Genomic DNA, 50,707 nt, shown 5'->3' on the forward strand with positions numbered 1-50,707 from the left:
ATGCCGCGTCGCCCCCGCCGCGCGCACCGCGGCGATATCCGGATAGCCGTTGACCGCCATCAGCAGGTCCGCCTCCGCCAGGATACAGCGCAGGACGTGCGCCGCCCCCGCTGCGCCATCGAGCGCGAGGCCATAGGCATAGGGGCGGCCGATACCGACCGCGCGCGCGCCCAGTGCCAGCGCCTTCACCGCGTCGCTGCCAGACCGCACGCCCGAATCGAACAGCACCGGCGTCGTCCCCGCCGCGGCGACCACCCCGGGCAGCATGTCGATCGCGGCGATCCCCCCATTCGCCTGCCGCCCGCCATGGTTCGAGCAATAGATCGCGTCCGCCCCCGTATCGACCGCGCGCCGCGCGTCGTCGGGGTGGCAGATGCCCTTCAGGATCAGCGGCAGCCGCGTCAGCGAGCGCAGCCAGGGCATGTCGTCCCAGGTCAGCACCTTGCCGAACACCCCCATCCACTGGCGGATCGCGGCGGCGGGATCCGCCTCCGGCGGCTTGGCGAGCATCGCGCGGAAGACGGGATCGCTGAAATAGTTGGTGAGCACCGCGCCGCGCAGCTGCGGGAAGCTCGCGGTGTTGAGGTCGCGCGGCCGCCAGCCGGTGACCCAGGTGTCGAGGGTGACGACGATCCCCTTGTATCCCGCCGCCTCCGCGCGCGACACGAGGCTGGCGGCAAGGTCGCGGTCGCGCGGGGTGTAGAGCTGGAAGAAGCCGGGCGTGTCGCCCATCGCCGCGGCGACGGCTTCGAGCGGATCGTTGGCGAGCGTCGACGCCATGAACGGCACGCCGGTGTCGGCGGCGGCACGCGCGGCGGCGAGGTCGCCATGGCCATCCTGCGTGCAGATGCCGTTGACGCCGATCGGCGCCATGAACAGCGGATGCGGCAGCGTCAGGCCGAGCAGGTCGATCGACAGGTCGCGCGTCGTGCAATCGACCATCATCCGCGGCACCATGCCCCAATGACGGAACGCGGCGGCGTTGCGATCCTGCGTCGCCTCGTCGCCGCAACCGCCCTGCACATAGTCGAGCACCGCCTTCGGCATCGCCGCGGTCGCGCGTCGTTCCAGCGTGGCGAAGTCCACCGGCAGCTTCGGCAGCACGCCCGACAGGCCGGCGCCATAGATCGCATTCTGGTAATCGCCGTAATGGGGCATGGCTCGTCCGCCTTCAGTCGGTATGCCGCGCGCGGCGCAGGGAAGATGGTTCACGCGGAGGCGCGGAGATGTCGTTGGCGGTACGCGGGTTGCCTGCCATCACGCCCGGTGTCGGAAGGACGGGCTGCGCCGCTCTCTACACCTCCGCGCCTCCGCGTGACCCCCTTTTTCAGTTACCGATCAATCCCGGAAGCCGGGATCGATCCGGTCGAGCTTGCGCAACAGCGCGGGCCAGGCGAGCTGCTGCGCCAGCATTGCCATGCCGGCACCGGTCGACTGCTGCTCCACCTTCTCGGCGACGCCCTGGTTGGGATCGTTGAGGTTGGCGCGGCCTGCGCTCAGCATCAGGATCTGCGCCTCGCAGGCGCGTTCGAGGAAATACATGCGCAGGAACGCCTGCGCGACGCTGGCGCCGACCGCGAGCGTGCCGTGGTTGCGCAGGATCATCGAATGGCGCGTGCCGAGGTCGGCGACCAGCCGTTCGCGCTCGTCGAGCTCGGTCGCGATACCCTCGAAGTCGTGATAGGCGACGTCGTGGCCCGCGATCATCGCGGTCTGCGTGTGCGGCAGCAGCCCCTCGGCCATTGCCGAAACCGCCTGGCCGTGCGGCGTGTGGAGGTGGAGCACCGCCACCGCATCCTCGCGTGCGGCGTGGATCGCGGAATGGATGACAAAGCCGGCCCGGTTCACCGGGGCGGGATTGTCGCCGACCTTGTTGCCCTCGACGTCGATCTTGACCAGCGACGATGCGGTGATCTCCTCGAACATCATCGAATAGGGGTTGATGAGGAAATGGTGCTCCGGCCCCGGCACCCGCGCCGACAGATGCGTGAAGATCAGGTCGTCCCAGCCATAGAGCGCGACCAGTCGATAGGCGGCGGCGAGGTCGACGCGTAAGCCCCATTCCTCCGCCGACACGGTGTCGCGCATGCTCACGGGCTTCAGGGCGGTGGCCATCGGTCGTCCTCTCATCGTCTCGTCGTTGGCGCCAGGATGCCACGGTTCGCCGGTCCGGAATGTCGCGAAGTTGACAAAGTGGCCGCTGTGGCGCTGATTTCCGCGATGGATGCCGCCGATCGCCAGTTGCTCGACGCCGATGGCTGGTTCAGCAGCCTGCCGGTGCCGCGTCGCGACGCTTTGCTCGCCGAAGCGCGGGTGCGCAGCGTCCCCGCGGGCACGTCGCTGTACGCGATCGGTGATGCGCCCAACGGACTGTGGGCGGTGCTGGACGGCGAGGTGCGGCTGACCGGCCATCCGGTCGCGGGCCACGAGTTCCTCGTGCTGATCGTGCGGCCGGGAACGTGGTTCGGCGAGGTGTCGACGCTCGACGGCGGCCCGCGCCCGCACGACGCGGTCGCATTCGGGCCGACGCGGATGCTCCACCTGTCGATGCCCGCCTTCGCGCGGCTCGCCGGAACGATACCCGCGCTCTACCACGACCTCGGCCGGCTGGTGTGCCTGCACCAGCGCGCCGCGCTCGACTTCATCGCCCAGGCGATCGCGCTGCCGCTGCCGACGCGGCTCGCCAAGCTGCTCGCCGATCGCACCCGCACCGACGATGCCGTGCTGCGCATCCGGCAGGAGGATATCGCCGCCATGCTCGCGGTGTCGCGCCAGACGCTCAACCGCCATCTCGCGGCGCTGGCGCGCGCGGGCGTCGTCCGCCTCGCCTATGCGCGGATCGAGGTCATCGACCGGGCGCGGCTGTTCGCGCTCGCCAGCGCCTGAGCGCGCGTCACTCCATCTCCAGGATCACCTGATCGACCGCCAGGCTGTCGCCCGCGGCGGCGGACAGGCTCTTCACCCGCCCGGTCTTCTCGGCGCGCAGGATGTTCTCCATCTTCATCGCCTCGACCACCGCCAGCGGCTGGCCAGCCTCGACCGCGTCGCCCGCCGCGACGTCGAGCCGCACCAGCAGCCCCGGCATCGGCGCGATCAGGAAGCGCGACAGGTCGGGTGGCACCTTTTCGATCATATGCCGCGCGAGCGGGGCGACATGCGCGGGCAGCACGCGCGCGACATGGCTCGCGCCGCGCGTCGTCAGGCGGAAGCCGCTGCGCACCGGCGCGATACGGACCGACAGGTGCGCGTCCGCGCCGACCTCCGCCTCCACGATACGATCGCCCGGCGTATATTCGAGCGCGATGTCGAGCGCCTCGCCGTCGACCGCGATGCCGTCGGCGGACAATGCGACGGCATGGTCGCTGCCCCCGATCCGCACCGTCCAGCCGGCTGGCGGCTGCAACCGATGGCCGAGCTGTCCGTCGATCCGCCGGGCGCGGTCGGCGTGCGCCGTCGCGGCGAAGGCGGCGATGGCTGCAAGCGTGCGGAGCAGCGCCGCATCGGCAGGCGCGCCGTGGAAGCCGTCGGGATATTCCTCCGCGATGAAGCCCGTCGTGATCGTGCCCGCCCGGAAGCGGGGATGCTGCATCAGCGCCGACAGGAAATCGAGGTTGGTGCCCGGCCCCTCGATCTCGAACGCGTCGAGCGCCGCGATCTGCGCGTCGATCGCCGCCTCGCGCGTCGGCGCCCAGGTGACGAGCTTGGCGATCATCGGGTCGTAGAACATGCTCACCTCGCCGCCCTCGACGACGCCGTCGTCGACGCGGACGCGGGGAAATTCATCCTCCCCGGCACGGGGAGGGGGACCAGCCGCAGGCTGGTGGAGGGGGGCTTCCTCAGGCGATGCGCCGTGTGGCACGCCCCCTCCACCACGCCGCTGCGCGTCGCGGTCCCCCTCCCCATGCTGGGGAGGATTGTACCGTACCAGCCGGCCGATGCTGGGCAGGAAGCCGCGGTAGGGATCTTCCGCATAGACGCGGTTCTCGATCGACCAGCCGTTTATGCCGACGTCGTCCTGCGTGATCCCCAGCGGTTCGCCGGCGGCGACGCGGATCATCTGTTCGACGAGGTCGAGCCCGGTGATCTCCTCGGTCACCGGATGCTCGACCTGGAGCCGGGTGTTCATCTCGAGGAAATAGAAGCCCTGGCCGGTGGTGTCCGCGCCGGACACGATCAGCTCGACGGTACCGGCGCTGTAATAGCCGACCGCGCGGGCAAGCGCGACCGCCTGTTCGCCCATCGCTTTCCGCATCGCCGGCGTGACGAAGGGCGAGGGCGCTTCCTCGACCACCTTCTGGTGGCGACGCTGGATCGAGCATTCGCGCTCGTTGAGGTACAGGATGGTGCCGAGCTGGTCGCCGAGCACCTGGATCTCGATGTGGCGCGGACTCTCGATGAACTTCTCGATGAAGACGCGGTCGTCGCCGAAGCTGGCGAGGCCCTCGCGCTTGGTCGCCTCGAACCCCTCGCGTACGTCCTGTTCGCTGTACGCCAGCCGCATGCCCTTGCCGCCGCCGCCGGCGGACGCCTTCATCATGACGGGATAGCCGATGTCGGTCGCGATGCGGACGGCCTCGTCGGTATCGGCGATTTCGCCGAGGAATCCGGGGACGACGTTGACGCCCGCCGCCTTGGCGAGCTTCTTCGATTCGATCTTGTCGCCCATCGCCGCGATCGCGTTCGGCGGCGGCCCGACGAAGGCGATGCCCGCCTCGGCACAGGCGCGCGCGAAGCTTTCGCGTTCGGACAGGAAGCCATAGCCGGGATGGATACAGTCGGCGCCCGTCTCCTTCGCGGCGAGCAGGATCAGCTCGGCCTTGAGATAGCTCTCGGCGGCGGGTGCCGGCCCCAGCCGCACCGCCTCGTCGGCCATCAGCACATGCGGCGCACGCGCGTCGGCATCGGAATAGACCGCGACGGTCTTGATCCCCATCCGTTTCGCGGTGCGGAACACGCGGCAGGCGATCTCGCCGCGATTGGCGACCAGGATTTTCTTGAACATGTCCGTTCCTCGAATTGTCAGCGCTTGGCAGTGACGGCGGGCGCACCGCGCAACAGGCCTTCGGTGCTCAGGTCCTCGTCGATATCGGGCCAGTGGATGCCGTAACCGGCGCCCGCCTTTTCCCAATGGCCGCGCTGTTCGCGCGTGGCGTGCAGCAGTCGCGGATACCACGCGAGCGGCGCCGCGATGGTACGGCCATCCATCAGGTCGACGATAAGGCTCGCCGCGTCGAAGCGCACGTCGAGCACCCGCTCGTCGGTGATCCTAGCCGAAATAGTCATGCCACGCCTCCAGCAAGCCGGTCCGGTTTTCCTCGACCAGCGAAAGCAGGTCGTTGATCTCGTGCGCGCGAAAGCCGCGGCTCTTGGCCACTTCGACCACGGTCAGCCACACCTTGATGGTGGCGTCGCCGCGATCGATGTGGACGTGCGGCGGTTCGTTGGGCTCGTGGCTGTAGAAATAGAAACGGAACGCGCTGATCCGCAGCACCGTCGGCATGTCACTCCGCCGCCTCGGCCAACCGGCATTCCGCCGCCATCGGCGTCACGCCCAGCTTGGCGAACAGCGCCGCGTCCTTGTCGTCGCCGGCGTTGCCTGCGGTGAGCAGCTTGTCGCCGGTGAAGATCGAATTGGCGCCGGCCATGAAGCACAGGGCCTGCGTCGATTCGGACATGCTCTCGCGCCCCGCCGACAGGCGCACCATGCTTCCCGGCATCGTGATCCGCGCGACGGCGACGGTGCGGACGAATTCGATCTCGTCGATCCTGGCGAGCGGCGTGTCGGCGAGCATGTCGCCGAGCACGGTGCCCTTCACCGGCACCAGTGCGTTGACCGGCACGCTGCCGGGATGTTCGGGCAGGGTCGCGAGCGCATGGACGAAGCCGACGCGATCCTCGCGCGTCTCGCCCATGCCGACGATGCCGCCGCAGCAGACGTTGATCCCCGCGCCGCGCACCGCGTCGAGCGTGTCGAGCCGCTCCTGGAACGTCCGCGTCGTGATGACGTCGCCGTACCGCTCGGGCGAGGTGTCGATATTGTGGTTGTAATAATCGAGGCCGGCGTCAGCGAGCTGGCGCGCCTGATGCGGCTGGAGCATGCCGAGCGTCATGCACGTTTCCATGCCCATGCCGCGCACGCCCTCGACCATCGCCAGAATCGCGCCCATGTCGCGGTCCTTGGGGTTGCGCCACGCCGCGCCCATGCAGAAGCGCGTCGAGCCATTGTCCTTCGCCTGCGCCGCCGCCTGCAACACCGCGCGCACGTCCATCAGCTTGGTCGCCTTGACGCCGCTCTCCGCGCTGACCGATTGCGAGCAATAGCCGCAATCCTCGGGACAGCCGCCGGTCTTGATCGACAGCAGGGTGGACAGTTGGACCTGCGAGGGCGCGTGATGCGCGCGGTGGACGCCCTGCGCCTGCCACATCAGCTCGTCGAACGGCAGGTCGAACAGCGCCGCAATCTCCTCGCGCGTCCAGTCGTTGCGTGTCCCGCTCATCGTCCCCGCTGCCACATCATGTCCTTCAATTGGGTCGTCCGCCCGCGCGTCAGCCGCGCCAGGCATTGCCGCTGTACCATCGGCTGCATCGAGCCGCCCGCATATTCCCCGCCCTCGATGACGCATTGCGCGTCGCGGAAGGCGAGCCAGGCACGCTGGCTGGCGAGCGTCGCCGCGGCATAGCCGAATCCGCCGCCGCGGCTGGTGTCGGCGGCGTCGCGGCGCTTCATCGCGGCATAGGTGCGCTGCCACTGCACCGTCATCGTCGCGTCCGCCGCCTTCCATTCGGCCCCGGCCTGCTGGTTCAACGCGGTCTGCGTCTGCGCGGGCGCGGGACCGGCGAGCAGCAGCGCGGCGGCCGCCAGAAACACGAACGGCGTGTGGCGGATCATGCGGCATCCTCCTGCGGGGGCATGTTGTGGCCGAGCAGGCGGAGCACGTCCTCCGCCGCCTTGATGAGGTTGGTGCCGGGGCCGAAGATCGCCTGTACCCCGGCGTCGCGCAGGATCTGATAATCCTGCGCGGGGATGACGCCGCCGGCGATCACCTTGATGTCGGCACGGCCGGCATCGCGCAAATGGCCGATCAGTTCGGGGATCAGCGTCTTGTGCCCGGCGGCGAGGCTGGAGGCACCGACGACGTCGACGTCGCTTTCCAGCGCCAGGATCGCGGCCTCCCTCGGCGTCTGGAACAGCGGCCCCGGCACGACCTCGAACCCCAGGTCGCCGAACATCGAGCTGACGAGGTTGGCGCCGCGATCGTGACCGTCCTGCCCCATCTTGGCGACGAGCATCCGCGGCTTGCGGCCCAGCCGCCGCTCGGTCGCGGCGACGCCCTCGGCCAGCCGTTCCCAGCGGATGTCGTCGGCATAGGCGCCGCCATAGATGCCCTTCACCGGCGTCGGCTGCGTCCCGAACCGGCCGAACACGTCCTCCATCGCGGAGGATATCTCGCCGAGCGTCGCGCGATGCCGCGCGCATTCGACCGCGAGCGCCAGCAGGTTCGTCTCCACTCCTCCCCGGGACGGAGAGGTGGCAGCCGCAGGCTGACGGAGGGGGGCTTCCTCGGGCGGTGTCGCTTGTGGCGCCGCCCCTCCACCATGCTGCGCATGGCCCCCCTCCCCGTGCCGGGGAGGAGTATGCCGCGCCCCCTCGCGCAGCGCGTCGAGCGCCGCGCGACAGGCCGCCTCGTCGCGCGTCGCCTTCACCCGTTCGATCCGGCGGATCTGCGCCTCGCGCACCGCGACATTGTCGACGTCGAGGATGTCGATCGGGTCCTCGTCCGCCTTGCGGTATTTGTTCACCCCGACGATCACGTCCTCGCCCCGGTCGACGCGGGCGGCGCGGGCGGCCGATGCCTCCTCGATCATCGCCTTGGGCCAGCCCGCGGCGACCGCCTTGGCCATGCCGCCCTCGGCCTGCACCCGCTCGATGATCGCCCACGCGCCATCGACCAGGCTCTGCGTCAGGCTCTCGACGTAATAGCTGCCGCCGAGCGGATCGACGACCTTGGTCATCCCCGTCTCTTCCTGGATCACGATCTGCGTGTTGCGCGCGATCCGGGCGGAGAAGTCGGTGGGCAGCGCGATGGCTTCATCCAGCGCGTTGGTGTGCAGCGACTGGGTGCCGCCGAGCATCGCCGCCATCGCCTCGATCGTCGTGCGCATGACGTTGTTGTACGGGTCCTGCTCGGTCAGCGACACGCCGCTGGTCTGGCAGTGGGTGCGCAGCATCTTGCTGCGTTCGTCCTTCGCGCCGAGCTGCGTCATCGCGCGATGCCACAGCACGCGCGCGGCCCGCAGCTTGGCGATTTCCATGAAGAAGTTCATGCCGATCGCGAAGAAGAACGACAGGCGCCCGGCGAATTTGTCGATGTCGAGGCCGGAGGCGACGCCGTATTTCACATATTCCATCCCGTCGGCGATGGTGAAGGCGAGCTCGTGGAGCTGCGTCGCCCCCGCCTCCTGCATGTGATAGCCGCTGATCGAGATGCTGTTGAACTTCGGCATCTCGCGGCTGGTATAGCCGAAGATGTCCGAGATGATCCGCATGCTCGGTTCGGGCGGATAGATGTACGTGTTGCGGACCATGAACTCCTTGAGGATGTCGTTCTGGATGGTCCCGTCGAGCAACCGGCGGTCGACGCCCTGTTCCTCGCCCGCGACGATGAAGAAGGCGAGGATCGGGATCACCGCGCCGTTCATCGTCATGCTGACGCTCATCTGGTCGAGCGGGATGCCGTCGAACAGGATCTTCATGTCCTCGACGCTGTCGATCGCGACGCCCGCCTTGCCGACGTCGCCGGTGACGCGCGGATGGTCGCTGTCATAGCCGCGGTGGGTGGCGAGATCGAAGGCGACCGACAGCCCCTTCTGCCCCGCGGCGAGGTTGCGGCGGTAGAAGGCGTTCGATTCCTCCGCGGTGGAAAAGCCGGCGTACTGGCGGATCGTCCACGGGCGCCCGGCATACATCGATGCGCGCACGCCGCGCGTGAACGGCGCGAAACCGGGCAGGCCGGGATCCACCGGCGCGTCGTCCGCGGTGTACAGGGGCTTGACGTCGATTCCCTCGGGCGTGTGCCACGTCAGGTCCTTGCCCTTCACCTCCTTCGCGGCGGCGGCCTGCCAGTCGGCGAGACCCGGCTGCGGCGTCGGCTCCGGCGTCACGGGCAGGGCGGGGGCGACGCCGCTGTCCTCGCCGGTGTTGGTCTCAATGATCGCCATGCGGCGTCTCCATCAGTTCGACGAGCATGCCGCCCATGTCGCGGGGGTGCACGAACACGATCGGCGTGCCGTGCGCGCCGATGCGGGGTTCGCCGAGAACGGTCGCGCCCTTCGCCTTCAGGTCCGCGACGGCGGCGTGGATGTCGGGCACCTCGAAACAGACGTGATGTTGCCCGCCGGCAGGGTTCTTCTTCAGGAAGCCGGCGATGGGGGAGGCGTCGTCATACGGCTCGATCAGCTCGATCTGCGTGTTGGCCGTATCGATGAAGCACACCTTCACCCCCTGCGCGGGCAGATCGAACGGTTCGCCGATCGCGGTCGCGCCGAGCAGGGTGCGATAGGTTTCGATCGACCGTACGATCGACGGCGTCGCGACGCCGACATGGTTGAGCCGGCCCAAAGACGATTCCGTCACTCTTCCAGCCTCCGTTGCCGGCTCGCCATCGCGGCGCCCTCGATCACGCCTTCCAGACGGCTGACCCGATCCCGCAAGGCGCCATGGGCCTCGGCGAGGCGGGCCAGGCTCTCGCTCTGGCTCTTGGCGGCGTCCTTCAGCTGCTTGATGTCCTCCTGCATCAGCAGGACGGTTCGCAGCGCCTGCAACGCATCGCCGATGCCGCTCACCGCTGTGGGTCCTGGCCGGCCAGAACGGCGGCGACCCGGCGGTTCGATGCCTCGATCGCGTCGATGGCCTCGCGGATGTCGGCGCGCATCCTGGGGACCGCCAGTTCGACTTCACGGGCGAGCAGTCGCAACTGGTTCTGCTCGTCGCTTGCCGTCTCGGCAATGTAGCGGGCCGACGCCTCGCGAACGACATGCCCGACGGACTTGCCGTTGCTCGCCGCAAAGGCATCCAGCGCCGCCTTGTGGTCGGGGGTGGTCAGAAACGTGACGCGTTCGGTCTGCATGGCCGCACTCCTTCACATGACATTGTAATGGTCAGGATAGGCGATCACAACGGAATGTTGTCATGCTTCTTCCACGGGTTCTCGAGGCTCTTGCCCTTCAGCTTGCGCAACCCCAGCGCGATCCGCCGCCGTGTCGAATGCGGCTGGATCACCTCGTCGATGAAGCCCTTGCTCGCCGCGACGAACGGGTTGGCGAAGCGCGCCTCGTACTCCGCGGTGCGTTCCGCGATCTCCTCGGGCGTGCGCCCGCGGAAGATGATCTCCACCGCGCCCTTCGCGCCCATCACCGCGATCTCCGCGGTCGGCCAGGCGTAGTTGAGGTCGCCGCGCAGATGCTTGGACGCCATGACGTCATAGGCGCCGCCATAGGCCTTGCGCGTGATGACCGTGATCTTGGGCACCGTCGCCTCGCCATAGGCGAAGAGCAGCTTGGCGCCGTGCTTGATGATGCCGTTATGCTCCTGCGCGGTGCCCGGCAGGAAGCCCGGCACGTCGACGAAGGTGACGATCGGGATATCGAACGCGTCGCAGAAGCGCACGAAACGCGCCGCCTTCTTCGAACTGTTGATGTCGAGCACGCCCGCCAGCACCATCGGCTGGTTGGCGACGAAGCCGACGGTGCGGCCCTCGATCCGGCCGAAGCCGGTGATGACGTTGGCGGCATGGGCCGGCTGCGTTTCGAAGAAGTCTCCCTCGTCGACCACCTTCCGGATCAGCTCGTGCATGTCGTAGGGCTGGTTGGCCGACGCCGGCACCAGCGTGTCGAGGCTGGGCTCCAGCCGGTCCCACGCGTCCGCGGTCGGGCGCTCGGGCACGGGCTCGCGGTTCGAGGCGGGCAGGAAGTCGATGAAGTCGCGCGCCGCCAGCAGCGCCTCGATGTCGTTCTCGAACGCATTGTCCGCGACCGACGTCTTCGTGGTGTGCGTCACCGCGCCGCCCAGCGCCTCCTGCGTCACCACCTCGTTGGTCACCGTCCTGACCACGTCGGGGCCGGTGACGAACATGTAGCTCGAATCCTTCACCATGAAGATGAAGTCGGTCATCGCCGGGCTGTACACCGCACCGCCCGCGCACGGGCCCATGATGAGGCTCAATTGCGGCACGACCCCGCTCGCCAGCACGTTGCGCTGGAACACCTCGGCATAGCCGCCGAGGCTCGCGACGCCTTCCTGGATGCGCGCGCCGCCCGAATCGTTCAGGCCGATGACCGGCGCACCGACCTTCAGCGCGGTGTCCATCACCTTGCAGATCTTCTGCGCGTGGCGTTCGGACAGCGACCCGCCGAAGACGGTGAAGTCCTGGCTGAAGACATAGACCAGGCGGCCGTTGATCGTCCCCGATCCGGTGACGACGCCGTCGCCGGGGATCACCTGGTCCGCCATGCCGAAATCGACGCAATTATGCTCGACGTACATGTCGATCTCTTCGAACGACCCTTCGTCCAGAAGCACGTCGAGCCGTTCGCGCGCGGTCAGCTTGCCCTTGGCATGCTGCGCGGCGACGCGCTTTTCGCCGCCTCCCGCCCTGGCGGCGACACGGCGGCGTTCGAGTTCGTTCAGCGTCGATGACATAAAGGCTCCTGCCTGTTCTTCACCGTCTCTAGCCTGCGCCCGCAACTGTGGTTTTGCAAAATTGCAACGGGCATGTTTGCAAACTATCGTCGGGCGCGATGACACCCCCGGCCCCCCGACCCCGCCTGTTCGCCGGCGATCGCCTGCGCGCGCTCAGGGCGCGATTGTCGCTCAGCCAGACCGCGCTCAGCCGTCGGCTGGGCATCTCGACCAGCTATCTGTCGCAGATCGAAAGCGGCGACCGGCCGATCACCGGTGGCGTGCTGGCGGCGCTGGCCCGCAATTTTCCGCTCGACTGGGTCGACGTCGCGCCCGCGGACGACAGTGCCGCGACGGTCGGCGCGATCGCGGCGGGCACCGATCCGTCGGTCCCCGCGGCGCTGCTCGACGAGGATGCGGTGCTGCGCGGCCTGCGCCAGCAGCCGCTGGTGACGCGCCGGATGACCGCGCTGCATGCCGCGCTGCGCCGCTCGCAGGAGCAGCTGCGCGTGCTCGACGACCGCATCGACGCGAGCCAGCCGACGCTGCTGCCGTGGGAGGAGGTGCGCGACTGGTTCCAGGGCAGCGGCAATTACATCGACCCGCTCGACCGTTTCGCCGAGGCGCTCGCCGATACGCTGACCGGTTCGCTGGCCGAGCGGCTGCGTGCGGTCCACGGGGTCGGCGTGATCGACGACGGCATCTCCGCGCCGCTGCGCGCCTTCGACGCCGCCCGCGCGACGCTGACGATCGACGGCGCGCAACCGGTCGAGACGCGCCGCTTCCAGCTCGCGCACCAGCTGATCCGGCTGGAGGCGGACGTGCTGATCGAGGGGATCGTCGCCGATGCGCCGCTGCGGTCGGATGCGGCGCGCGAGCTGCTGCGCGTCGGCCTCGCCAATTACGGCGCGGGGGCGCTGCTGCTCCCCTATGGACGGTTCCGCAGCGCGGCGCGCGCCTGCCGCCATGACGTCGATGCGCTGCGCCAGCGGTTCGGCGTCAGCTTCGAACAGGTCTGCCACCGGTTGTCGACCTTGCAGCGGCCCGGCCTTCCCGGCGTGCCGTTCTTCTTCTGCCGGATCGACATGGCGGGCAACATCACCAAACGCCATTCCGCGACGCGGCTGCAATTCGCGCAATATGGTGGCGCCTGTCCGCTGTGGGTGGCGCACGAGGCGGTCGCGATCTCCGACCGGATCCTGGTGCAGGTCGCCGAGATGCCCGACGGCGTCCGCTATGTGTCGATGGCCAAGGGGCTGGTCAAGGCGACGTCGAGTTATCGCCGTGCGCCGCGCCGCTATGCGGTCGTGCTGGGGTGCGAGGTCGGGCATGCCGGCGACTTCGTCTATGGCGACGGCCTCGACGTCGGCGGCGTCGACAGCGCGACGCCGATCGGCCCGTCGTGCCGTATCTGCCCGCGTCGCGACTGCGACCAGCGCGCCTTTCCCCCGGCGGGGCGGGAATTGCGCATCGATCCCGATCGGCGCACGATCGTGCCCTATGCCTTCGAATAGGCGGCCCGCCGCCCGCGGACTTGTTCCCGCCGGTCGCGCACGGCAAGGGAGGGGCGGCGTGACAGGAAAGCTAGCCCGATGACCTACGACGTCCTCATCGTCGGTGCCGGCCATGGCGGCGCGCAGGCGGCCATCGCACTGCGCGCGGCCAAGTTCGCCGGCAGTATCGCGCTGCTCGGCGACGAACCCGAACTGCCCTACGAACGCCCGCCGCTGTCGAAGGACTATCTGGCCGGCGACAGGCCGTTCGAGCGCATCCTGATCCGCCCGCCCGGCTTCTGGGACGAGCGGCAGGTGGCGATGCTGGCCGGGCGCCGCGTCGTCTCGGTCGATCCGGTCGCGCATGCGGTGATGACCGATGACGGTACGATGATCGGCTACGGCCGGCTCGTCTGGGCGACCGGCGGCGCGCCGCGGCGGCTGCGCTGCGCCGGGGGCGACCTCGCCGGCGTCCATGCGGTACGCACCCGCGCCGACGTCGACCGGATGATCGCCGAACTGCCCGCGGTCGAGCGGGTCGTCGTGATCGGCGGCGGCTATATCGGGCTGGAGGCCGCGGCGGTGCTCGCCAAGTTCGGCAAGCACGTCACCGTGCTGGAGGCGCTGCCCCGCGTCCTCGCCCGCGTCGCCGGCGAACCGCTGTCGCGCTTCTACGAAGCCGAGCATCGCGCGCACGGTGTCGATGTCCGGCTGGAGGTCGCGGTCGCGTCGATCGCGGGGACGGACGGGCGGGCGAGCGGCGTCGTGCTGGCCGACGGCACGACGATCTCCGCCGACATGGTCGTCGTCGGCATCGGCATCGTCCCCGCGGTGCAGCCGCTGCTCGACGCGGGCGCGGCGGGGGGCGACGGCGTCGACGTCGATGCGCAATGCCGCACGAGCCTCCCCGACGTCCTTGCGATCGGCGATTGCGCGCGCCACGCCAATGCCTTCGCCGACGGCGCCCGGATCCGCCTCGAATCGGTGCAGAACGCCAACGACCAGGCAACCGTCGCGGCGAAGACGATCGCGGGGATGCCGGCCGATTATCATGCGGTGCCGTGGTTCTGGTCGAACCAGTACGACCTGCGCCTCCAGACCGTCGGCCTGTCGATCGGGTACGATGCGCTGGTGGTGCGCGGCCAGCCCGACACGCGCAGCTTTTCGGTCGTATATCTGCGCGCGGGGCGGGTGATCGCGCTCGACTGCGTCAACGCGACGAAGGATTACGTGCAGGGCCGCGCGCTGGTCGTCGCGGGCGCGATGCCCGACGTCGCGCGGCTCGGCGATGCGGCGATCCCGCTCAAGGAGGTGATGGCATGACGATTCGGATCGGCATCGGCGGCTGGACCTACGAGCCGTGGCGCGGCACCTTCTATCCGGAAAAATGGCCGCAGAAGCGCGAGCTGGACTATGCCGCGTCGCAGCTGTCGGCGATCGAGATCAACGGCACCTATTATTCCGGCTTCAAGCCCGCGAGTTTCGCCAACTGGGCGGCGGCGGTGCCGGACGGCTTCGTCTTCACCGTCAAGGCGTCGCGCTATTGCACCAACCGCAAGGTGCTGGCCGAAGCGGGCGAATCGATCGCGCGCTTCGTCGGGCAGGGGATCGTCGAACTGGGGCCGAAGCTCGGCCCGATCCTGTGGCAGTTCATGGCGACCAAGCGGTTCGAGCCCGACGATATGGCCGCCTTCCTGAAACTGCTGCCCTCGGCGCATGCCGGTGTGCCGCTGCGCCACGCGATCCAGGTCCGGCACGACAGCTTCGCCGATCCCGCCTTCGTCGCGATGGCGCGCGCGGCGAACGTCGCGATCGTCTACGCCGATTCGACGGACTATCCCGCGATCGCCGACGTCACCGCGGATTTCGTCTATGCGCGGCTGGAAGCGGCGGAGGAGGCGAACCCCGCGGGCTACACCGATGCCGCGCTCGACCGCTGGGCGACCGCGGCGCGGACGTGGCAGGCGGGCGGGCGGCCCGACGGCCTGCCCCATGTCACCGCCGACGCACCCGCGAAGGCGCAGCGGGATACGTTCGTCTTCTTCATCAACGGCGCCAAGGTCCGCGCGCCGCAGGGCGCGATGGCGCTGATCGAGCGGGTGAGGGGGTAGGGACGCGTGATCGTGCCGGTCCGCAGGTGCGTCCGGGAGCGCAGCCGGGGATGACGTTCGGATTTTCCACCCTGACCGATCTGTTGAGCTGGGTGGCCGCGGTCGCACTGGGCATCAAGGTGGTGGCCACGGCCATCCTGCTGATCGCCCCCGCCGATCGTCGCGACCAGCACGGCTGGGGTGCGATACTCTGGTGGTCGACCAAGATCACGCCGATCCTCGCGGTGCCGTGCGTCATCTGGGTCGCCTGGCACCGGGGGATGCGGGACGCGCTGTGGATATTCGTGGCGGTCATGCTGTTCGTCGTCGTCGCGGTTCCGCTGAAAGTCCGGCAGCGCTGACGGCGTATCACCGCATGGGGGACGACGGGCCGGCGGCTGCCGTAGGCGGCGGTCGCGCGCGGCCAGCCTTTACATGCCGACCGACGTCGTCCCGTTGCCGTCGGCCGTCGCGTCCGGCATCGCGGGCAATTGCGCGGTGGCGGCGGGGGCGACGCCCGCAACCATGGGCTTGGTCGCCTGGCCCATCACCGCGGCAGTCTCGATCACGTCGAGCGCGCGGCGCGACAGGACGTAGCGGCGCGCGGCGTCCATCCAGTTGCCCGCGTCGCCGGCGCCGGGCAGCCGCGCGACCTCCGCCCGCGCGGCCTCGACCTGCCCGCTGTCGAGCAGGCGCCGCACGCGGGCGAGCCGGTCGGTCGGCCGCGGCGACGGCGTGCCCGCCTTGCGCAGCACGACCAGCCCGGCGACCTCGCGGCGCAGGCTGGTGACCCAGTCGTCGCTGCTCACCACCGACAGGTCGGGCGCGATCGCATCGAGCCCCTGGCGCAGGTCCTCGAGCGTCACCGGCTGGTGCGACGCCTCGATCACCGCGGCGACCGCGCGCGGTTGCGCCGGGCCGAAGCGGTTGCGCAGCTGCTCCTCGAGATAGCCGAGCCCCGCGCCGCGATCGAGCTGGCGCCGGGCCGCGAACGCCACCAGCAACCCCTCGGCGCGGCCGGCCTGCGCCGCGGCGGCGGCGGCGTCGCTGGTCACCGCCGCGGTCCGCGCCTCCAGCGCGGTCAGCTGGCCGGCCAGCGTCGCCTCGCGCGAGGCGAGCGCGGCCGGATCGAGCGCCGCATTGGTCGCCTCGCCATTGGCATTGAGCGGCTGGGCGGGGTTGAACGCGCTCGCCTCGCCCTGCGTCGGCTTCGTCGTCGCGGTCGACTGGCCGGCCGCGCTGCCGCCCAGCCAGGGCAGGTGTTTCATCAGATAGCCGGTGAGCACCGCGCCCGCGACGAAGGCGAGGGCGATGATCGCCAGGAACACGCCGGTGCGGGGCCCGCGCGCGCGCGTCGCATCGATCGGCGTATAGTCGGTCATACGCTCTTATCCCCGCCCCCCGGCGCACGGTCAATCGCCCGTTCGAGCGCGCAGGCGCACAGCATCGCGTCGGTCGGCGTTCCCGCCACCGCGACCTCGGCCCAGCCGGTCCCCGCGGCGGCGGCGACCGCGGGGCTCAGCGCGGCGAGCGCGGTCGCCGCCCGGTGGTCCGGGATCAGCGTCGCGACCCGCCGCGCCGCGCGCACCGAATGCAGCAGCACGACATGTCCCGCCGCGGCGGCGGCGAAGGCGGCGGGATCGGTGGCGACATCCGCGCTGGCGTAGACGACGAGCGTCGGCTGGCCGCTGTCGACATGCTCGCGCCCCGCCAGGTGGAGCGGGCGCGCCAGTCCCGCCGCGCGGCCTGCCGCCAGCGCCGCCGCGACGCCGGCGTCGCCGACCGCGGCGACGCGCAGGCCCGCCGCCCGCGCCACCGCCGCCGTCTCGCCCCCGACCGCGATCACCGGCAGCATCGCCAGCGTCGCGAGGCCGGCCCCCGCCAGCCGGATCGCGTTCGCGCTCGTCACCAGCAGCGCATCGTGCGCGTCCGGATCGGGCGCCACCCAGTCGACCGGCGCGGCGACGAACAGCGGCCAACCGACGACGGTGCCACCGCCCGCGCGCAGCCGCGCGACGGTCCGCGCCTGTCCCGGCTCGGGGCGCACGACCAGCAGCGGCCGCATCACGGCTGGAACAGGCGCCGCACCGATTCGGGCGCGCGGGCGAGCAGGTCCGCGGCCAGGTCCGCGGCGACGATGCCGCCGTCGGTGCCCTCGCCGCTGCCCTCGACGAAGGCGCTGCCGTCCTCCGCGATCAGCTCGGCGCGCAGGCTGAGCATTTCGCCCGACAGGCCGGCGAGCGCCGCGACCGGCGAATGGCAATCGGCGCCGAGCGCGGCGAGCAGCGCGCGTTCGGCGAGCACGCAGGCGCTGGTCGCGGGATCGTCGATCGCGGCGACGACCATCGCCGCGCCCTCGTCCGCGCTGCGCACCTCGATCCCCACCGCGCCCTGTGCCGGGGCGGGCAGCATGACGTCGGTCGCGATCGCGCGGCCGATGCCGGTGCGTGCCAGCCGGTCGAGCCCCGCCGCGGCGAGCAGCGTCGCGTCCGCCTCGCCCGCCGCCAGCTTCGCCAGCCGGGTGTCGACGTTGCCGCGGAACATCACGACGCGCAGGTCGGGGCGCAGCCGCAGCAATTGCGCGCGCCGCCGCGGCGAGCTGGTGCCGACCACCGCGCCGGGCGCGAGATCGGCGACGCTGTCCGCGCCGATCAGCCGGTCGCGCACGTCGGCGCGCGGCAGCATCGCGGCGATGCGGATCGCGGCGGGGCGGATCGTCTCGACGTCCTTCATCGAATGCACCGCGGCATCGATCTCACGGTCGAGCAGCGCGCGGTCCAGCTCCTTCGTCCACAGCGCCTTGCCGCCGATCTCGGCCAGCGGCCGGTCCTGCACCCGGTCGCCGGTGGTGCGGATCACCACCAGCGCGACCGCGTCCGCGGTCCATCCGTGCGCCGCGCACAGCGCGTCTCGCACCATCCCCGCCTGCGTCAGCGCGAGCGGCGATCCCCGCGTGCCGAGCCTGAACCTGATCGCCACCTGATGCTCCCGTAAGCGGTCGCCACCCGGCGCCGGCCGGCGCCGACCCCGCCGGCACGGGAGGGTCGAGGGATGGAAACCATCGTCGTCGCGGACCGCCATGCCGGAAACCACCGCCCTTCGACAACCTCCCTGCGACGCGATAGGGAGGCGGGCATGGCTCCCCGGATCATCCTCGGCCTCGAATCCTCCTGTGACGAGACCGCCGCGGCCCTCGTCACCAGCGACCGGCGCGTGCTCAGCCACCGCCTCGCCGGGCAGGAGGCCGCCCACGCCCCGTTCGGCGGAGTCGTGCCCGAAATCGCCGCGCGCGCGCATGTCGAGGCGCTCGATCCGCTGATCCGTGCGGCGCTCGACGATGCCGGACTGCGCCTCGACCAGGTCGACGCCATCGCCGCGACCGCTGGGCCCGGCCTCATCGGCGGCGTGATGGTCGGGCTGGTCACCGGCAAGGCGCTGGCGCATGCGGCGGGCAAGCCGCTGATCGCGGTCAACCATCTCGAAGGCCATGCGCTCAGCCCGCGGCTCGCAGATCCCGACCTCGCCTTTCCCTACCTGCTGCTGCTGGTGTCGGGCGGCCATTGCCAGCTGCTGCTGGTCGAGGGGGTGGCGCGCTATCGCCGGATCGCCACCACGATCGACGATGCCGCGGGGGAGGCGTTCGACAAGACCGCCAAGCTGCTCGGCCTCGGCTTTCCCGGCGGCCCCGCGGTCGAGCGCGCGGCGGCGCTGGGCCGCGCGATCGTGCCGCTGCCGCGCCCGCTGAAGGGCTCGGCCGAACCGCATTTCTCGTTCGCCGGCCTCAAGAGCGCGGTGGCGCGTGCCGCGGGCCATCACCCGCCCGAGGATATCGCCGCATCCTTCCAGGCCGCGGTCGTCGACTGTCTGGTCGACCGCACCGTCCGCGGCATCGCCGGGATCGCCGCGACCGCGCTGGTGGTGGCGGGCGGGGTCGCCGCCAACACCGCGGTGCGCGCGGCGTTGCAGGAGGTGGCGACGGCGCACGGCCTGCGCTTCGTCGCGCCGCCGCTGTGGCTGTGCACCGACAATGCGGCGATGATCGCCTGGGCGGGCGCCGAACGGCTTGCCGCCGGCCTCACCGACGCGCTCGACGTGGCCGCGCGCGCGCGCTGGCCGCTCGATCCGGAGGCGCAGGCGGTGCGCGGCGCCGGGGTGAAGGCATGAACGGGAGGATCGGGGCATGAGGATCGGCGTCATCGGCGGCGGTGCCTGGGGCACCGCGCTCGCGCAGGTCGCGGCGCATCGCGGCGAGCCGGTCGTGCTGTGGGCGCGCGAGCCGGAGGTGGTGGCGGGGATCAACGCCGCGCATGAAAACGCCCTGTTCCTCGCCGGGGTGCCGCTGTCGCCGTCGATCCGCGCCACCGCCGATCTCGCCGACCTGTCCGCGGCGGAGGCGTTGCTGGTCGTCGCGCCGGCGCAGCACGTCGGCGCGGTGCTCGCGCAGGTCGATGTCGGCACCCGCCCGCTGGTGCTGTGCGCCAAGGGGATCGAGGCGGGCAGCCGCCGCCTGGTCGGCGAGGTCGCGCGCGCGGTGCATCCGCAGGCGCCGGTCGCGGTCCTGTCCGGCCCGACCTTCGCGCACGAAGTCGCCGCCGGCCTGCCGACCGCGGTGACGCTGGCGGCGGCGGATGCGGCGCTGGGGGCGGCGCTCTCCGAACGCCTCGCGGCGCCGCATTTCCGCCCCTACGCCAGCCGCGACGTCGTCGGTGCGGAGATCGGGGGGGCGGTCAAGAACGTGCTCGCCATCGCCTGTGGCGTGGTCGACGGCGCGGGGCTCGGCCAGAACGCGCGCGCCGCGCTGATCGCGCGCGGCTTTGCCGAGATGACGCGGTTCGGCCTCGCCCGCGGCGCGCGGGCGGAAACGCTCGCCGGCCTGTCGGGGCTGGGCGACCTGGTGCTGACGTGCAGCTCGACCAGCAGCCGCAACTTCTCGCTCGGGCTGGGGCTGGGGCGGGGCGCCGCCGCCGCCGACCTGCTCGCCGACCGCCGCACCGTGGCGGAGGGGGCCTTTACCGCGCCCGTCCTCGCCGAAGCGGCCGCGGAGGCGGGCGTCGACATGCCGGTCACCGCCGCCGTCTGCCGGTTGCTCGAGGGCGCGCCGGTCGGCGCCATCATCGGCGCGCTGCTTGCGCGACCGCTGCGCGACGAGGTCGTGTAGGACCGGTCCGCAGTCACCGGCCGACGCCCGGATCATCCGGCGTCCTTCGATCCGGCGCCACCGCTGGCCTCCGGCATCGCCGGTCGCCCGTGGCGGACGCGCGCCCAGACACAAACTGATGCAAACCTGTCACATTCGCACGCAATGTCATAGATAGGTTTTGTTTCGGTATTGACTGCTTGTCTGACATAGGAAAGCTTTAGTTCCCTAAAGGCCAGCGGAAGGTCGCGGCCGGCTACAGGGACAAGCCCATGATCTTGAACTCCAACGTGTCGCTGCTCGCCCTCGCCGGCAGTCTCATGCTCGCGGCGTCGCCGGCAGCGGCCCAGACGCAAGCGACAGCGGACGATACCAATGCCGCACCGCAATCGGACAGCCGCGCGGCGAGCACGCAGGACAAGGCCGCCGCGATCAGCGGCCAGGCCACCGACGGCGGCGATGGCGAGATCGTCGTCACCGGCACGCGCATCGTCCGCCCGAACATCGCCGCCGCCGCGCCGATCACCTCGGTCACCTCGGCCGACATCCGCGCGCAGGCGCCGCTCAATGTCGAGGAAGTGCTCAACCGCCTGCCGCAGGTCGCGCCGGACAGCCAGCAGAACTACCAGGATTCGGACGGTCGCCAGCGCATCAAGCTGCGCAGCCTCGGCTTCGAACGCACGCTCGTGCTGATCGACGGCAAGCGCCTCGGCACGCAGAACGGGCAGGACACGAACATCATCCCGGTGGCGCTGATCGAGCGCGTCGACGTGCTCACCGGCGGCGCCTCGTCGGTCTACGGATCGGACGCGGTCGCCGGCGTCGTCAATTTCGTGATGAAGCAGAATTTCACCGGCGTCCGGATCGACGCGAACTACAATTTCTACAATCACGTCAACCGCAGCAACATCGTCACCTCTACCGCGCAGGCATCGGGCTTCAGCCCGCGGCTGGGGCTGGTCAACGACGGCGGTCGCGCCGACCTGGCGCTGACGGCGGGCACGTCGCTGTTCGGCGGGGCCGTGAACGTCGAGGGCTTCGTCAACTACAAGCACGCCGACCTCGTCCCCTACGATGCCCGTTCGACGTCGGCATGCCAGCTGGTCCAGTCGGCGAAGGACGGCCCGCTGTCGTGTTCGCTGTCGACCTATTCGACCAGCGGCTTCGTCTCGCCGGGTGCGGGGGCGAATGCGGGCCGACAGTTCGTCAACGACCCCGCCGGCACGCGCACCTTCGTGCCCTATGGCACCGGCGCGGGCAACGCGGCCAATCCGTACGACGGCTATTCCTACCAGCGTAAGGACGACCGGGTGAACGCCGGCGGCTTCGTCACGATCCGGCTCGCCGACGAAGCGGAGATCTACGGTTCGGCGCTGTGGTTCCGCGACAAGTCGATCAACCGCTATCCGACCCGCGTCTTCGCGGCGGCGAACTATGGCTCCGATCCGTTCCTGGTGAACTGCAACAACCCGTTCCTGTCGACCAGCCAGGCCGGCATCCTGTGCGGCGCCGCGGCGGGTACCGCGACGCGCGTGCCGGTCGACATCCGCTATCGCTTCAACGCGCCGTTCATGACGGACACCTATACCAACACCGGCATCCGCGCGACCGGCGGCGTCCGCGGCAAGGTGGGCGATGCCTGGACCTACGACATCGGCGGCGTGTTCGCGCGCAATCAGCAGATCTGGGATTCGTCCCGCCTGCCGAGCTTCGACCGCGTCAACAATTCGCTCAACGTCGTCAGTGTCAGCGGCACGCCGACCTGCGTATCGGGGGGCGCCTGCGTGCCCTTCGACGCGTTCAGCGCGGGCAACGCCAATCTGGCGCTGGTCGACTATCTGTATGGCGGGCTCGATCCGGCGCGGCAGAAGACGGTCGGCCTGCTGTACAACGTCCAGGCCAACATGACCGGCGACCTCGGCAAGTACGGCATCACCTCGCCGCTGGCGACGGACGGGCTCGCCTTCGCGCTCGGCACGGAATTCCGCAAGGACCGCCAGTTTTCCGAACTGACGCCGGGCTTCATCGAGGATTACGGCGGTTCGCCGTCCGATCTCAGCCAGCACGTCTGGGAATCGAACATCGAGGTGCAGGCGCCGCTGATCCAGGATCGGCCGTTCGCGCACCTGCTGCAGGTGAACGGCGGCTATCGCCTGTCCAAGTACAGCAGCAATCCCAACAAGTTCACGACGTGGAAGATCGAGGGCCTGTACGCGCCGGTCGCCGACCTGACCTTGCGCGCCTCGTTCAACAAGGCGCAGCGCGCGCCGACGGTGGTCGAGGCGTATCAGGCGTCGAACATCGGCTTCTCGCGCCAGGGCGGATCGCAGAACGACTTCTGCGCGCCGACCGCCATCACCAACCCCCAGACGGGTGCGGTGACCTATGGCGCGCCGATCGCCTCGCGCGAGGTGTGCCGCGCGACCGGCCTGTCCGACGCGCTGTACGGCAGCACCACGCTGCTGTGCCCGAACAACCAGTGCACGGTGCGCTCGGGCGGGTTCACCGCCGATCCGGAAACCGCCTACACGCAGACCTATGGGTTGGTCGTGAAGCCGCGCTTCATCAAGGGGCTGGTCTTCTCGGTCGATCGCTACCGGATCAAGATCGACGACTCGCTCGGCTATAACGACGACAGCTATTACACCGATGGCTGCCTGCGTTCGAACGGCGATCCGTTCTTCTGTTCGGGGATCGTCCGCGCCGCCAACGGTACGCTCTATGCCGCGGCGTCGGGCAATCCGACCAGCGGCTTCATCCGCGCCGGCACGACCAACTATTACCTGTCGATCGCGCGCGGCTGGGATTTCCAGAGCAGCTATGCACTGGCGCTGGGCGGGGCCGGCCGGATCGATTTCGACTTCAACGGGTCGCTGACCACCTTCGCCGGCGGGCAGGATTCGCCGGTGCAGCCCAAGCGCAACTGCACGGGCTATTTCGGCAACGGCTGCGGCCAGCTGCTGCCGAAATGGTCGCACGGTCTGCGCGCGACCTATGCGACCAGCGACAACGTATTCAACGCGTCGTTCAACTGGCGCTACGTCGGCTCGCTGACCAGCGCGAACAATTCGGGCGATCCGGCGATCGGCGGCACCCCTGACCGCGCGCAGACGACCTTCTACCGCATCGCGCCGGCGAGCTATTTCGACCTTGCGCTGACGTTCAACATCGCGCGCCAGTTCGCCTTCCGCGTGATCGCGAACAACCTGCTCGACAAGGCGGCGCCGATCCTGCCGAATTCGTACAATATCAGCCTGGCGCGCAGCAACACGATCCCGGCGCGCTACGATTCGCTCGGCCGCCAGATCGCGATCGGTACGACGATCAGCTTCTGACGCGTCCGCAGCGTCGTCGGAAAGGGCCCGCCGGAGCGATCCGGCGGGCCTTTTCGCGTATCAGCGGGCGAGTTCGCGCCAGCCGATGTCGCGCCGGCAGAAGCCGTCGGCGAAGTCGATCCGGTCGACCGCGCGATAGGCGCCCTCGCGCGCGACGCGGATGTCGGGGCCGGTGGCGGTCGCCGCCAGCACGCGCCCGCCCGCGGCGACCAGCCGGTCGCCATCGCGCCGCGTCCCCGCCTGGAACACGACCGCGCCGTCCGCCGCCGCCGCCTCCAGCCCGCGGATCGCACCGCCCGCGCGCGGCGTGCCGGGATAGCCCGCCGCCGCCAGCACGACCGTCATCGCGACCGCATCCGCGAAGGGCGCGGGCGGCAGGTCGGCGAGCCGCCCCTCGGCGACCGCGAGCAGCGTCTCGACCAGGTCGCCCGCGAACCGCATCATCAGCACCTGGCATTCGGGATCGCCGAAGCGCGCGTTATATTCGATCAGCTTCGGCCCCGTCGCGGTCAGCATCAGCCCGGCGTACAGAACCCCGCTGAACGGCGTGCCCGCCGCCGCCATCGCGCGCACGGTCGGCGCGACGATCTCGTCGATCGCGCGCGCCTCCAGCGCCGCGGTCAGCACCGGCGCGGGGCTGTAGGCGCCCATGCCGCCGGTGTTGGGCCCGGTATCGCCCTCGCCGACGCGCTTGTGATCCTGCGCGCTGCCGAACGGCATCAGCGCGGTGCCGTCGGTGAGCACGAACAGGCTCGCTTCCTCGCCGTCCAGGAATTCCTCCAGCACCACCGCTGCATCGCCGCCGTCGAACATCGCGTCGAACGCCGCCATCGCCTCGGCCTCGCTGGTCGCGATCACCACGCCCTTGCCCGCGGCGAGGCCGTCCGCCTTGATGACCACCGGATAGCCGAACGTGCCCGCCAGCGCCGCCTCCGCCTCCGCGCGGCTGCCCACGCGGACGTAGCCGGCGGTGGGGATGTCGGCACGGCGGCACAGGTCCTTGGTGAACCCCTTCGACCCCTCGAGCTGCGCGGCCGCCTTGTCCGGCCCGAACACCGGCACGCCGGCGGCGCGCAGGCTGTCGGCCAGCCCGTCGACCAGCGGCGCCTCCGGCCCGATCACCACCAGCCCGACGCCATGGTCTGCGACGAAGCGGACGACCGCGGCGTGATCCGTCGCATCCAGTGCGACACAGGTCGCAAGCGCGGCGATGCCGGGGTTGCCAGGCGCGGCATAGAGCGTATCGAGACGCGAGGATTGCGCGAGTTTCCACGCCAGTGCGTGTTCGCGACCGCCTGAGCCCAGCAGCAGGACGTTCATGCCCGATTCCCTCTCCGATACCGAAGCGCGGCTGCTAGCCGAGGAGCGTCCCGGCGACAACGCGCTCGCGCTGTCGGTCGGCGAGCTGAGCTTCCGGCTGAAGCGGATGGTCGAGGGCGAATTCGGCCACGTCCGCCTGCGCGGCGAGATATCGGGCTACAAGCGCGCGACCTCGGGCCATGTCTATCTCGCGCTGAAGGACGACAGCGCGGTGATCGACGGGGTGATGTGGAAGGGCCAGGCAAACGCCTTGCCCTTCGCCGCGCAGGACGGGATCGAGGTGATCGCGACCGGCAAGCTCACCACCTATCCCGGCCGATCCAAATACCAGATCGTGATCGAACGCATGGAGCTCGCCGGCGCCGGCGCGCTGATGGCGTTGTTCGAGAAGCTGAAGGCGAAGCTGGCGGGCGAGGGGCTGTTCGACGGCACGCGCAAGCGGCGGCTGCCGTATCTGCCGCGCACGATCGGCGTCGTCACCTCGCCCACCGGGGCGGTGATCCGCGACATCCTCCACCGGCTCGGCGATCGCTGCCCGACGCATGTCGTCGTCTGGCCGGTGAAGGTGCAGGGGCAGGGCGCCGCGGCCGAGATCGCCGCCGCGGTGCGCGGGTTCGACGCGATCGGCCCCGACGGCCCGGTGCCGCGCCCCGACCTCGTCATCGTCGCGCGGGGCGGCGGCTCGATCGAGGATCTGTGGGCGTTCAACGAAGAGGCGGTCGTCCGCGCCGTCGCCGAATGCCGCATCCCCGTCATATCCGCGGTCGGGCACGAGACGGACACGACCCTGTGCGATTTCGCCGCGGACCTGCGCGCCCCGACACCGACCGCGGCGGCGGAACTGGCGGTGCCGGTGCTCGCCGACCTGCGCCTGACGATCGAGAGCCATGCGCTGCGCACCCGGCGCTGCGCGCATCGCTACGTCGAGCGTGGCCGCGAGCAGCTGACCGCGCTCGCCCGCCTGCTGCCGAAGCGCGACGCGCTGCTCGGCCCGCAGCGCCAGCGCGCCGACGATGCCGGCCAGCGGCTCGACCGCGGGCTGGAACGGCGCGTCACGCTCGCGCGCGGCCAGCTCGACCGGTCGAGCGGCGCGCTGCGCCCCGCCATCCTCCAGGCGCAGGTCGATCGCCAGCGCGAGCGGCTGGCGGCGACGTGGCGGCTGGTGCGCTCGCTCAATCCCGATGCCGTGCTCGATCGCGGCTACGCGCGCGTCACCGACGGCGCGGGGACGACGCTGTCGTCCGCCGATGCCGTCCGCGCCGCCCGCGCGGTCACGCTGCGCTTCCGCGACGGCAGCGTCGATGCCGTGGTCGCGGACGAGGGCGCGGCGTTGCCGGCCGCACCCGCCCGCCCGGCCAAGGTTGAGCGCAAGGCCACGAAAACCTATGTCGCCGGCCAACCCGACCAGCCGACGCTGCTCTGACCCGGACCGCATCCATGCTCGTATCCAATTCCGCCCGCCCCGCCCGGCTCCACTATATGGCCAACGGCTTTCGCGTCCTGAGCCCCGGCGATCATGTCGTCTGCGGCAGCACGGGTGCCCGCATCCCGCTGGAATTGCTGCGCTACTGGAGTGTCGCCCGGCAAGAGGCGTTCGCGAGCGCCGAGCTCGCCAGCGAGGCGCTCGCGCCGCGATGAGGCTGGTCGCGGCGCTGGCGGCGCTGACGCTCGCCGCGCCGGGCGCCGCGCTGCAGGTCGATGCCGGCGCGCGATCGCCCGCTCCGGTGGCGGCCGGCGCCGGGTTCCGCTGGACCGGAACCGCGGTGCAGGGCGGCCTGATCCAGGTCGTGGCGCCGGCGGGCAGCGTCGCGGTGACGCTCGACGGCGTCGCCCTGTCGCCGGCGCCCGACGGCCGCTTTCCCATCGGCTTCGATCGCGACGCCGGACCGCTGGCGCTGCTCGCCGCGACGGCCGCGGATGGCCGCCGCATCGTCCAGCCGATTGCGGTGGCGCCGCGCGCGTGGCGGATCGAACGGCTCGCGACGCTGCCGCGGTTTCCCGCCCCCGACCCCGTGATGGCCCAGCTGCGCCCCGCCGAGCTTGCCCGGATCGCCGCCGCCCGCGCGCTCGTCACCGACGCCGACGGCTGGCGACAGCCGTTCCGCTGGCCCGCGACCGGCCGCATCTCCGGCCTGTTCGGTGCGCAGCGCATTTATCGCGGCGAACCCGGTGCCTATCATTCGGGCACCGACATCGCCCGTCCGACCGGCACCCCGGTCGCCGCCCCCGCCGACGGCGTCGTCATCCTCGCCGCGGACCGCCCCTTCACGCTGGAGGGGACCCTGTTGATGATCGACCACGGCCAGGGATTGAACAGCGCATTCCTACACCTCTCACGGATCGACGTGCGCGTCGGCGACCACGTCCGCCAGGGCCAGATCGTGGGCGCGGTGGGCATGACCGGCCGCGCGACCGGGCCGCACCTCCACTGGAGCCTGCGCTGGCGCGACGCGCGACTGGATCCGATGCTGGCTGCGGGGGCGATGTAGGCACCAAGCTGTCACAACTGCCGCCAATCTCTATCCGAAGGCACTTTTGCTCTCTTGCATCTCAATTACATGTCGATATTGGACATAATATGTGACCTTTCTGCGACACCCGTGGCCAAACTCCATTCAGGTGATGTCCAGGCGCTTTACAGCAGCATGACTGACCATCATTCCCGCTCAATGTCTCTTCGGGGCCGCGCCGCGGCTTAGGGGGCTTGGCAACACCCCGAGCCGGCACCGTCACAGCGGGGCGCCGCTGCGGGGTAAGCGAGGGATGACTTACCGTGACTTTCGACAAGACCTTGACGCTTAAGGCCGCGCTGCTCGCAGCCGCCACGCCTTTCGTATTCGCCATCGCGACGCCGGCGAGCGCGCAGCAGGCGACCCCGCCGGAAGCGCCCGCCCAGGCACAGACGCCCGCGCCCGAGCAGGACGATGCCGCCGGCAACGACATCGTCGTCACCGGCTCGATCATCCGCGGTGCGGACACCGGCCCGTCGCCGGTCAGCACGATCACGACCGAGAACCTCGACGCGCGCGGCATCAACACGGTGCAGGCAGGCATTCAGGCGCTGTCGTCGAACAACGGCCCTGCGCTCACCAACTCATTCACCGCCAACGGCGCCTTCGCCTCGGGCGCCTCGTCGGTCTCGCTGCGTGGTCTCTCGACCAACTCGACGCTCGTCCTGTTCGACGGCCTGCGCGCCGCGTACTATCCGCTGTCGGATGACGGTTCGCGCAACTTCGTCGATTTGAACACGATCCCCGACGACATCGTCGAGCGGGTCGACGTCCTGCGCGACGGTGCATCGTCGAGCTACGGTGCCGACGCCATCGCGGGCGTCGTCAACATCATCACCAAGCGTTCGTTCCAGGGCGTCAGCGGCCGCGCGGAAGCCGGCATCGCAGAACGCGGCTACAACGCCAACCAGCGTCTGTCGTTGACTGCCGGCACCGGCGATCTCGATGAAAAGGGCTACAACGCCTATATCAGCGGTTTCTATTATCGCAGCGAAGGCGTGCAGGCATCGCAGCTGCCGGCGCCGTTCAACACCAGCGACGAGCGCGGCCTTTGCGGTGATCGCACCGGCTCGCGTGTCTGCGGTCCGAACAACATCGCCAACGGCCTTGACGCGAACAACGCGTTCACCAACGGCTTCGCGATCGGCACCGGCACCTTCTACGTCCGCCCCGCCAATGCGACCAACACCACCGCGCTCGGCCGCTACCAGCTGCTGAATCCGGCGGCGGGATGCCGCGTCGGCAACCCGTACAACCCGACCGCCACCGAGCTGGCGCTGCCGATCAACGCCACCGCGCCGTCGACCGTCTGCCAGGTCGATACGCAGAAGCTGTACGGCAACGTGACCCCGGACCAGGAGCGGTTCGGCGGTTCGGCCCGCTTCACCGCCAAGCTCGGCGATTCGTCGGAAGCGTATCTGCAGGTCAACTTCCAGCAGTCGACGTCCAGCTACACGGGCGTTCCTGCGACCATCCGCGCCAATGCTCCTGCGGGCATCCTGTTCCCGCAATATTCGACGTCGCAGAACGCGACGCCGGCGATCGATCCGCGGTCGGCCATCCTCGCGCTGCCGGTCTACATCTGCCCGCGCAACACGACCGCCGCATGCACCGCGGCGAACGGCACGCTCAACCCGAACAACCCGTTCGCGGCCCAGGGCCAGGTTGCGCGTCTGGTCGGCACGCTCGCCAACGAGCGTGAATTCAACGAAACCCGCAGCCGCGTGTATCGCGCCGCCATCGGCGTCAACGGCACCGTCTTCGGCGATGTCGACTACCGCGTCGACGGCACCGCGATGCACACCGACCTGCGTCGTCGCACCGATGGCTACGTCTACATCCAGCACCTGCTCGACGTCATCGCGGACGGCAGCTACAACTTCATCAATCCCGACCAGAACAGCCAGGCGGTGCGCGACTACCTGACGCCGCAGAACATCACCAACAGCACCTCGGATCTGTATCAGGCGCAGTTTACGCTCGGCAAGGCGCTGTTCGCCCTTCCCGGTGGTGACCTGCGCGTCGCGGTCGGCGGATCGGTGTTCTACGAAGCGGTCGATGCGCCCAGCGGCAACCCGGACACCAACGGCCCGACGCAGCGCTATTTCCGCCAGAACGCGTTCGGTACCAGCGGCAACCGTACGGTGACCTCGGCATTCGGCGAAATCAACGCGCCGATCCTCGACCAGCTGACGGTCAACGCATCGGGACGGTACGATCACTATTCGAGCGGGCAGAGCGCCTTCTCGCCGAAGGTGGGCGCGATCTTCAACCCGATCCGTCAGATCACGGTCCGTGGCACCTATTCGCGCGGCTTCCGTATCCCTTCGTTCGGCGAGGCGAACGCCCTGCCGACGACGGGTTACGTGACGCAGCAGCTGACCAGCATTCCTGCCGCATTCCTGCGCCAGTACAGCACGAACCCCGGTGCCGGTCAGATCTGTACGGCGAACACGCCCGCCAACTGCTCGGCCTACATCACCGGCTATTCGATCGGTCAGACGACGCTTGCCTCGCCGAACCTGAAGCCCGAGAAGTCGCGCAGCTTCACGGCCGGCATCAAGTTCGACCCGATCCGCAGCCTGTCGCTGACCGTCGATTACTACAACATCCGCAAGACGGGCGCGATCACGACGCCCGATCTCTCGCCGGCCATCGCGGCCTATTATGCGGGATCGGCCATTCCGACGGGGTTCGAGGTCATCCCGGACGCCGTCGACGTCAACAACCCGACCGCGACGCCGAAGATCGCCTTCGTCCGCTCGCAGCTGATCAATGCCCAGACGATCAAGTCGGAGGGCATCGACTTCGGGGCGAACGGTTTCGTCGACTTCGGTGGCGTCAAGTGGACCACGAACCTCAACGCCAGCCTTATCCTGGAGCTGAGCACGACCGTGGACGGCGTTCGTCAGACCTACGTGGACACGCTTGGTAACTTCAATCTGACTGCCGGTTCGGGCACGTTCGAGTGGAAGGGCAACTGGGCCAACACGTTCGACTTCGGCGACTTTGCGGTTACCGGTACCGTCAACTATACGTCGGGTTACGACCTGTCGGCGATGGACCAGGGCGATGCGTACAAGGATTGCGGTCAGGCGCCGGCCTATTCGGGCTGCCGTGTGAAGAGCTATATCACGGCCGACGCCAACGCTACGTTCAAGGTCAACGACAAGTTCTCGTTCTACGTGAACGCGTTGAACATCTTCAACCGCCTCCCCCCGATCGATCCGGTCACCTACGGCGCGTATCTGTACAACGCGGTGCAGGGCGGCGACGGCATCTTCGGTCGCCAGTATCGCGCAGGCGCGAAGTTCAACTTCTAACGCTCGTTCGTCACATGAACGAAAAGGGCGGGTCCTGCGACCCGCCCTTTTTTTTGCGCTTTCGCCGGACCGCCTTTTTCATCTGCAAGGCGAGCGTCGCGTCTCGGCCCTCAGCGACGCAAAAATCAATCGGCCAATCAATCGCCGCGTATGCCGCGCAATTCCTGTCGGTCGGCATGACGCATGCCGCCAACCTTCCCCCGACCCCGATATTCCACCAGGCTTCGCGACCTGCCTGGCCCAAGTCTGCCGACGATCCGTTGCTTTCGATGCGGCAGCGCGCGTCGGTCGCGATTCCTAGCCGACCGATGGTGGAGCCAACGGCGTCGAGGGAGCCGCCTTTGTGCTGCTGCGTACGATGTTGAGCCACACGCTAAGTATCACAGAACAATGCAATAAATTCCGTGAATCAGCGGCTTAGATGTCAGAGCTAAAGGCGGATTACCGCGCAGCATCAGCGGGCCGAACATTTGACCGACACAAAACGCTTTGTGCCGGGGTTCTCATAACCCACTTAAATACGCCCGGGGATACTGTGTCGTTTGTGTGACAGGTCGAAGTCAATTCCATACCGCAAGCGATGGAGGGTTTGCGCCCATATCGGACATGATGCATTCCGTCGCGACGCTTCGCGCTCCAACGCGAGCGCCGGGTTTGTCGGGGGTGCCCGGAACCGGGTCGTGAAAACGTATCGACCCGTTCGGGACAAGCGAGGGAAACGCATGCACAAGGTATTTGAATTTACGCGCACATCGCTGCGCGCCGGCACTGCGCTACAGGCGTTGGCGCTGATCGGGGCTGGGATTGCCGGTTGTGCTGCCGTCACGCCCGCCTCGGCACAGGACTATACGTCTGGCGCCATTCAGGGGACCGTAACGGACGACAGCGGAAATGGTGTTGCGGGCGCCACCATCCGGGTCACGTCGGTATCACAAGGGACCACTCGGACCGCGACCAGCAGTTCGACCGGCGCGTTCCAGATCAATGGCCTTCCGGGCGGCAGCTATGACGTAGTCGTCGAGTCGCCGAATACCTCTGGCTGGCGGGCTGATGGCATTCCCATTCGCGCGTCGCAGGCGGCCCAGATCAATCCTCGACTGGGCGCTGCCGGTGGTGGAGAGATCGTCGTCGTCGGCTCGCGAGCCGTTTCGGCGTTCACCGGATCCACCACCGGACTCAACGTCGATGTTGCCGACTTTATTCAGACCAAACCCCTGGGCCGCGACCTGACTTCGGTCGTCCTCCTCGCTCCGAACACGACGATCGGCGATGGCGGCTTTGGAAACCTGGCCGCCATCGGTGGTTCGTCGCCCGCGGAAAACGCCTACTATCTCAACGGCTTGAATCTTACTAATTTCGACAACTATCTCGGCGGGGCGGCTGTGCCCTTCTATTTCTATCAGTCCGTAGAAACGAAGGTGGGGGGGTATCCCGCAGAATTCGGGCGTGCAACCGGCGGCATCGTCAATGCGGTCAGCAAGGCTGGCACAAACGAATTCAAGGCAGAAGCCCATATCGACTGGGCGCCTCAGTTCCTACGGTCTCGGTCCAAGGATACGCTGGCCTATAACGGTTCGGCATACGTGCGGAATTCCAATGTCGCTGCCGACACATCGGACAGCCTGTTGGTGACGCTCGGGGCCGGTGGGCCGCTGATCCCCGACCACCTTTTCGTATACGGGATGACACAGTTCCAACGGACCAAGAGCCTGCAGAATTTGCCGCTCGCCGGTACTGCCTACAGTCGGCGCAATGACGATCCCTTCTGGGGCGTAAAGGTCGACGCTTTCCCCATCGACAGCCAGCATTTCGAGGCGACGGTTTTCGATACGCGTAATACGACGGTCCGATCGGACCTGCCATATTCGATCGTCAACGGCGTCAACACCTATGGCACGGCCACGGCAGGGACTGCGTTCAATGGCGGTGGGTTGAACTACGTTGGAAAATATACCGGCCGCATGACCGATTGGTTCACGGTATCGGCGGCGTACGGGCGCGTTCGGGACCGTTTCGACAACGTCAGCGTGGCCGGTGCGGGCAATCTTCCTTCTTTTTCGAATGCTTCCGGCGCCGCTGTGTATGGCGTTCCAAACGGCGGCTTCTATAACGGGCAACGCGTTAATGGCACTTCGGATCCTTATAATACCGAGCGGAGGTTCTTCCGCGCCGATGCGGATCTGCTGTTCTCCGTTTTGGGGGATCATCACGTTCGGTTCGGTTACGACCAGGAAATCAATACGCTCAATCGGGTGACGGTACGCAATGGGGGCGCATACGAACTTGCCAATGGTGCGATCTCGCCAGCGGCGTACGGCGCCATACTGGGTAACGGTGGCATCCAATATATCGTACGTGCGTCAAACGTCGGCGGTCCCGTTGTCGAGCTAAACTATTTCAACACCGGAGGCACGTTCAAAGCGAAGAACAAGGCGTATTATATTCAGGACGAATGGAAGCTGTTCGACCGGCTGACGCTTAACCTCGGAGCTCGTCGCGATGATTTTCGTGTCAACAAACCGAGTGGTAATCCTATTGCCAATCTGACAAAAAATTATGCCCCTCGTGTCGGTGCGACTTACCAGTTGCTCGGAGACAAGTCGGGTAAGCTTTATGGTTCCTATGGTTGGACCTACCTCCCGATTGCGAGCAACACCGCGTTCCGTCAGGGTGCGCCGTCATTCTACTTTCGTCAGCGGTACAATTTCAGCGGTCTGAACGCGGCGGGGTTGCCGAACCTCACCCAATTGGTCACCAATCAGGGGACTTATCAGACGGCATGTCCGTTTGCTCTTATCCCGAATGGCGCAACCACGAACTGCCTCGTCACAGGTGATGGCGCAGATATCGACACGACGCAGGCTCTTGCGAGCAACCTGAAGGCGACCCGCCAGACCGAGATCAACGTTGGATATGAGCAGAAGGTCGGACTGTGGACGCTGGGGCTTTCGTATACGCACCGTAATCTCGACCGCACGGCCGAGGATTCGGCCATCGATGCTGCGGTCAACGCCTATTGTGCGGCCAATAATGTCCGGGCAACGCCGACCGGCGGCGGAGCTTCCGTACCGTGCTCAAGCATCTTTACCGGCTTCCACCAGTACGTCATCAACAATCCGGGGAGCGACATTACGGTTAATTTGCTTGCGAATGGCTACAATATCAACAACCGTACTGTAACTCTTACGGCGGATCAGCTGGGATACGGTAAGGCGAAGCGCACATATGACGCTGTCGTGTTTACCTTTGATCGCCGGTTCGATGGTTTGTTCGCAGTAGGCGGCAGCTACACCTGGTCGAAGAGCAAGGGTAATTCAGAAGGCTATGTGCAATCCGACTTCGTCCAGGCCGATTCTGGTATTACGCAGGATTTCGATCAGCCCGGGTTCGTCGATTATTCCTACGGATATCTGCCAAACGATCGGCGCCATCAGTTAAAATTGTACGGCAACATCAAGGTTGATGCATTTAATATCGGTCTGAATACCTTGGTCTACTCACCGCGTCCACAGAGCTGTTTTGGTTGGCATCCGACCGACGTATTTGCTGATGGCTATGGGGCGGCTTCCCATTACTGCGGAGGACAGCCCAGTGCCCGCGGTACCGCTCAAAAAACGGATTGGTACTCGTCGTTCAACTTACAGCTGAGCTTCAGCCCGACAATCGCGGATCGTACGGTGACCCTACGCGCCGACGTCTTTAACCTGCTGAATTCGCGCGCCGTTACGAAGCGTTACGAATTGGGCGATCTTGACGTGGTTACGGGCGCGAATGGTTTGCCGACGAGCTATATTCCCGATCCGAATTACGGTCAGCCGACCGCATATCAGGCGCCCCGCTATGTCCGGTTGGGAGTCGATATCAACTTCTGATCCAAAACGAGGAAAACAAAGAAGGGCGGGTCCGGCGACCCGCCCTTCGTTACCCGTTGTCCGAATCGCAGCCGCGGGGCGTCACTCCACCCGCAATACCAGCTTCCCATCGCCTTCGTCGGCATAGACCACCGCGCCGTCCTTCACCTCGCCGCGCAGGATCAGGTCGGCGAGCGGATCCTGCAGATAGCGTTGCACGGCGCGTTTCAGCGGGCGGGCGCCGTAGACCGGGTCGTAGCCGACCCGTCCCAGCCACGCGCGCGCCGCATCGGTCAGGTCCAGCGTCACCTTGCGGTCGGCGAGCAGGCGGTCGACGCGCGCGACCTGGATGTCGACGATCGGCGCCATATGATCCTGGCCCAGGCGGTGGAACAGGATCACCTCGTCCAGCCGGTTGAGGAATTCGGGGCGGAAATGGCCGCGCACGATCTCCATCACCTGCGGCTCGACGGTTTCGACGTCCTGCCCGTCCTCGAGGTTCGCCAGGTATTGCGAGCCGAGGTTCGACGTCAGAATGATGAGCGTGTTGCTGAAATCGACCGTGCGGCCCTGGCCGTCGGTCAGCCGCCCGTCGTCGAGCACCTGGAGCAGCACGTTGAAGACGTCGCCATGCGCCTTCTCCACCTCGTCGAACAGCACGACCTGATACGGCCGGCGCCGCACCGCCTCGGTCAGCACGCCGCCTTCCTCATAGCCGACATAGCCGGGAGGCGCGCCGATCAGCCGCGCGACCGCATGCTTCTCCATGAATTCGCTCATGTCGATGCGCACCATCGCGTTGGGATCGTCGAACAGGAATTCGGCGAGCGCCTTGGTCAGCTCGGTTTTGCCGACGCCGGTCGGCCCCAGGAACAGGAAGCTGCCGAGCGGCCGGTTGGGATCCTGCAACCCCGCCCGCGCGCGCCGGACCGCGGTGGACACGGCGCGCACCGCGTCCGCCTGGCCGATGACGCGCTTGCCGATCACCTCTTCCATCCGCAGCAACTTGTCGCGTTCGCCCTGGAGCATCCGCTCGACCGGGATTCCCGTCCAGCGGCTGACCACCCCGGCGATGTCGTCCGCAGTCACCTCCTCGCGCAGCATCGCGCCCTTGGTCGCGCCGGCCGCCTCGGCGACCTGCTTTTCCAGCGCGGGGATGCGGCCGTAGGAGAGCTCGCCCGCCTTGGCGAGGTCGCCGGCACGCTGCGCCTGCTCCAGCTCGAGCCGCGCGGCGTCGAGCTGCTCCTTCAACCTCGCTTCGCCCGCGATCTTGTCCTTTTCGGCCTGCCAGCGTTGCGTCAGTCCGGCGGACTGCTGCTCGAGATTGGCGAGTTCCTCCTCCAGCCCCGCGAAACGGTCGCGCGACGCGTCGTCGGTTTCGCGGCGCAATCCCTCCCGCTCGATCTTGAGGCGCAGGATGCGCCGGTCGAGCGTCTCGATCTCCTCGGGCTTGCTCTCCACTTCCATGCGGATGCGCGACGCCGCCTCGTCCATCAGGTCGATCGCCTTGTCGGGCAGGAAGCGATCGGTGATGTAGCGGTTCGACAGCGTCGCCGCGGACACCAGTGCGCCGTCGGTGATCCGCACGCCATGGTGCAGCTCGTATTTCTCCTTCAGCCCGCGCAGGATGCTGATCGTGTCCTCGACGGTCGGTTCGCCGACGAACACGGGCTGGAATCGCCGCTGGAGCGCGGGGTCCTTCTCGACGTATTTGCGATATTCGTCGAGCGTGGTCGCGCCGACGCAATGCAGCTCGCCGCGCGCCAGGGCCGGCTTCAGCAGGTTGCCCGCATCCATCGCGCCTTCGGATTTGCCCGCGCCGATCAGCTGGTGCATCTCGTCGATGAACAGCACGATCTGGCCGTCGGCGCCCTTCACCTCGTCGATGACGCCCTTCAGCCGCTCCTCGAACTCGCCGCGATATTTCGCGCCGGCGATCAATGCGCCCATGTCGAGCGCCATCAGCGTCTTGTCCTTCAGGCCGTCGGGGACGTCGCCATTGGCGATACGCAGCGCCAGCCCCTCGACGATCGCGGTCTTGCCGACGCCGGGTTCGCCGATGAGGACGGGGTTGTTCTTGGTGCGGCGGGCGAGCACCTGGATCGTGCGGCGGATTTCCTCGTCGCGGCCGATGACGGGGTCGAGCTTGCCGTCGCGCGCCGCCTGCGTCAGGTCGCGCGCGAACTTCCTGAGCGCGTCGTAGCGGTCCTCCGCCGAGGCGGTGTCGGCGGTCCGGCCGCCGCGCAGGTCGTTGATCGCGGCGTTCAGGCCCTCGGCCGTGACGCCCGCCGCCTTCAGTGCCTTGCCCGCCGCGGTCGTCGGCGACAGCGCGAGCGCGAGGAGCAGCCGTTCGACGGTGACGAAGCTGTCGCCCGCCTTTTGCGCGACCTGTTCGGCCTGGTCGAGGACGCGGACGGTGTCGTTGTCGAGCCCCGGCGTCTGCTGCGCGCCCGACCCGGATACCGCCGGGATGCGGGCGAGCGCGGCGTCGGTGTCGGCGACCGCGCGGCGCGCGTCGCCGCCGGCCGCGGCGATCAGCCCGGCGGCCATGCCCTGCTCGTCCTCCAGCAGCGCCTTCAGCAGGTGTTCGGGGGCGATCCGCTGATGGTTCATGCGGATCGCGACGGTCTGCGCCGACTGGAGGAAGCCCTTGGCGCGATCGGTGAATTTCTCGAGGTTCATGTCAGCCCCTGTTGCGATGCGTCCGGATGTAGTGTTGCCATTGTGCAACACAAGCCCCGGGCTCCGTTACGGTTGGTTCCGGGAGGTCGCCGGACCGAGAAAAACACACGCGGTCCGCTTGCCAGTATTGGCGCCGGTGTTATGCTCGGCCAGCACAGTCGTTCAAGACCATTCGGGGACCACGGCCATCATGACGAAGTTTCTTGCGCTCGCCGGCGTAGCATCGCTGGCGTTCGTCGCACCGCTGCACGCGCAGACGACGCCGCCCGCGCCCGTGAAAGCGGCGCCGGTATCGGCCCTCGTCAAGGCGATCGACATTCCCTTTCAGCAGTTTACGCTGAAGAACGGGTTGCGCGTCGTCGTCCATACCGATCGCAAGGCGCCCGTCGTGGCGGTCAGCGTGTGGTACGACGTCGGCTCGAAGCACGAACCCAAGGGCTCGACCGGTTTCGCGCACCTGTTCGAACACCTGATGTTCAACGGGTCGGAAAATGCGCCGGGCGATTTCTTCGCGCCCTTGAAGCAGGTCGGCGCGACCGACTTCAACGGCACGACCTATTACGATCGCACCAATTATTTCGAGACGGTGCCGACCGCGGCGCTGCCGCGCGCGCTGTTCCTCGAATCGGATCGCATGGGCTATCTGCTCGGCGCGATCACGCAAGGGGTGCTCGACGAGCAGCGCGGCGTCGTCCAGAACGAGAAGCGACAGGGCGACAACCAGCCCTATGGCCTGCTCGACTATGCGGTGACCGAGGGGCTGTACCCGACGACGCATCCGTACGGGCACGACACGATCGGTTCGATGGCCGACCTCGATGCGGCCAGCCTCGACACCGTCAAGACGTGGTTCCGCAGCCATTACGGCCCGAACAACGCGGTGCTGGTGCTCGCCGGCGACATCGACGTCGCCACCGCCCGGCCGCTGGTGGAAAAGTATTTCGGCGGCATCGCGGCAGGGCCCAAGAGCGTGCTCCCCGCCGCGCCGGTGGTGACGCTGCCGGCGGCGAAGGCGGTGACGCTGAAGGATCGCGTCGCCGCGACGATGGTCACGCGCAACTGGTCGGTGCCCGGCCTCAACGACAAGGATGCCGCCCCGCTCGAGGTCGCGGCCGGCGTGCTCGGCGGCATGGCGTCGTCGCGCTTCGCCAACGAGCTCGTCCGCAAGGAAAAGCTGTTCACGCAATTGTCCGCCGACAACAGCGCCTTCGCGCAGGTCGGCACCTTCACCATCCAGGGGCTGGTGCGTCAGGGCGTCGATCCGGCGCTGGCGGCGAAGCGGCTGGACGAGGTGACGGCGGACTTCCTGCGCACCGGCCCGACCGCGGACGAGGTGTCGCGCTTCGTGACCAGCCGCGTCGCGGGGCGTGTGCGCGGGCTGGAGGCGGTCGGCGGCTTCGGCGGCAAGGCCGTCGCGCTGGCGGAGGGCGCGCTCTATTCGAACGACCCGGGCTTCTACAAGAAACAGCTTGCCGCGCTCGCGGCGCAGACGCCGGCGAGCGTCAAGGCCGCGGCGGACCGCTGGCTGGCGCGCCCGGTGCTGGCGATCACCGTCGTTCCCGGCGCCCGCGATGCCTATGCCGAGGCGCAGGTGCCGCCGAAGAAGGACGTCGTCGCCGCCCCCGAACAGGCCGTGAAGGGCACCCGCGGCACGATTCCCGCGGTCGGCCCCGTCACCGCGCTGACCTTCCCCAAGGTCGAGCGCGCACGGCTGTCGAACGGGATCGAGCTGGTCTATGCGCAGCGGGCCGCGGTGCCGGTGACGCAGGCGGTGCTGAGCTTCGATGCCGGCTATGCCGCCGACGTGCCGGGCAAGCTCGGCACGCAGCAGGTCGCGCTGATGATGCTCGACGAGGGCACCGAACATTACGACGTCAATGCGCTCGCCGAGGCGCGCGAGCGGTTGGGGATGCAGCTGGGCGCGGGCAATGGCAACGACCGCAGCACGCTGTCGATGGGCGTGCCGAGCGCCAATCTGGGCCCCGCGCTCGACCTGTTCGCCGAGGTCGCGCGCCGTCCCGCCTATGCCGATGCCGAGGTCGCCCGCTTCAAGGCGCAGCAGGTCGCGCAGATCCAGCAGGAGCTGACCAATCCGGGTGCGCTCGCGCAGCGGATGACGACGCGCGTGCTCGCCGCCGGCTCGCCCTATGAAAAGGCGCAGGGCAGCGGCGATCCCGTGGCGGTTGCGGCGTTGACCCCCGCCGATCTGCGCAGCTTCCAGCAGACGTGGTTGCGGCCCGAGAAGGCCAAGCTGTTCGTCGTGTCCGACCGTCCGCTGGCCGAGGTGCAGGCCGCGCTCGAATCGCGCTTTGGCGACTGGAAGGGAACCGGCGCGGCCGGCACCAAGGCGTTCGGTGCGGCGCAGGCGCCGATCCGGCCCGGCATCGTGCTGATCGACCGGCCCGACAGCCCGCAGTCGATGATCGTCGGCGGCCAGCGCACCGGGCTGAAGGGCACCGACGACCTGCTCGTGCTCAACACCGTCAACGATGCGCTGGGCGGCAGCTTCCTCAGCCGCATCAACATGGACCTGCGCGAGGAAAAGCACTGGTCCTATGGCGCGGGCGGCGGGTTCCAGACGTCGGAATATGCCGCGCCCTATGTGATGCGGGCGGGCGTGCAGGCGGACAAGACCGGGCCGTCGCTCGCCTCCGCCCGCGACGACATCGCGCAGTTCGTCACCACCAAGCCGATGACCGAGGCGGAATTCGGGCTCGCGATCAACGGCGCGATGCTCCAGCTGCCCGGCCAGTTCGAAACGTCGCAGGCGGTGCTCGGCGCGATGCAGCAGAACGACCTGCTGAAGCGACCCGACGATTATTATGCATCGATCACCACGCGATACCGTGCGATGACGCTGCCCGAGCTGCGCGCCGCAGCGGCGCGGACGATCGATCCCGCCAAGATGACCTGGGTCGTCGTCGGCGATGCCGCCAAGGTGAAGCCGCAGCTTGACAGCCTGGGCCTGCCGGTCGAGGTCGTGCCGGCAAGCGCGGTCGCCGGTGGCGCCGCGACCACAGCCAAGTAAGGAGAGACACGATGGCAGACGTCGACGGCAGCTGGGACTGCACCGTGAAATCGCCGCTGGGCGACCAGAACCTGACGCTGACCGTGAACAGCGACGGATCGACCTTCACCGGCACCGCCTCGGGCGCGATGGGGTCGAGCGACGTGAGCGGCGAGGTGTCGGGCAACACGATCACGTGGAAGCAGCAGATGACCGTGCCGATGCCGATGACGCTCGATTGCGAGGCGACCGCGGACGGCGACACGCTGACCGGCACGGTCGGCGCGGGCGCGTTCGGCAGCTTCCCGCTGTCCGGCAAGCGCGGCTGATCCGCGCACGTCCTTGATCCCGGCGCGATAATCGCGTCACATGGCGGCCCGCCTTCCCCGTGGGGGAGGGCGGGCCGTTTTGCATTCCGGGGGTCTGCCGCCATGAACCGTTTCCTGTCCGACGCCGATCCGCGCGCCTCCGGCGTGCCGCGCCGCGCGGTCCTTGCCGGCGGTGCCGCGGTTGCCGGCGTCGCGGCGCTGCCCGCGGCGGCTGCGGCTACCGGGGCGGAAGCCGCCCTCGACGCCGCGTTCGACGATTTCGTCCAGGCGCAATTGCGGCGCAGCCCCGAATTCGCGACCAACCTGGGGCTCGATACCGGCGCGAATGCCGATCTGCGCGCGCGACTGTCGGACCAGTCGCTCGCCGGGGTGGCGGCGGCGAAGGCGGCGACGCGCGACGAACTGGCGCGGCTGAAGGCGATCGACCGCGCCGCGCTGAGCCCCGAACGTCGCATCGACCTGGACTGCGCCCTCTACACCCGCGAAAGCGCGGCGCGGACGCAGGCGTTCGATTTCGGCGGCTCCGCCTATGGCCCCAGCCCCTATGTCGTGTCCCAGCAATCGGGCGCCTATCAGTCGGTCCCCGACTTCCTCGACACCAAGCACCGGATCGAGACGGCGGGCGATGCCGACGCCTATGTCCGCCGCGTCGCGGCCTTCGCCGAGCAGATCGATGCGCAGACCGGGCGGATGCGGCGCGACGCCGGCGCGGGCGTGGTGCCGCCCGACTATATCCTCGACCTGGCGCTGGCGCAGATGGCGAAGCTGCGCGTGCCCGCCGGCGACGCGCTGGTCGTGCAGTCGCTGCGCCGCCGTGCCGCCGCGAAGGGGCTGGGCGATACCGCCGCGGCGCAGGCCGCAAAGCTGTGGGAGGGGCAGGTGCTGCCCGCGCTCGACCGCCAGATCGCGGCGGCGCGTGCGATGCGCGCGGTGGCGACGCACGATGCCGGCGTCTGGAAGCTGCCGCAGGGTGCTGCCTTCTACCCCGCCGCGTTGCAGGCCAACACCACGACCGCGCTGTCACCCGAAGAGGTCCACCGCTTCGGCCTCGATCAGGCGCGCGCGCTCGATGCGCGGCTCGACGCCGAATTGCGCAAGCTCGGCTACAGCAAGGGGCCGGTCGGCGCACGCATGGCGGCACTGGGGCGCGACCCGCGCTACCTCTATCCCAACACCGACGCGGGCAAGGTGCAGGCGATCGCCTATTGCAACGACCGGCTCGCCGCGATCCGCACCCGCCTTCCCGCGGTGTTCGAACGCATGCCGACCTATGCGTTCGAGGTGCGCCGCGTGCCGCCGCAGACCGAGGCGGGCGCGGCGGGCGCCTTCGCGCAGGCGCCCTCGCTCGACGGATCGCGCCCCGGCCTCGTCTATTTCAACCTGCGCGACAGCGCGGATTGGCCGAAGTTCGCGCTGGCGACGACGACCTATCACGAAGGATTGCCGGGGCATCAGATGGACAGCGGGCTCGCGCTCACCAACACGCGGCTGCCGCTGATCCGCAAGCTCGGGGGCTTTTCCGGGTTCGGCGAAGGCTGGGCGCTCTACGCCGAACAGCTCGCGGACGAGATCGGCATGTACGACGACGATCCCGCCGGCCGTTGCGGCTATCTGGTCGCACAGCTGTTCCGCGCCAACCGCTGCGTCGTCGACACGGGCCTGCACCATTATCGCTGGAGCCGCGAGAAGGCGGTGCAATATTTCATCGACGCGCAGGGCGATACCGAAGGCGACGCGGGGCGCGAGATCGATCGCTACACCGTCAACCCCGGTCAGGCGGCGAGCTACAAGCTCGGCCACGCCACCTTCGTCGCGATCCGCGACAAGGCGAAGGCGCGGATGGGCGCGCGCTTCGACCTCAAACGCTATCACGGCGCGATGCTGGCGAACGGCCGCGTGCCGCTCGACGTGTTGCGCACCATCGGCGACGACTGGATCGCGAAAGGCTGAGGGTGCGACGCATACCGTTACCGGTCTTCGCTGTGTGAGGCGCTCGGACGCGGAGGGGAGGAAGACGGGATGTGTTCGCGCGGAGGCGCCGAGGACGCAGAGACGATGTGCTGGCGGCGGCGCCATCGGGTGTGACGACCGTCAGGAGGGAAGGGGCCGACAGGCGCCCTGTCCAATGCCTCTGCGTCCTCCGCGCCTCCGCGCGAACCGATAGACGAGGGTCGTCAGGTTACCGCGCGATGCGCGTGACATGCCCCATCTTGCGACCCGGTCGCGCACTGCCCTTGCCGTACAGGTGCAGGTGCGCGCCCGGTTCCGACAGCGCCGGCGCCCACGCATCGGTGCCGATCAGGTTTTCCAGGGTCACCCGCCGCCCGGTCAGCGCGGTGCTGCCCAGCGGCAGGCCGCAGATCGCGCGGATATGGTTTTCGAACTGTGACGTTTCCGCGCCCTCGATCGTCCAATGCCCGGAATTGTGCACGCGGGGCGCCATTTCGTTGAACACCGGCCCGTCGGCGGTTGCGAAGAATTCGCAGGCGAGCACGCCGACATAGTCGAGCTTCGCGGCGATGCGGCAGGCGAGGTCGGTCGCCTCGTCCGCCTGCGCCAGCATCGCCGGCGGCGCGGGCACGGTCGAGGTGCGCAGGATCGCGTCGACATGGACGTTGTGCGGCGGATCGTAGCGGACGGTCGTCCCGTCCTGCCCGCGTGCGATCAGGATAGAGAATTCGTGATCGAACGCGACGAACGCCTCCAGCACCGCCGGCCCGCCGATCGCGTCCCAGGCGGCGTCGGCGTCGGCGGGGCTGTGCAGCCGCACCTGCCCCTTGCCGTCATAGCCGAAGCGCGCGGTCTTGAGCACCGCGGGCGTGCCGACGTGCGCCAATGCGGCGTCCAGCGATTCGCGGCTGTCCACCGCGGCCCAGCGCGCCGGCCGGCCGCCGACCTGCTCGACGAAACGCTTTTCGGCGATCCGTTCCTGCGCCGCCGCCAGCGCGCGGGGGTGCGGATGGACCGGCACCCGCGCGGCGAGCCATTCGACCGGGGTCAGCGCGATATTCTCGAATTCGTAGGTCACGACGTCGCAGGCGGCGGCGAAGTCGGCGAGGACGATGCGGTTGTGATAGTCGGCGCGGGTCAGGCTGGACGCCGTCTGCGCGGCGACGCTCTCCCGGTCGGGCGCGAGGACGTGGGTGCGATAACCCAGCTGCGCGGCGGCGACGCCGAGCATCCGCCCCAGCTGGCCACCGCCCAGGATGCCGATCGTGCTGCCCGGCGCCAGCATCACGCGGGCTCGCGCGCGACCGCGTCGGTCTGCCGCTGCCGCCATGCCTGCAACCGCTCCGACAGCGCCGGATCGCCGGTCGCGAGGATCGCCGCGGCGAGCAGCCCGGCGTTGACCGCACCCGCCTTGCCGATCGCAAGGCAGCCGACCGGAATGCCGGCGGGCATCTGTACGATCGACAGGAGCGAATCCTGCCCCGACAGCGCCTTGCTCTGCACCGGCACGCCCAGCACGGGCAGGTGCGTCATCGCCGCCGCCATGCCGGGCAGGTGCGCGGCGCCGCCGGCCCCGGCGATCACCACCTTCAGCCCGCGCCCCGCCGCACCCTTCGCATAATCGTACAACCGGTCGGGGGTGCGATGCGCCGACACCACCTGCGTTTCGTGCACGACGCCCAGTTCGGCGAGCACGTCGGCGGCGCCGCGCATCGTGTCCCAGTCGGACGTCGAGCCCATGATGATACCGACCAGCGGATGTTCCATCGCGCGCACCTAGCGGGGGAGGGTGGGGAGGGCAATCGGGCGCGCCGATTGCCCCGGGCGGGTCAGCGCTCGCTGAGGTAGTAGCGGTCCGTCGCGACCAGCGCGTCGTCCAGCTCGTACACGATCGGCTGTCCGGTCGGGATCTCCAACCGGGTGATCGCGTCGTCGGGGATGTTGGACAGGTGCTTGACCAGCGCGCGCAGCGAATTGCCGTGCGCGGAGATCAGCACCCGCTGCCCGTCCCGCAGCATCGGTGCGATCCGGCTCTCGTAATAGGGCAGGACACGGGCGATCGTGTCCTTCAGGCTTTCGGTCTGGGGGATCGCGATGCCGGCATAGCGGCGATCCTGCGACAGGTCATAGGCGCTGCCCGGCTCCAGCACCGGCGGCGGAATGTCGAAGCTGCGGCGCCAGATGTGCACCTGTTCGTCGCCGTGCCTCGCCGCCGTCTCCGCCTTGTCGAGCCCGGTCAGGCCACCGTAATGGCGTTCGTTGAGGCGCCAGTCCTTTTCGGTCGGCAGCCACAATCGCCCCATCGCCTCCAGCGCGAGGTTGAGCGTCTTGATCGCCCGCGTCTGGAGCGAGGTAAAGGTCATGTCGAAATCGAGGCCGCGCGCCGCCATCAGCTCGCCCGCCGCGCGCGCCTCGGCGGCGCCCTTGTCGGTCACGTCGACGTCCCACCAGCCGGTGAAGCGGTTTTCGAGGTTCCAGCTGGACTGGCCGTGGCGGATCAGGACGAGGCGCGGCATCGGGACTCCCGGAGGTGGAGGGTGAGGAACTGGTTGTACGGACTGGGGCGATAGTCGGCGAAGGCGTCCGTGTCGACGAAGCCGGCACCGCGGTACAGCGCCACCGCGGGGGCGTGCAGCGCAGCGGTGCCGGTTTCGAGGCTGAGCCGGTGATAGCCGCGCGCACGGGCCTCCGCGATCACATGCGACAGCAGTGCGCGGCCGACGCCGGTGCGGATCGCCGTCGGCGCCGCCCGCATCGACTTCAGCTCGCCGTGCGCGGCGTCGAGCCGTTTCAGCGCGACGAAGCCCGCCAGCGCATCGTCGCGCCATGCGGTCCAGAAGGTGACGTCCGGCGCGGACAGGCCGGTAGCATCCAGCGCGAAAGCATAGGCGGCCATCTCGCCACGTACTTCGCGCAGATGGTGCGCGAGCAGCGCCGCGACGTGCGGCGCGGCCGGATCGTCGCGGCGGATCTCCATCAGATCTCGTCGATCATCGCGGTCAGCACCTCCAGGCACGATACGCCCAACCGGCGGCTGCGCTCCGGCGACCAGCCGAATTCGGCATCCGGATTGGGGTCGTGGTCCTTGAACGGCATTTCCAGCGTCACCGACACCGCACCGAACCGCTGCGCCAGCTGGTTGGTCGACATCGACAGGTTGGCATTGCCCGCGCTCGCCTTCTCATACCCCTTGCCGACCTGGAAATCGGGGGTGTGCGCGGCCAGCCGGTCGCCGAAGGCGTAGAATTTGGCGCCGTGATCGTCGGTCCAGTTGGGGATGCCTTCGTAGCCGGCGATGAAATTGGCGGGAATCGCCTCGTCGCCATGCACGTCGATCGCGAAGGCGACGCCGGTCTCGTCCATCGCATCGCGGACGCACAGAACTTCCGGACTGCGTTCGGGCGAGGGCGCGTGCCATTCGCGGTTGAGGTTGACACCCGCCGCATTGGTTCTGAGATGCCCGCGCCGCGTACCATCCGGGTTCATGTTCGGCACAACGTGCACCGTCGCCTTTGCCAGCAGCGGCGCGGCGGCGTCGCTGGTCAGCCAGTCGAGCGCGCCGTCCATCCACCATTCCGCCATCGATTCGCCGGGATGCTGGCGCGCGTACAGCCATACCGGCTTGGGCCCGTCGCCGATGCGCAGATAGTCGATCGCCTGCCCGTCGAGCGAGGTGCCGAGCTGGCGGTGCGTCACGCCGGGCCGGGCAGCAATGCGCGCCACCAGATCGTCGTGCATCTCCATCGTATAGGGCGCGAAATAGGCGAACCAGGCGAGCTCGCCATCGATGCTGTGATCGAACGACAGCACGCCGTCGTCGTAACGCGTATCGATCATCCGCCACGTGTGGCGATCGGCGCTCGCGCGCGTCCGATAGCCGGGCCAGCCGAACGGATAGGCGGAGGCACCCGCGTTGACGATGCGGAAGGTCAGCCGCCGCCCGTGCGCGCCGGCGACGCGGAAGTAGAACCACTGGAAGAAATCGGACTGGCGATCGGCGACGATTTCCAGATCGACGCGGTCGCCGTCGATGGCGACGACGCGGATGTTGCCGCCGTCGAAGGCGGCATTGATGCTGATGGTCATGGTGGTGCGTTTTACTCTGCTGGAACGGTTACTTGACGGTGATGGTGCGGCCCGAGGCACCGGGGAAGCCGGTGAACAGCGCGCGCGCGAGCTGCGCGGCCTGCTGGTCCGCGCCCTTGATGTCGCTGATGCCCTGCGCCTTGCCCTCCCAGACGGGCGACTGGTCGACGCGTCGCTTGATCGTCACCGACAGTTCCGCGACGAGCAATTGCGTCGGGCGGCGGCTGCCGATCGGAAAGCCGATGCCGCCACCCAGGCCGACGCCGCCACCGCCGCGCCGGTCGCCGCTGAACCCGCCGCCGCCGATGCCGATGCTTATCGGCGACTGGCGCGGCGGCCCTTCGCGGCTGGTGCGGGTGAAGCCGACGCTCGCGACGTAATCGGGCGTCGCACCCTGTGCGGGAACGCTATAGCCGTTCTTGAGCAATTCGCCCTGCACCGCGGCGGCATAGGTCTTGAATTCCAGGCTGGCCGGGGCGCCGCCCGACAGCGGCTCGACCGCGATCGTCCCGCGCGCGATCGGCTCGCCGAGGTGGTAGCGGACGACCTCCATCGGCGGCAGCGGCGCGGTGGTCGCGCAGCCGGCGAGCGCCGCGGCACCGATGCCGAGGGCCAGGAACGGACGGATGGTCATGACGGATGTTCACCTTTGCGACTGCCTGTGCGAAACGCTCTAACGCGCCCGGCGTTGCTTGACTATTGCGTGCCCGGGTCTTAGGCGCTCGCGCTTTCACCGACACCGTCAATTTCGAAAAGAAGCGAATCGATCATGAAGATCCGCAATAGCCTGAAGTCGCTCAAGGACCGTCATCGCGACAACCGCGTGATCCGTCGCCGCGGCCGCACCTACGTCATCAACAAGACCAACCGCCGCTTCAAGGCGCGCCAGGGCTAAGCCGCTTGGCGCTGCCCACGGCCGTCATCTTCGATGTCGGCCGGGTCTTGTACGACTGGGATCCGCGGATCCTCTACAGGCGCCTGATCGACGACGATCGGGCGCTTGATGCGTTCCTGCGCGACGTCGTCACGCACGAATGGCATTTCCAGCACGATGCCGGACGCGACTTCGTCGATACCTCGGCGGAGCTGGCGGCGCTGTATCCGCAGCACGCCGCGCTGATCGCCGCCTGGGGGCCGCGCTTCCTCGACAGCATCGGTGCGCCCGTCGCCGGCATGCCCGCGCTGGTCGACGAACTCGACGCCGCGGGCGTGCCACTGTTCGCGATCACCAACTTCAGCCATGAATTCTGGCCGCCGTTCCGCGCACGCGAGGCGGCGATGTTCGATCGCTTCCGCGACGTCGTCGTGTCGGGGGTGGAGAAGCTGGTGAAGCCCGATCCGGCGATCTACCGCCTCGCGCTCGACCGGTTCGGGCTGGAGGCGGCACGGACGGTGTTCATCGACGACAATGAAGCGAACGTCGCGGGCGCCCGCGATGTCGGCCTGATCGCGCTGCATTTCACCGACGAACCGACGCTGCGCCGCGACCTGATCGCGCTGGGGCTGCTGGCGTAACAGGGTTTCGCGGGCGCGCGGCGCGTGCTTCCCCGTGGTGCCCGCATCCGTCCGCATCGCCCCCGTGAGCCGCGAAACCCCTTGCACGACCGACACCCGGCCGCCGCCGGCACGATCGACGATGGCGCCGGGCGCAACGCCTTCGCGTCCTCCGCGCCTCCGCGCGAAATCCATTGCGCCACGAAACGGTCCGCCACCGCCGTCCGGTCGACGCGAAAGACGCTCCGGGCGCGCGGCGCGATGCGCGGGGCCCCCGTCGTCAGACCCGGTCGACCGCGTTCACCGCATCCGCCGCGCGCAGCGCCGCGAGCAGCCGCATCAGCTGGTGGATGTCGTGCACCTCGACATCGATGACGTTGGTGTGGAACATCGAATCGCGCGTATCGAGCCGTAGCGCGATGATGTTGGCGCGGTGCGCGCCGATGATCGTCGAGACGATGCCGAGCGCGCCCGGTTCGTTCTTCACCTGTACCGCGATCCGGGCGACGGCGCCGTCGCTCTTGTCGCCCCAGTCGACGTCGACCCAGTCGGTCTCGTCCGCGCCGCGCTCCGCCAGTTCGGCGAGTACCGGGCAATCGATCGCATGCACCTCGATCCCCGCGTCCGGGCGGCGCAGCCCGACGATGCGGTCGCCCGGCACCGGATGGCAGCAGGTGGCGAGGTCGAACGCCACACCCGCGGTCAGCCCCTTGATCGAGATCGCGCGCGACTGGGGCGCGAGCAGGCCGACGTCCGCCCCCGCCGATCCCGGCATCAGCGCCTCCATCACCGCCGCGTCCGACACGCTGCGCCGCGCGATCGCCGCCATCAGCGCCGCCTCGTCGGGGAGCTTCAGCCGCATCAGCGCATGGTCGAGCGCGTCGCCGCCCAGCGTCGCGGGCAGCCGCTGGACGATATCGTCGTACAGCTTGCGCCCCAGCGCGATCAGTTCGTCGCGTTCCTTGTGGCGCAGATGGCGGCGGATACCGGCCAGCGCCTTGCCCGTGATCGCGAAGTTGAGCCAGCCGGGCTGCGGCACCTGCCCCTTGGAGCGCAGCACCTGCACCTGGTCGCCGTTCTCGATCACCGTCGACAGCGGTACGACGCGGCCGTTGATCTTCGCGCCGACCGCCTGGTCGCCGAGGTCGGTATGAACCGCATAGGCAAAATCGATCGGCGTCGCGCCCTTGGGCAGCTGGATCAGCTCGCCCTTGGGGGTGAAGGCGAAGATGCGATCCTGGTACATCGCCATGCGGGTATGTTCGAGCAGCTCTTCGGGGCTGCCCGCGGTTTCCAGGATCTCGACCAGGTCGGCGATCCAGCTGTGCTGGCTGTCGGCGCGGACCTTCTTTTCCTTGTATGCCCAGTGCGCGGCGAGGCCGAATTCGGCCTCTGCGTGCATGTCGGGGGTGCGGATCTGGATCTCGATCCGCGCATTGTCGGCGTGGATCACCGACGTGTGGAGCGATCGGTAGCCGTTGCGCTTGGGGGTGGAGATATAGTCCTTGAACCGCCCCGGTACCATCGGCCAGCGGCGGTGGATGATCCCCAGCGTGGCATAGCAATCCTCGATCGTCGGCACGATCGCGCGGAACGCCATGATGTCCGACAGCTGTTCGAAGCTGATGTGGCGCTCGCTCATCTTGCGCCAGATCGAATAGGGATGCTTTTCCCGGCCGTTGACCTCCGCCTCGATGCCGGCGCGGCCGAGCAGCAGCCGGAGGCCGGAGGCGATCCTGGCGATCCGGTCGCCGCCCCCGGTCTTCAGCAGTTCCAGCCGCTTGCTGATCGATTCATACGCCTCGGGCTCGAGCTGTTCGAAGGCGAGCGTCTGCATCTCCTTCATGAACTCGTACATGCCGATCCGCTCGGCGAGCGGGGCATAGATGTCCATCGTCTCCTTCGCGATCCGCCGCCGCTTCTCGGGCTTGGGGATGTGATGGAGCGTGCGCATGTTGTGCAGGCGGTCGGCGAGCTTGACCAGCAGCACGCGGATGTCGTCGGACATCGCGAGCAGGAACTTGCGCAGGTTTTCCGCCGCGCGCTCGTTCTCGCTCTGCGCCTCGATCTTGGAAAGCTTGGTGACGCCGTCGACCAGCCGCGCGACGTTGGCGCCGAACAGCCGGGTGATCTCTTCCGGCGTCGCGACCGTATCCTCGATCGTGTCGTGCAGGATCGCGGTCGCGATCGTCTCGTCGTCCAGCCTCAGGTCGGTGAGGATGCCCGCCACCTCGATCGGGTGGCTGAAATAGGGGTCGCCGCTGGCGCGCTTCTGGGATCCGTGCGCCTGCATCGAAAAGACATAGGCGCGGTTGAGCAGCGCCTCGTCGGCGTCCGGGTCGTAGTCGAGCACGCGGTCGACCAGTTCATATTGCCGTAGCACGACGACCACATGGGGTAGGGCCGTACCGCTTTGCAACATA

The 50,707-nt window shown here is 68.7% G+C and carries 43 protein-coding genes (1 of these 43 running past the window's edge); 18 read left to right on the forward strand and 25 right to left on the reverse strand.

Features of this window, described 5'->3' with window-relative positions:
- Both LPN01_RS10345 and LPN01_RS10350 read right to left on the reverse strand, forming a co-directional pair.
- Positions 1–1,158 carry the 5' portion of an alpha-hydroxy-acid oxidizing protein gene (locus tag LPN01_RS10345; protein WP_262828321.1) on the reverse strand. The gene continues 6 nt to the left of window position 1, outside the view, so 1,158 of the gene's 1,164 nt are visible here — the first part of the coding sequence; it begins with the start codon at positions 1,156–1,158; the stop codon falls past the left edge of the window.
- Positions 1,159–1,338: 180 nt separating this feature from the next.
- Entirely contained in the window at positions 1,339–2,115 is a 777-nt protein-coding gene (locus LPN01_RS10350; protein ID WP_262828322.1) for a class II aldolase/adducin family protein, read from the reverse strand.
- A gap of 87 nt (positions 2,116–2,202) precedes the next feature.
- Here LPN01_RS10350 and LPN01_RS10355 point away from each other — a divergent pair, with 87 nt between their 5' ends.
- Complete coding sequence (locus LPN01_RS10355) at positions 2,203–2,886, forward strand: Crp/Fnr family transcriptional regulator (protein WP_262828323.1); 684 nt, start codon at positions 2,203–2,205, stop codon at positions 2,884–2,886.
- Positions 2,887–2,893: 7 nt separating this feature from the next.
- On the opposite strand, the gene LPN01_RS10360 is transcribed toward LPN01_RS10355, so the two are convergent.
- From LPN01_RS10360 to LPN01_RS10405, 10 genes are read right to left on the reverse strand one after another with little or no spacing between them, the layout of a single operon-like run.
- A complete protein-coding gene (locus tag LPN01_RS10360; protein ID WP_262828324.1) occupies positions 2,894–5,002 on the reverse strand; it encodes an acetyl/propionyl/methylcrotonyl-CoA carboxylase subunit alpha in 2,109 nt (702 codons plus the stop codon).
- Between the two features lie 17 nt (positions 5,003–5,019).
- Complete coding sequence (locus LPN01_RS10365) at positions 5,020–5,283, reverse strand: DUF2442 domain-containing protein (RefSeq protein ID WP_262828325.1); 264 nt, start codon at positions 5,281–5,283, stop codon at positions 5,020–5,022.
- Positions 5,267–5,500, reverse strand: a complete 234-nt coding sequence (locus LPN01_RS10370; protein WP_262828326.1) for a DUF4160 domain-containing protein — start codon at positions 5,498–5,500, stop codon at positions 5,267–5,269. Before LPN01_RS10370 ends, LPN01_RS10365 begins: the two co-directional genes overlap by 17 nt.
- A 1-nt stretch (position 5,501) precedes the next feature.
- Positions 5,502–6,497 (reverse strand): biotin synthase BioB, encoded by a 996-nt coding sequence (bioB, locus tag LPN01_RS10375; protein WP_262828327.1) that lies wholly within the window; start codon positions 6,495–6,497, stop codon positions 5,502–5,504.
- Positions 6,494–6,889 carry a lysozyme inhibitor LprI family protein gene (locus LPN01_RS10380; protein ID WP_262828328.1) on the reverse strand — a complete coding sequence of 132 codons (396 nt, stop codon included), beginning with the start codon at positions 6,887–6,889 and terminating at the stop codon, positions 6,494–6,496. Before LPN01_RS10380 ends, bioB begins: the two co-directional genes overlap by 4 nt.
- A complete protein-coding gene (gene scpA, locus LPN01_RS10385) occupies positions 6,886–9,219 on the reverse strand; it encodes a methylmalonyl-CoA mutase (protein WP_262828329.1) in 2,334 nt (777 codons plus the stop codon). Before scpA ends, LPN01_RS10380 begins: the two co-directional genes overlap by 4 nt.
- Positions 9,206–9,634, reverse strand: coding sequence for a methylmalonyl-CoA epimerase (mce, locus tag LPN01_RS10390; protein ID WP_262828330.1), 429 nt, complete (start codon positions 9,632–9,634; stop codon positions 9,206–9,208). Before mce ends, scpA begins: the two co-directional genes overlap by 14 nt.
- The gene (locus tag LPN01_RS10395; RefSeq protein WP_262828331.1) at positions 9,631–9,843 is read right to left on the reverse strand and encodes a hypothetical protein; all 213 of its coding nucleotides are present in this window, start codon (positions 9,841–9,843) and stop codon (positions 9,631–9,633) included. Before LPN01_RS10395 ends, mce begins: the two co-directional genes overlap by 4 nt.
- Positions 9,840–10,127 carry a hypothetical protein gene (locus tag LPN01_RS10400; protein ID WP_262828332.1) on the reverse strand — a complete coding sequence of 96 codons (288 nt, stop codon included), beginning with the start codon at positions 10,125–10,127 and terminating at the stop codon, positions 9,840–9,842. The genes LPN01_RS10395 and LPN01_RS10400 overlap by 4 nt, the downstream gene beginning before the upstream one ends.
- A 44-nt stretch (positions 10,128–10,171) precedes the next feature.
- Entirely contained in the window at positions 10,172–11,698 is a 1,527-nt protein-coding gene (locus LPN01_RS10405; RefSeq protein WP_262828333.1) for an acyl-CoA carboxylase subunit beta, read from the reverse strand.
- Between the two features lie 98 nt (positions 11,699–11,796).
- On the opposite strand from LPN01_RS10405, the gene LPN01_RS10410 reads away from it, so the two are divergent.
- The 4 genes from LPN01_RS10410 to LPN01_RS10425 all read left to right on the forward strand — a co-directional run bounded on the left by LPN01_RS10410 (position 11,797) and on the right by LPN01_RS10425 (position 15,622).
- Complete coding sequence (locus LPN01_RS10410; protein WP_262828334.1) at positions 11,797–13,191, forward strand: short-chain fatty acyl-CoA regulator family protein; 1,395 nt, start codon at positions 11,797–11,799, stop codon at positions 13,189–13,191.
- 78 nt (positions 13,192–13,269) lie between these two features.
- Positions 13,270–14,493: an NAD(P)/FAD-dependent oxidoreductase gene (locus LPN01_RS10415; RefSeq protein WP_262828335.1), complete on the forward strand. Its 1,224-nt coding sequence runs from the start codon at positions 13,270–13,272 to the stop codon at positions 14,491–14,493.
- A complete protein-coding gene (locus tag LPN01_RS10420) occupies positions 14,490–15,281 on the forward strand; it encodes a DUF72 domain-containing protein (protein ID WP_262828336.1) in 792 nt (263 codons plus the stop codon). The genes LPN01_RS10415 and LPN01_RS10420 overlap by 4 nt, the downstream gene beginning before the upstream one ends.
- 50 nt (positions 15,282–15,331) lie before the next feature.
- Positions 15,332–15,622 carry a hypothetical protein gene (locus LPN01_RS10425; RefSeq protein ID WP_262828338.1) on the forward strand — a complete coding sequence of 97 codons (291 nt, stop codon included), beginning with the start codon at positions 15,332–15,334 and terminating at the stop codon, positions 15,620–15,622.
- 69 nt (positions 15,623–15,691) lie between these two features.
- On the opposite strand, the gene LPN01_RS10430 is transcribed toward LPN01_RS10425, so the two are convergent.
- From LPN01_RS10430 to hemC, 3 genes are read right to left on the reverse strand one after another with little or no spacing between them, the layout of a single operon-like run.
- Complete coding sequence (locus tag LPN01_RS10430) at positions 15,692–16,642, reverse strand: hypothetical protein (protein ID WP_262828339.1); 951 nt, start codon at positions 16,640–16,642, stop codon at positions 15,692–15,694.
- The gene (locus LPN01_RS10435) at positions 16,639–17,325 is read right to left on the reverse strand and encodes a uroporphyrinogen-III synthase (RefSeq protein ID WP_262828340.1); all 687 of its coding nucleotides are present in this window, start codon (positions 17,323–17,325) and stop codon (positions 16,639–16,641) included. Before LPN01_RS10435 ends, LPN01_RS10430 begins: the two co-directional genes overlap by 4 nt.
- Positions 17,325–18,239 (reverse strand): hydroxymethylbilane synthase, encoded by a 915-nt coding sequence (gene hemC / locus LPN01_RS10440; RefSeq protein ID WP_262828341.1) that lies wholly within the window; start codon positions 18,237–18,239, stop codon positions 17,325–17,327. Before hemC ends, LPN01_RS10435 begins: the two co-directional genes overlap by 1 nt.
- A 156-nt stretch (positions 18,240–18,395) precedes the next feature.
- Here hemC and tsaD point away from each other — a divergent pair, with 156 nt between their 5' ends.
- The 3 genes from tsaD (at position 18,396) to LPN01_RS10455 (ending at position 23,732) form a co-directional block, all read left to right on the forward strand.
- Positions 18,396–19,424, forward strand: coding sequence for a tRNA (adenosine(37)-N6)-threonylcarbamoyltransferase complex transferase subunit TsaD (tsaD, locus tag LPN01_RS10445; RefSeq protein WP_262828342.1), 1,029 nt, complete (start codon positions 18,396–18,398; stop codon positions 19,422–19,424).
- A 16-nt stretch (positions 19,425–19,440) separates the two neighbouring features.
- The gene (locus tag LPN01_RS10450; RefSeq protein ID WP_262828343.1) at positions 19,441–20,418 is read left to right on the forward strand and encodes an NAD(P)H-dependent glycerol-3-phosphate dehydrogenase; all 978 of its coding nucleotides are present in this window, start codon (positions 19,441–19,443) and stop codon (positions 20,416–20,418) included.
- 251 nt (positions 20,419–20,669) lie between these two features.
- Positions 20,670–23,732, forward strand: coding sequence for a TonB-dependent receptor domain-containing protein (locus LPN01_RS10455; protein WP_262828344.1), 3,063 nt, complete (start codon positions 20,670–20,672; stop codon positions 23,730–23,732).
- Positions 23,733–23,792: 60 nt separating this feature from the next.
- On the opposite strand, the gene purD is transcribed toward LPN01_RS10455, so the two are convergent.
- Positions 23,793–25,052 carry a phosphoribosylamine--glycine ligase gene (purD, locus tag LPN01_RS10460; protein WP_262828345.1) on the reverse strand — a complete coding sequence of 420 codons (1,260 nt, stop codon included), beginning with the start codon at positions 25,050–25,052 and terminating at the stop codon, positions 23,793–23,795.
- On the opposite strand from purD, the gene xseA reads away from it, so the two are divergent.
- The 4 genes from xseA (at position 25,051) to LPN01_RS10480 (ending at position 30,885) form a co-directional block, all read left to right on the forward strand.
- Entirely contained in the window at positions 25,051–26,475 is a 1,425-nt protein-coding gene (gene xseA / locus LPN01_RS10465) for an exodeoxyribonuclease VII large subunit (protein ID WP_262828346.1), read from the forward strand. The genes purD and xseA overlap by 2 nt on opposite strands.
- 14 nt (positions 26,476–26,489) lie before the next feature.
- The gene (locus LPN01_RS10470; protein ID WP_262828347.1) at positions 26,490–26,690 is read left to right on the forward strand and encodes a DUF2093 domain-containing protein; all 201 of its coding nucleotides are present in this window, start codon (positions 26,490–26,492) and stop codon (positions 26,688–26,690) included.
- Positions 26,687–27,541 carry a M23 family metallopeptidase gene (locus LPN01_RS10475; RefSeq protein WP_262828348.1) on the forward strand — a complete coding sequence of 285 codons (855 nt, stop codon included), beginning with the start codon at positions 26,687–26,689 and terminating at the stop codon, positions 27,539–27,541. Before LPN01_RS10470 ends, LPN01_RS10475 begins: the two co-directional genes overlap by 4 nt.
- A gap of 284 nt (positions 27,542–27,825) precedes the next feature.
- A complete protein-coding gene (locus LPN01_RS10480; protein WP_262828349.1) occupies positions 27,826–30,885 on the forward strand; it encodes a TonB-dependent receptor domain-containing protein in 3,060 nt (1,019 codons plus the stop codon).
- A gap of 10 nt (positions 30,886–30,895) precedes the next feature.
- On the opposite strand, the gene LPN01_RS10485 is transcribed toward LPN01_RS10480, so the two are convergent.
- Positions 30,896–31,255, reverse strand: a complete 360-nt coding sequence (locus tag LPN01_RS10485; protein WP_262828350.1) for a hypothetical protein — start codon at positions 31,253–31,255, stop codon at positions 30,896–30,898.
- A 352-nt stretch (positions 31,256–31,607) separates the two neighbouring features.
- Here LPN01_RS10485 and LPN01_RS10490 point away from each other — a divergent pair, with 352 nt between their 5' ends.
- Positions 31,608–34,757: a carboxypeptidase regulatory-like domain-containing protein gene (locus tag LPN01_RS10490; RefSeq protein WP_262828351.1), complete on the forward strand. Its 3,150-nt coding sequence runs from the start codon at positions 31,608–31,610 to the stop codon at positions 34,755–34,757.
- Positions 34,758–34,838: 81 nt separating this feature from the next.
- On the opposite strand, the gene clpB is transcribed toward LPN01_RS10490, so the two are convergent.
- Positions 34,839–37,418, reverse strand: a complete 2,580-nt coding sequence (gene clpB / locus LPN01_RS10495; protein WP_262828352.1) for an ATP-dependent chaperone ClpB — start codon at positions 37,416–37,418, stop codon at positions 34,839–34,841.
- Between the two features lie 190 nt (positions 37,419–37,608).
- On the opposite strand from clpB, the gene LPN01_RS10500 reads away from it, so the two are divergent.
- The 3 genes from LPN01_RS10500 (at position 37,609) to LPN01_RS10510 (ending at position 42,704) form a co-directional block, all read left to right on the forward strand.
- Entirely contained in the window at positions 37,609–40,446 is a 2,838-nt protein-coding gene (locus LPN01_RS10500) for a M16 family metallopeptidase (protein ID WP_262828353.1), read from the forward strand.
- An 11-nt stretch (positions 40,447–40,457) separates the two neighbouring features.
- Positions 40,458–40,754, forward strand: coding sequence for a hypothetical protein (locus LPN01_RS10505; protein ID WP_262828354.1), 297 nt, complete (start codon positions 40,458–40,460; stop codon positions 40,752–40,754).
- A gap of 102 nt (positions 40,755–40,856) precedes the next feature.
- The gene (locus LPN01_RS10510; RefSeq protein ID WP_262828355.1) at positions 40,857–42,704 is read left to right on the forward strand and encodes a DUF885 domain-containing protein; all 1,848 of its coding nucleotides are present in this window, start codon (positions 40,857–40,859) and stop codon (positions 42,702–42,704) included.
- A 229-nt stretch (positions 42,705–42,933) separates the two neighbouring features.
- On the opposite strand, the gene LPN01_RS10515 is transcribed toward LPN01_RS10510, so the two are convergent.
- The 6 genes from LPN01_RS10515 to LPN01_RS10540 form a co-directional block, all read right to left on the reverse strand.
- The gene (locus tag LPN01_RS10515; protein ID WP_262828366.1) at positions 42,934–43,989 is read right to left on the reverse strand and encodes a 5-(carboxyamino)imidazole ribonucleotide synthase; all 1,056 of its coding nucleotides are present in this window, start codon (positions 43,987–43,989) and stop codon (positions 42,934–42,936) included.
- Positions 43,989–44,471, reverse strand: coding sequence for a 5-(carboxyamino)imidazole ribonucleotide mutase (gene purE, locus LPN01_RS10520; protein ID WP_262828356.1), 483 nt, complete (start codon positions 44,469–44,471; stop codon positions 43,989–43,991). The genes LPN01_RS10515 and purE overlap by 1 nt, the downstream gene beginning before the upstream one ends.
- 62 nt (positions 44,472–44,533) lie before the next feature.
- On the reverse strand, positions 44,534–45,220 hold the full coding sequence (gpmA, locus tag LPN01_RS10525) for a 2,3-diphosphoglycerate-dependent phosphoglycerate mutase (protein ID WP_262828357.1): 687 nt from the start codon (positions 45,218–45,220) through the stop codon (positions 44,534–44,536).
- Complete coding sequence (locus LPN01_RS10530; protein WP_262828358.1) at positions 45,202–45,681, reverse strand: GNAT family N-acetyltransferase; 480 nt, start codon at positions 45,679–45,681, stop codon at positions 45,202–45,204. The genes gpmA and LPN01_RS10530 overlap by 19 nt, the downstream gene beginning before the upstream one ends.
- Positions 45,681–46,790 (reverse strand): M14-type cytosolic carboxypeptidase, encoded by a 1,110-nt coding sequence (locus LPN01_RS10535; RefSeq protein ID WP_262828359.1) that lies wholly within the window; start codon positions 46,788–46,790, stop codon positions 45,681–45,683. The genes LPN01_RS10530 and LPN01_RS10535 overlap by 1 nt, the downstream gene beginning before the upstream one ends.
- Before the next feature lie 28 nt (positions 46,791–46,818).
- Positions 46,819–47,424 carry a DUF4136 domain-containing protein gene (locus LPN01_RS10540; RefSeq protein WP_262828360.1) on the reverse strand — a complete coding sequence of 202 codons (606 nt, stop codon included), beginning with the start codon at positions 47,422–47,424 and terminating at the stop codon, positions 46,819–46,821.
- Between the two features lie 135 nt (positions 47,425–47,559).
- On the opposite strand from LPN01_RS10540, the gene ykgO reads away from it, so the two are divergent.
- Complete coding sequence (ykgO, locus tag LPN01_RS10545) at positions 47,560–47,685, forward strand: type B 50S ribosomal protein L36 (RefSeq protein ID WP_003046794.1); 126 nt, start codon at positions 47,560–47,562, stop codon at positions 47,683–47,685.
- Between the two features lie 5 nt (positions 47,686–47,690).
- Positions 47,691–48,305 carry an HAD family hydrolase gene (locus LPN01_RS10550; RefSeq protein WP_262828361.1) on the forward strand — a complete coding sequence of 205 codons (615 nt, stop codon included), beginning with the start codon at positions 47,691–47,693 and terminating at the stop codon, positions 48,303–48,305.
- A 259-nt stretch (positions 48,306–48,564) separates the two neighbouring features.
- On the opposite strand, the gene LPN01_RS10555 is transcribed toward LPN01_RS10550, so the two are convergent.
- On the reverse strand, positions 48,565–50,667 hold the full coding sequence (locus LPN01_RS10555; protein ID WP_262828367.1) for a RelA/SpoT family protein: 2,103 nt from the start codon (positions 50,665–50,667) through the stop codon (positions 48,565–48,567).
- Positions 50,668–50,707: the final 40 nt, after the last annotated feature.

This window comes from Sphingomonas sp. A2-49 (genome assembly GCF_025548555.1).
GTDB lineage: Bacteria > Pseudomonadota > Alphaproteobacteria > Sphingomonadales > Sphingomonadaceae > Sphingomonas.

What these genes read in the sequence shown, in the direction of transcription:
- LPN01_RS10350 (WP_262828322.1), bottom strand. Translation starts at nt 2,115, where the DNA reads ATGGCCACCGCCCTGAAGCCCGTGAGCATGCGCGACACCGTGTCGGCG.
- LPN01_RS10360 (WP_262828324.1), bottom strand. Translation starts at nt 5,002, where the DNA reads ATGTTCAAGAAAATCCTGGTCGCCAATCGCGGCGAGATCGCCTGCCGC.
- LPN01_RS10365 (WP_262828325.1), bottom strand. Translation starts at nt 5,283, where the DNA reads ATGACTATTTCGGCTAGGATCACCGACGAGCGGGTGCTCGACGTGCGC.
- LPN01_RS10370 (WP_262828326.1), bottom strand. Translation starts at nt 5,500, where the DNA reads ATGCCGACGGTGCTGCGGATCAGCGCGTTCCGTTTCTATTTCTACAGC.
- bioB (WP_262828327.1), bottom strand. Translation starts at nt 6,497, where the DNA reads ATGAGCGGGACACGCAACGACTGGACGCGCGAGGAGATTGCGGCGCTG.
- LPN01_RS10380 (WP_262828328.1), bottom strand. Translation starts at nt 6,889, where the DNA reads ATGATCCGCCACACGCCGTTCGTGTTTCTGGCGGCCGCCGCGCTGCTG.
- scpA (WP_262828329.1), bottom strand. Translation starts at nt 9,219, where the DNA reads ATGGCGATCATTGAGACCAACACCGGCGAGGACAGCGGCGTCGCCCCC.
- LPN01_RS10400 (WP_262828332.1), bottom strand. Translation starts at nt 10,127, where the DNA reads ATGCAGACCGAACGCGTCACGTTTCTGACCACCCCCGACCACAAGGCG.
- LPN01_RS10405 (WP_262828333.1), bottom strand. Translation starts at nt 11,698, where the DNA reads ATGTCATCGACGCTGAACGAACTCGAACGCCGCCGTGTCGCCGCCAGG.
- LPN01_RS10410 (WP_262828334.1), top strand. Translation starts at nt 11,797, where the DNA reads ATGACACCCCCGGCCCCCCGACCCCGCCTGTTCGCCGGCGATCGCCTG.
- LPN01_RS10415 (WP_262828335.1), top strand. Translation starts at nt 13,270, where the DNA reads ATGACCTACGACGTCCTCATCGTCGGTGCCGGCCATGGCGGCGCGCAG.
- LPN01_RS10420 (WP_262828336.1), top strand. Translation starts at nt 14,490, where the DNA reads ATGACGATTCGGATCGGCATCGGCGGCTGGACCTACGAGCCGTGGCGC.
- LPN01_RS10425 (WP_262828338.1), top strand. Translation starts at nt 15,332, where the DNA reads ATGACGTTCGGATTTTCCACCCTGACCGATCTGTTGAGCTGGGTGGCC.
- LPN01_RS10430 (WP_262828339.1), bottom strand. Translation starts at nt 16,642, where the DNA reads ATGACCGACTATACGCCGATCGATGCGACGCGCGCGCGCGGGCCCCGC.
- LPN01_RS10435 (WP_262828340.1), bottom strand. Translation starts at nt 17,325, where the DNA reads ATGCGGCCGCTGCTGGTCGTGCGCCCCGAGCCGGGACAGGCGCGGACC.
- tsaD (WP_262828342.1), top strand. Translation starts at nt 18,396, where the DNA reads ATGGCTCCCCGGATCATCCTCGGCCTCGAATCCTCCTGTGACGAGACC.
- LPN01_RS10450 (WP_262828343.1), top strand. Translation starts at nt 19,441, where the DNA reads ATGAGGATCGGCGTCATCGGCGGCGGTGCCTGGGGCACCGCGCTCGCG.
- LPN01_RS10455 (WP_262828344.1), top strand. Translation starts at nt 20,670, where the DNA reads ATGATCTTGAACTCCAACGTGTCGCTGCTCGCCCTCGCCGGCAGTCTC.
- xseA (WP_262828346.1), top strand. Translation starts at nt 25,051, where the DNA reads ATGCCCGATTCCCTCTCCGATACCGAAGCGCGGCTGCTAGCCGAGGAG.
- purD (WP_262828345.1), bottom strand. Translation starts at nt 25,052, where the DNA reads ATGAACGTCCTGCTGCTGGGCTCAGGCGGTCGCGAACACGCACTGGCG.
- LPN01_RS10470 (WP_262828347.1), top strand. Translation starts at nt 26,490, where the DNA reads ATGCTCGTATCCAATTCCGCCCGCCCCGCCCGGCTCCACTATATGGCC.
- LPN01_RS10475 (WP_262828348.1), top strand. Translation starts at nt 26,687, where the DNA reads ATGAGGCTGGTCGCGGCGCTGGCGGCGCTGACGCTCGCCGCGCCGGGC.
- LPN01_RS10490 (WP_262828351.1), top strand. Translation starts at nt 31,608, where the DNA reads ATGCACAAGGTATTTGAATTTACGCGCACATCGCTGCGCGCCGGCACT.
- clpB (WP_262828352.1), bottom strand. Translation starts at nt 37,418, where the DNA reads ATGAACCTCGAGAAATTCACCGATCGCGCCAAGGGCTTCCTCCAGTCG.
- LPN01_RS10500 (WP_262828353.1), top strand. Translation starts at nt 37,609, where the DNA reads ATGACGAAGTTTCTTGCGCTCGCCGGCGTAGCATCGCTGGCGTTCGTC.
- LPN01_RS10505 (WP_262828354.1), top strand. Translation starts at nt 40,458, where the DNA reads ATGGCAGACGTCGACGGCAGCTGGGACTGCACCGTGAAATCGCCGCTG.
- LPN01_RS10510 (WP_262828355.1), top strand. Translation starts at nt 40,857, where the DNA reads ATGAACCGTTTCCTGTCCGACGCCGATCCGCGCGCCTCCGGCGTGCCG.
- LPN01_RS10515 (WP_262828366.1), bottom strand. Translation starts at nt 43,989, where the DNA reads ATGCTGGCGCCGGGCAGCACGATCGGCATCCTGGGCGGTGGCCAGCTG.
- purE (WP_262828356.1), bottom strand. Translation starts at nt 44,471, where the DNA reads ATGGAACATCCGCTGGTCGGTATCATCATGGGCTCGACGTCCGACTGG.
- gpmA (WP_262828357.1), bottom strand. Translation starts at nt 45,220, where the DNA reads ATGCCGCGCCTCGTCCTGATCCGCCACGGCCAGTCCAGCTGGAACCTC.
- LPN01_RS10530 (WP_262828358.1), bottom strand. Translation starts at nt 45,681, where the DNA reads ATGGAGATCCGCCGCGACGATCCGGCCGCGCCGCACGTCGCGGCGCTG.
- LPN01_RS10535 (WP_262828359.1), bottom strand. Translation starts at nt 46,790, where the DNA reads ATGACCATCAGCATCAATGCCGCCTTCGACGGCGGCAACATCCGCGTC.
- LPN01_RS10540 (WP_262828360.1), bottom strand. Translation starts at nt 47,424, where the DNA reads ATGACCATCCGTCCGTTCCTGGCCCTCGGCATCGGTGCCGCGGCGCTC.
- ykgO (WP_003046794.1), top strand. Translation starts at nt 47,560, where the DNA reads ATGAAGATCCGCAATAGCCTGAAGTCGCTCAAGGACCGTCATCGCGAC.